54 protein-coding genes, 1 tRNA gene and 2 other RNA genes (1 of these 57 running past the window's edge) are annotated in these 54,446 nt (G+C 71.4%); 28 read left to right on the top strand and 29 right to left on the bottom strand.

Going from position 1 to position 54,446, the window contains the following annotated elements:
• The 6 genes from GXW74_RS17165 to GXW74_RS17140 form a co-directional block, all read left to right on the top strand.
• Nucleotides 1-1,422: the 3' portion of a hypothetical protein gene (locus GXW74_RS17165; protein WP_211847758.1), read on the top strand. It extends 282 nt beyond the left edge of the window; the window shows 1,422 of its 1,704 coding nt (coding positions 283-1,704); the start codon falls outside the window, past its left edge; it ends in the stop codon at nucleotides 1,420-1,422.
• A gap of 195 nt (nucleotides 1,423-1,617) precedes the next feature.
• A complete protein-coding gene (locus GXW74_RS17160; protein ID WP_211847757.1) occupies nucleotides 1,618-2,163 on the top strand; it encodes a hypothetical protein in 546 nt (181 codons plus the stop codon).
• The gene (locus GXW74_RS17155; RefSeq protein WP_211847756.1) at nucleotides 2,160-3,026 is read left to right on the top strand and encodes a DUF7146 domain-containing protein; all 867 of its coding nucleotides are present in this window, start codon (nucleotides 2,160-2,162) and stop codon (nucleotides 3,024-3,026) included. The genes GXW74_RS17160 and GXW74_RS17155 overlap by 4 nt, the downstream gene beginning before the upstream one ends.
• Nucleotides 3,019-4,509 (top strand): DUF3987 domain-containing protein, encoded by a 1,491-nt coding sequence (locus tag GXW74_RS17150; protein WP_211847755.1) that lies wholly within the window; start codon nucleotides 3,019-3,021, stop codon nucleotides 4,507-4,509. Before GXW74_RS17155 ends, GXW74_RS17150 begins: the two co-directional genes overlap by 8 nt.
• The gene (locus GXW74_RS17145; protein WP_211847754.1) at nucleotides 4,506-5,066 is read left to right on the top strand and encodes a hypothetical protein; all 561 of its coding nucleotides are present in this window, start codon (nucleotides 4,506-4,508) and stop codon (nucleotides 5,064-5,066) included. Before GXW74_RS17150 ends, GXW74_RS17145 begins: the two co-directional genes overlap by 4 nt.
• Nucleotides 5,063-5,368, top strand: a complete 306-nt coding sequence (locus tag GXW74_RS17140; protein WP_211847753.1) for a hypothetical protein — start codon at nucleotides 5,063-5,065, stop codon at nucleotides 5,366-5,368. Before GXW74_RS17145 ends, GXW74_RS17140 begins: the two co-directional genes overlap by 4 nt.
• A 94-nt stretch (nucleotides 5,369-5,462) precedes the next feature.
• Here GXW74_RS17140 and GXW74_RS17135 read toward each other — a convergent pair whose 3' ends face one another.
• The 17 genes from GXW74_RS17135 to miaA all read right to left on the bottom strand — a co-directional run bounded on the left by GXW74_RS17135 (nucleotide 5,463) and on the right by miaA (nucleotide 21,457).
• The gene (locus GXW74_RS17135; protein WP_211847752.1) at nucleotides 5,463-5,846 is read right to left on the bottom strand and encodes a hypothetical protein; all 384 of its coding nucleotides are present in this window, start codon (nucleotides 5,844-5,846) and stop codon (nucleotides 5,463-5,465) included.
• Nucleotides 5,847-6,027: 181 nt separating this feature from the next.
• Nucleotides 6,028-6,103: transfer RNA gene (locus GXW74_RS17130), tRNA-Lys, on the bottom strand.
• 91 nt (nucleotides 6,104-6,194) lie between these two features.
• Nucleotides 6,195-7,340: a rod shape-determining protein RodA gene (gene rodA / locus GXW74_RS17125; protein ID WP_211847751.1), complete on the bottom strand. Its 1,146-nt coding sequence runs from the start codon at nucleotides 7,338-7,340 to the stop codon at nucleotides 6,195-6,197.
• Nucleotides 7,337-9,241 carry a penicillin-binding protein 2 gene (gene mrdA, locus GXW74_RS17120; protein WP_211847750.1) on the bottom strand — a complete coding sequence of 635 codons (1,905 nt, stop codon included), beginning with the start codon at nucleotides 9,239-9,241 and terminating at the stop codon, nucleotides 7,337-7,339. The genes rodA and mrdA overlap by 4 nt, the downstream gene beginning before the upstream one ends.
• Nucleotides 9,238-9,798: a rod shape-determining protein MreD gene (locus GXW74_RS17115; protein ID WP_211847749.1), complete on the bottom strand. Its 561-nt coding sequence runs from the start codon at nucleotides 9,796-9,798 to the stop codon at nucleotides 9,238-9,240. Before GXW74_RS17115 ends, mrdA begins: the two co-directional genes overlap by 4 nt.
• A 13-nt stretch (nucleotides 9,799-9,811) precedes the next feature.
• Complete coding sequence (gene mreC, locus GXW74_RS17110) at nucleotides 9,812-10,678, bottom strand: rod shape-determining protein MreC (protein WP_211847748.1); 867 nt, start codon at nucleotides 10,676-10,678, stop codon at nucleotides 9,812-9,814.
• A 64-nt stretch (nucleotides 10,679-10,742) separates the two neighbouring features.
• Nucleotides 10,743-11,786 (bottom strand): rod shape-determining protein, encoded by a 1,044-nt coding sequence (locus GXW74_RS17105; RefSeq protein ID WP_211847747.1) that lies wholly within the window; start codon nucleotides 11,784-11,786, stop codon nucleotides 10,743-10,745.
• A gap of 146 nt (nucleotides 11,787-11,932) precedes the next feature.
• Nucleotides 11,933-12,208 carry a hypothetical protein gene (locus GXW74_RS17100; RefSeq protein ID WP_211847746.1) on the bottom strand — a complete coding sequence of 92 codons (276 nt, stop codon included), beginning with the start codon at nucleotides 12,206-12,208 and terminating at the stop codon, nucleotides 11,933-11,935.
• Nucleotides 12,205-13,785: a 2-isopropylmalate synthase gene (locus GXW74_RS17095; RefSeq protein ID WP_211847745.1), complete on the bottom strand. Its 1,581-nt coding sequence runs from the start codon at nucleotides 13,783-13,785 to the stop codon at nucleotides 12,205-12,207. The genes GXW74_RS17100 and GXW74_RS17095 overlap by 4 nt, the downstream gene beginning before the upstream one ends.
• A 255-nt stretch (nucleotides 13,786-14,040) precedes the next feature.
• Nucleotides 14,041-14,307 (bottom strand): hypothetical protein, encoded by a 267-nt coding sequence (locus GXW74_RS17090; protein ID WP_211847744.1) that lies wholly within the window; start codon nucleotides 14,305-14,307, stop codon nucleotides 14,041-14,043.
• A complete protein-coding gene (locus GXW74_RS17085) occupies nucleotides 14,304-15,290 on the bottom strand; it encodes a Bug family tripartite tricarboxylate transporter substrate binding protein (protein WP_211847743.1) in 987 nt (328 codons plus the stop codon). The genes GXW74_RS17090 and GXW74_RS17085 overlap by 4 nt, the downstream gene beginning before the upstream one ends.
• 105 nt (nucleotides 15,291-15,395) lie before the next feature.
• Nucleotides 15,396-16,337: an allantoinase PuuE gene (gene puuE, locus GXW74_RS17080; protein WP_211847742.1), complete on the bottom strand. Its 942-nt coding sequence runs from the start codon at nucleotides 16,335-16,337 to the stop codon at nucleotides 15,396-15,398.
• 46 nt (nucleotides 16,338-16,383) lie between these two features.
• Nucleotides 16,384-16,875 carry a hypothetical protein gene (locus tag GXW74_RS17075; RefSeq protein ID WP_211847741.1) on the bottom strand — a complete coding sequence of 164 codons (492 nt, stop codon included), beginning with the start codon at nucleotides 16,873-16,875 and terminating at the stop codon, nucleotides 16,384-16,386.
• 145 nt (nucleotides 16,876-17,020) lie between these two features.
• Complete coding sequence (gene ilvC, locus GXW74_RS17070; RefSeq protein ID WP_211847740.1) at nucleotides 17,021-18,037, bottom strand: ketol-acid reductoisomerase; 1,017 nt, start codon at nucleotides 18,035-18,037, stop codon at nucleotides 17,021-17,023.
• A gap of 37 nt (nucleotides 18,038-18,074) precedes the next feature.
• A complete protein-coding gene (gene ilvN, locus GXW74_RS17065) occupies nucleotides 18,075-18,593 on the bottom strand; it encodes an acetolactate synthase small subunit (RefSeq protein ID WP_211847739.1) in 519 nt (172 codons plus the stop codon).
• A 12-nt stretch (nucleotides 18,594-18,605) separates the two neighbouring features.
• Entirely contained in the window at nucleotides 18,606-20,405 is a 1,800-nt protein-coding gene (locus tag GXW74_RS17060) for an acetolactate synthase 3 large subunit (protein ID WP_211847738.1), read from the bottom strand.
• Nucleotides 20,406-20,491: 86 nt separating this feature from the next.
• Complete coding sequence (gene miaA / locus GXW74_RS17055; protein ID WP_211847737.1) at nucleotides 20,492-21,457, bottom strand: tRNA (adenosine(37)-N6)-dimethylallyltransferase MiaA; 966 nt, start codon at nucleotides 21,455-21,457, stop codon at nucleotides 20,492-20,494.
• A gap of 23 nt (nucleotides 21,458-21,480) precedes the next feature.
• Here miaA and serB point away from each other — a divergent pair, with 23 nt between their 5' ends.
• Nucleotides 21,481-22,374 (top strand): phosphoserine phosphatase SerB, encoded by an 894-nt coding sequence (gene serB / locus GXW74_RS17050; RefSeq protein ID WP_211847736.1) that lies wholly within the window; start codon nucleotides 21,481-21,483, stop codon nucleotides 22,372-22,374.
• A gap of 159 nt (nucleotides 22,375-22,533) precedes the next feature.
• On the opposite strand, the gene GXW74_RS17045 is transcribed toward serB, so the two are convergent.
• The 5 genes from GXW74_RS17045 to hflK all read right to left on the bottom strand — a co-directional run bounded on the left by GXW74_RS17045 (nucleotide 22,534) and on the right by hflK (nucleotide 28,133).
• Nucleotides 22,534-24,186, bottom strand: coding sequence for a DUF6311 domain-containing protein (locus tag GXW74_RS17045; RefSeq protein WP_211847735.1), 1,653 nt, complete (start codon nucleotides 24,184-24,186; stop codon nucleotides 22,534-22,536).
• Nucleotides 24,187-24,334: 148 nt separating this feature from the next.
• Nucleotides 24,335-25,849, bottom strand: coding sequence for a DegQ family serine endoprotease (locus tag GXW74_RS17040; RefSeq protein WP_211847734.1), 1,515 nt, complete (start codon nucleotides 25,847-25,849; stop codon nucleotides 24,335-24,337).
• A gap of 111 nt (nucleotides 25,850-25,960) precedes the next feature.
• Nucleotides 25,961-26,155, bottom strand: a complete 195-nt coding sequence (locus GXW74_RS17035) for a DUF2065 domain-containing protein (RefSeq protein WP_338148258.1) — start codon at nucleotides 26,153-26,155, stop codon at nucleotides 25,961-25,963.
• Nucleotides 26,152-27,054, bottom strand: coding sequence for a protease modulator HflC (gene hflC, locus GXW74_RS17030; RefSeq protein WP_211847733.1), 903 nt, complete (start codon nucleotides 27,052-27,054; stop codon nucleotides 26,152-26,154). Before hflC ends, GXW74_RS17035 begins: the two co-directional genes overlap by 4 nt.
• Nucleotides 27,051-28,133 carry an FtsH protease activity modulator HflK gene (hflK, locus tag GXW74_RS17025; RefSeq protein ID WP_338148257.1) on the bottom strand — a complete coding sequence of 361 codons (1,083 nt, stop codon included), beginning with the start codon at nucleotides 28,131-28,133 and terminating at the stop codon, nucleotides 27,051-27,053. Before hflK ends, hflC begins: the two co-directional genes overlap by 4 nt.
• Nucleotides 28,134-28,448: 315 nt before the next feature.
• On the opposite strand from hflK, the gene GXW74_RS17020 reads away from it, so the two are divergent.
• Together GXW74_RS17020 and GXW74_RS17015 are read left to right on the top strand one after the other, a co-directional pair.
• Nucleotides 28,449-29,555, top strand: coding sequence for an Mrp/NBP35 family ATP-binding protein (locus GXW74_RS17020; protein ID WP_211847731.1), 1,107 nt, complete (start codon nucleotides 28,449-28,451; stop codon nucleotides 29,553-29,555).
• A 61-nt stretch (nucleotides 29,556-29,616) separates the two neighbouring features.
• Entirely contained in the window at nucleotides 29,617-30,324 is a 708-nt protein-coding gene (locus tag GXW74_RS17015; RefSeq protein ID WP_211847730.1) for a DUF2270 domain-containing protein, read from the top strand.
• A 3-nt stretch (nucleotides 30,325-30,327) separates the two neighbouring features.
• Here GXW74_RS17015 and GXW74_RS17010 read toward each other — a convergent pair whose 3' ends face one another.
• The 3 genes from GXW74_RS17010 to thyX form a co-directional block, all read right to left on the bottom strand.
• Entirely contained in the window at nucleotides 30,328-30,678 is a 351-nt protein-coding gene (locus GXW74_RS17010) for a DoxX family protein (protein WP_211847729.1), read from the bottom strand.
• Between the two features lie 177 nt (nucleotides 30,679-30,855).
• Nucleotides 30,856-31,089 (bottom strand): hypothetical protein, encoded by a 234-nt coding sequence (locus GXW74_RS17005; protein ID WP_211847728.1) that lies wholly within the window; start codon nucleotides 31,087-31,089, stop codon nucleotides 30,856-30,858.
• Between the two features lie 33 nt (nucleotides 31,090-31,122).
• Nucleotides 31,123-32,064, bottom strand: a complete 942-nt coding sequence (gene thyX / locus GXW74_RS17000; protein WP_211847727.1) for an FAD-dependent thymidylate synthase — start codon at nucleotides 32,062-32,064, stop codon at nucleotides 31,123-31,125.
• Nucleotides 32,065-32,338: 274 nt separating this feature from the next.
• Here thyX and GXW74_RS16995 point away from each other — a divergent pair, with 274 nt between their 5' ends.
• The 8 genes from GXW74_RS16995 (at nucleotide 32,339) to GXW74_RS16960 (ending at nucleotide 38,370) form a co-directional block, all read left to right on the top strand.
• Nucleotides 32,339-33,508, top strand: coding sequence for a M20 aminoacylase family protein (locus tag GXW74_RS16995; protein ID WP_211847726.1), 1,170 nt, complete (start codon nucleotides 32,339-32,341; stop codon nucleotides 33,506-33,508).
• A 7-nt stretch (nucleotides 33,509-33,515) separates the two neighbouring features.
• Nucleotides 33,516-33,834: a transfer-messenger RNA gene (ssrA, locus tag GXW74_RS16990) on the top strand.
• Nucleotides 33,835-33,874: 40 nt separating this feature from the next.
• Nucleotides 33,875-34,399, top strand: coding sequence for an SspB family protein (locus GXW74_RS16985; protein ID WP_211847725.1), 525 nt, complete (start codon nucleotides 33,875-33,877; stop codon nucleotides 34,397-34,399).
• Between the two features lie 369 nt (nucleotides 34,400-34,768).
• Nucleotides 34,769-36,430, top strand: coding sequence for a fumarate hydratase (locus GXW74_RS16980; protein ID WP_211847724.1), 1,662 nt, complete (start codon nucleotides 34,769-34,771; stop codon nucleotides 36,428-36,430).
• A 608-nt stretch (nucleotides 36,431-37,038) separates the two neighbouring features.
• Nucleotides 37,039-37,257 (top strand): DUF2798 domain-containing protein, encoded by a 219-nt coding sequence (locus GXW74_RS16975; protein WP_211847723.1) that lies wholly within the window; start codon nucleotides 37,039-37,041, stop codon nucleotides 37,255-37,257.
• A gap of 29 nt (nucleotides 37,258-37,286) precedes the next feature.
• Nucleotides 37,287-37,544 (top strand): DUF1272 domain-containing protein, encoded by a 258-nt coding sequence (locus GXW74_RS16970; RefSeq protein WP_211847722.1) that lies wholly within the window; start codon nucleotides 37,287-37,289, stop codon nucleotides 37,542-37,544.
• 19 nt (nucleotides 37,545-37,563) lie between these two features.
• Entirely contained in the window at nucleotides 37,564-37,956 is a 393-nt protein-coding gene (locus tag GXW74_RS16965; RefSeq protein ID WP_211847721.1) for a RidA family protein, read from the top strand.
• A 6-nt stretch (nucleotides 37,957-37,962) separates the two neighbouring features.
• The gene (locus GXW74_RS16960) at nucleotides 37,963-38,370 is read left to right on the top strand and encodes a VOC family protein (RefSeq protein ID WP_211847720.1); all 408 of its coding nucleotides are present in this window, start codon (nucleotides 37,963-37,965) and stop codon (nucleotides 38,368-38,370) included.
• A 65-nt stretch (nucleotides 38,371-38,435) separates the two neighbouring features.
• Here GXW74_RS16960 and GXW74_RS16955 read toward each other — a convergent pair whose 3' ends face one another.
• Entirely contained in the window at nucleotides 38,436-38,843 is a 408-nt protein-coding gene (locus GXW74_RS16955) for a DUF4332 domain-containing protein (RefSeq protein ID WP_211847719.1), read from the bottom strand.
• 91 nt (nucleotides 38,844-38,934) lie between these two features.
• Here GXW74_RS16955 and GXW74_RS16950 point away from each other — a divergent pair, with 91 nt between their 5' ends.
• Together GXW74_RS16950 and GXW74_RS16945 are read left to right on the top strand one after the other, a co-directional pair.
• Nucleotides 38,935-40,347 (top strand): class II fumarate hydratase, encoded by a 1,413-nt coding sequence (locus tag GXW74_RS16950; RefSeq protein ID WP_211847718.1) that lies wholly within the window; start codon nucleotides 38,935-38,937, stop codon nucleotides 40,345-40,347.
• Nucleotides 40,344-40,562 carry a ribbon-helix-helix domain-containing protein gene (locus GXW74_RS16945; RefSeq protein ID WP_211847717.1) on the top strand — a complete coding sequence of 73 codons (219 nt, stop codon included), beginning with the start codon at nucleotides 40,344-40,346 and terminating at the stop codon, nucleotides 40,560-40,562. Before GXW74_RS16950 ends, GXW74_RS16945 begins: the two co-directional genes overlap by 4 nt.
• A 438-nt stretch (nucleotides 40,563-41,000) precedes the next feature.
• Here the strand turns inward: GXW74_RS16945 and GXW74_RS16940 are convergent, their stop codons facing one another.
• Both GXW74_RS16940 and GXW74_RS16935 read right to left on the bottom strand, forming a co-directional pair.
• Nucleotides 41,001-43,844 (bottom strand): AsmA family protein, encoded by a 2,844-nt coding sequence (locus GXW74_RS16940; protein ID WP_211847716.1) that lies wholly within the window; start codon nucleotides 43,842-43,844, stop codon nucleotides 41,001-41,003.
• Nucleotides 43,841-47,503 carry a hydantoinase B/oxoprolinase family protein gene (locus GXW74_RS16935; protein WP_211847715.1) on the bottom strand — a complete coding sequence of 1,221 codons (3,663 nt, stop codon included), beginning with the start codon at nucleotides 47,501-47,503 and terminating at the stop codon, nucleotides 43,841-43,843. The genes GXW74_RS16940 and GXW74_RS16935 overlap by 4 nt, the downstream gene beginning before the upstream one ends.
• A 164-nt stretch (nucleotides 47,504-47,667) precedes the next feature.
• Here GXW74_RS16935 and GXW74_RS16930 point away from each other — a divergent pair, with 164 nt between their 5' ends.
• From GXW74_RS16930 to GXW74_RS16920, 3 genes are all read left to right on the top strand, one after another.
• Nucleotides 47,668-48,435: a TerB family tellurite resistance protein gene (locus tag GXW74_RS16930; protein WP_211847714.1), complete on the top strand. Its 768-nt coding sequence runs from the start codon at nucleotides 47,668-47,670 to the stop codon at nucleotides 48,433-48,435.
• Nucleotides 48,436-48,497: 62 nt separating this feature from the next.
• Nucleotides 48,498-49,193: an N-acetylmuramoyl-L-alanine amidase gene (locus GXW74_RS16925; protein WP_211847713.1), complete on the top strand. Its 696-nt coding sequence runs from the start codon at nucleotides 48,498-48,500 to the stop codon at nucleotides 49,191-49,193.
• A gap of 4 nt (nucleotides 49,194-49,197) precedes the next feature.
• The gene (locus GXW74_RS16920) at nucleotides 49,198-49,752 is read left to right on the top strand and encodes a nucleotidyltransferase family protein (RefSeq protein WP_211847712.1); all 555 of its coding nucleotides are present in this window, start codon (nucleotides 49,198-49,200) and stop codon (nucleotides 49,750-49,752) included.
• Nucleotides 49,753-49,974: 222 nt separating this feature from the next.
• On the opposite strand, the gene GXW74_RS16915 is transcribed toward GXW74_RS16920, so the two are convergent.
• Nucleotides 49,975-50,241: a DUF1127 domain-containing protein gene (locus GXW74_RS16915; RefSeq protein ID WP_211847711.1), complete on the bottom strand. Its 267-nt coding sequence runs from the start codon at nucleotides 50,239-50,241 to the stop codon at nucleotides 49,975-49,977.
• 116 nt (nucleotides 50,242-50,357) lie between these two features.
• Between GXW74_RS16915 and GXW74_RS16910 the strand changes: the two genes are divergently transcribed.
• The 6 genes from GXW74_RS16910 to ftsL all read left to right on the top strand — a co-directional run.
• Entirely contained in the window at nucleotides 50,358-51,263 is a 906-nt protein-coding gene (locus GXW74_RS16910; RefSeq protein WP_211847710.1) for a LysR substrate-binding domain-containing protein, read from the top strand.
• A 36-nt stretch (nucleotides 51,264-51,299) separates the two neighbouring features.
• Nucleotides 51,300-51,702, top strand: an RNA gene (gene rnpB / locus GXW74_RS16905) — RNase P RNA component class A.
• A gap of 96 nt (nucleotides 51,703-51,798) precedes the next feature.
• On the top strand, nucleotides 51,799-52,230 hold the full coding sequence (locus tag GXW74_RS16900) for a thiol-disulfide oxidoreductase DCC family protein (protein ID WP_211847709.1): 432 nt from the start codon (nucleotides 51,799-51,801) through the stop codon (nucleotides 52,228-52,230).
• A 391-nt stretch (nucleotides 52,231-52,621) separates the two neighbouring features.
• Entirely contained in the window at nucleotides 52,622-53,095 is a 474-nt protein-coding gene (locus GXW74_RS16895) for a division/cell wall cluster transcriptional repressor MraZ (RefSeq protein ID WP_211847708.1), read from the top strand.
• The gene (gene rsmH, locus GXW74_RS16890) at nucleotides 53,092-54,030 is read left to right on the top strand and encodes a 16S rRNA (cytosine(1402)-N(4))-methyltransferase RsmH (protein ID WP_211847707.1); all 939 of its coding nucleotides are present in this window, start codon (nucleotides 53,092-53,094) and stop codon (nucleotides 54,028-54,030) included. Before GXW74_RS16895 ends, rsmH begins: the two co-directional genes overlap by 4 nt.
• Nucleotides 54,027-54,446 (top strand): cell division protein FtsL (gene ftsL / locus GXW74_RS16885; RefSeq protein WP_456306986.1); only part of this gene is annotated, 420 nt, incomplete at its 3' end. The genes rsmH and ftsL, both read left to right, overlap by 4 nt.

Below are 54,446 nucleotides of genomic sequence, written 5' to 3'. Positions count from 1 at the left end.
GCGTACACGGCGGCACGGGATCTGTTCGGCGCGGGCGACGCCGCCGCCGCCGCGCCTGGAGAGACGCTTCCGACGCCGCCGGAGTATCTGACGCCCGAGCAGGCGTTCGACGCCTCGCGCGCATCGGAAGCGGGATTGGCGTCCGACGCGACCGTTGGGCCGTACAATATGCCGGTGGTGCCGTTCGGCGGTCAATCCTTCGGCTATGTGCCGCCCGGTGCCTCGTCGTGGTCCGCCCCCGACACGTCCGGCGTCATCTGGTCGCCGCAGACGCCGAGCTTCGGGGACACTGGCGCAGCGGTCGGCGGCGGATGGGTGCATCCGGGCGACCTCGGCGCAACATCGGTCCCGGCTGTTGGCGTATCACCACAGGCGATACAGAGCGCGGCAGCCGCGCCAGGCACGGCGGGCGCGTCGTGGTATGGGCTGTTCGGCATTCCGACCGTGGAAAACCCCATCACGGGGCTCGGCGCGCTCGGCGGCGTGGATATCGCGAACGCGCTGGCCTCGGCTGGCGCGGGCGCGTTCGGCAGCTATGCAGGCTCCACGCTGGCGCGTCCCGGCGGCGAGGTCGGCGCCGGCATCGGTGGCGCGGCAGGCGCTACCATCGGCGGCCTGATCGCCGCGCCATTCGGCCTCGCGCCGGTAGGCGCTGCCCTCGGCGGCCTCATCGGCAGTGGCGGCGGCGGGCAGATCGGCCCCAATCCGACCGTGGGCCGGAACTACAGCAGCTTCGGCACGTTCGATCCGTCCGGCGGCATCGGATGGGGCACGATGGGCGGCGACAACGGCGGCACCGCCGCCGACGCGCAGGGCATGTCCGACTGGTTCGGCAACGCGCTCGCGCAGGAGGCCGCAGCGCACGGCTACGGGTTCAACCCGAACATGCAGGGCGTTCAGATCCGCGTCGGCGGCTACGACAACGCCACGCGCGGCACCAATGGACCAAGCGGGTTCTTCTACGACGTCGCGGGACCGGGCCAGGGCTTCGGCGGGTCGCCGGAGAACTACGCGCTGCGGGCCACGCAGAACACGCCGTTCTTCTCGGGGTGGGACCCGTCGCAGGTGTACGGGCCGGAGCAGGCCAGGGCGTTCACGTCGAACGTCCTCGCCGACCTGGTCGCGCGCGGGGTCTACACGCCGGGCGGGCAGGCCGGGCCAGGCATGGACTATTTCGGGCAGACGCTCGGCGCCGGGTACGGGCTCTACTCGCCGGGGACATCGTTCGATGCGGCGCTCGCCGACCGGCGGGGCGTGATCGGCGATTGGGTCAATCAGCAGACCAACCTGCTGTCGCTGCTCGCGGGCCAGCGGGAGGCGGGGAATTACGCGGACATCCGGCCCGATATGCGGAACGCAGAGGACTGGTCGGGCTACTACGCCGGCATCGCGCAGGCCGGCGGAGACGTGTCGGGGGGCTGAGCGATGGTCAGCATCCCGATTGCGGTGCAGTCCTACCGGCACCGCAGCATCCCCATCGACTGAAACCGCCCGGCGCGTGAGGTGCGACCGGGCGGCGGGAACTACGCGCAGGACTTGGACGCCCGACTTGTAGGGCACTGCGCCTCCCGATGCCAGCGTCCCTCGCGTGTCGGCCAGCCTGGAAGGGCCGAGCACATGACTGAGGATTCCGCGATCCCCCCGTGGTCCGTCGCCGCAGGAGGGGCATGCATCCCTCTCCCGCACGCGGGGCAGCTCGCCGCGATGATCGCGTGGATGTCTGCTTGGGGTGTCACCTACCACGTGCCGCTAATCCGCGCCGCAGCGGCCCGGCACCTGGCGGTCATCCACCTGACTGCGCACAACCGCGTGCCAGAGGCGATGCTGTCGCAGGCGGCTGTGCCGCTGGTCGTGCTGGTTGGCGCGGACATGCCCCCGCATGCCGGCCCGTCCGCGATCCCGCAGGCCGAGGCGCTGATGCGTTGGGCCGGCGCGCTGATCGTCCATGGTGCAGCCGGCGAGCCCGCGCATTACGCCGAGGCGGTGCGCGCTGCGCTGATCAAGCGCCGGCTGTTGATGGTCGAGACGGCCACGGCGCGGCAGGGCGAATGGGCTGCTTTGCGTGAGCGCGTCGCGCCGAAACTGCCCGCGCTGTTCATCCGCACGAGGCCGGGCGTCGTCCACCCCATCGAGGCGGGTCCGGCCGGGGCGGTGCTGCAATGAACGCCACCGACATTGCCCAGGCGCTGCACCTGAAGCGCGCCGGCCGCGACTGGCGGGGCGACTGCCCCGCCTGCGGCTACCGTGGCACCTTCTCCGTCACCACCAAGGACGGCCGCACGCTCTGGCGTTGCGCGTCCTGCCAGGACCGCGGGGGGGTTACGGCGGTGGTGCGCGGCGTGATCGGCGGCAACTGGACGCCGCCCGCCCCACCGCTCGCGAGCGGCCCCGACAATGCCGGGCGCACACGCGCGGCGCTGGCACTCTGGGATGAGGCGGTGCCGCTTCCTGGCACGCTCGCCGCCATGTACCTCGCCGCGCGGGGCCTGCCGGGGGAGGCGTCCACGGCGCTGCGCTACCACCCGGCACTGCGCCATCCGCACGAGACCGCCAGCTTCCCCTGTCTTGTCGCGCTGGTGGTCTCGACCGAGACGGGCGAGCCGGTGGCGATCCATCGGACCTACCTGCGCCGAGACGGTTCGGGGAAGGCCGCCGTCGAGCCCGCAAAGGCGAGCAAGGGACCGACTGCCGGCGGTGCGATCATGCTGTCCGCGCCGATGCCGGGCGCGCCGCTGGTGATCGGCGAAGGCATCGAGAGCAGCCTTTCGGCCGGCCGCCTGATGAGCGCGCCGGCCTGGGCCGCCATCGCTGCGGGCAATCTCTCGCGCATCATGCCGCCGGCCGCGCCGAGCGAGATCGTCATCGCCGCTGACGCCGATGAAGCCGGGCAGCGCGAGGCGTGGACCGCTGCGCGGATCTGGCAGGCGCAGGGGCGGCGCGTGCGCGTCGCCACGCCCGACAACCCCGGCGAGGATTTCAACGATCTGTGGCGCGCCCGCATGGCGCGGGAGGCGCCCAATGGCTGACGGGTTCACTGTGCGCGATGCGCAACCGGCCGCGCCGGACCTTCGCGCCCTCAACCTGCATCGGCGGGCGCCCCCATCGTTCCCGCTACATCTGTTCGACGAGCGGTGGGGCGCCTGGATCAGGGACGCAGCCGAGGCGGCATCTGCCCCGCCGGACTACGTGGCCGGGCCGTTGCTTGCGGCGGCATCCGCCGTCATCGGCAATGCCCGGTGGGCTCAGGCATATCCGGGGTGGGACGAGCCGCCGCACCTGTGGGTGGGCTGCGTCGGCGATTCCGGCGGCTCCAAGAGCCCCGGCGCCGACCCCGTGCTGAAGCATATCGTTCCGGCGATAGAGCGCGAGATGCAGCGCGACTTTCCCGACCGTCTCCGCGAATGGCAGGCGGCGGCCGAGATCGCCAAGGCGCGGAAGGAGGCATGGGAAGCGGACGTGAAGCGCGCGGCGAAGAGCGGGAACCCTCCACCGCTGCCGCCTCGAGACATGGAGGCGCCGCCGGCACCGAAGGCCCCAGCGTTGCGCAGCAACGACGCGACAATTGAAGTTGTCTCCGAGCACCTGGCCGGCGGTGCGCCGAAGGGGCTGCTGATGGTGCGCGACGAACTGGCGGGGCACCTGCTCGGAATGACGGCCTACAACGACGGCGCGCGGGCATTCTGGCTGGAATCCTACGGCGGGCGACCATACCGCGTGGACCGGAAGAAGAGCCCGGTCCCGATCATCGTCCCGCACCTGGCCTGCGCGTGGTGGGGCGGCACGCAGCCGGCCCGCCTTCAGGAGATCATGGAGGCCGCAGACGATGGCCTGTTGGCCCGGTTCATGTGGTTCTGGCCGGATCCGCTGCCGTTCAATCTGCCGGCGCGCGCGCCCGACATGCCGTTCGCGGTCGCGGCACTTACGCGGCTACACACGCTTCAGATGCTGGCGACCCAGGAAGGGCCGGCGCCGATCATGGTCCCTCTCGCTGCCGACGCCCTGACGGACATGCGTGATCTGGCCCGCGAGATGCAGGGACGCCAGAAATTCGCGGGCGGGCTCATGTCGTCCGCGCTTGGCAAGGCGCGCGGCCTGGCGCTGCGACTGAGCCTGATCTTCGAATTTCTCTGGTGGTGTGCGGACGAAGGAATGCGGCCACCGCCGGCTGAGATTTCGCGGCGGGCGCTCGCGGCTGCGGCCGAGTTTGTCGCTGACTACGCAATGCCGATGGCCGAGCGGACCTATGGCGATGCGACGGCGCCGAAACCTGAGCGGGACGCCGCGACGCTGGCCCGCTGGATCGTCGCGACGAAGCCAAGGGAGGTGCATGGCCGCGCGCTGCAACGCGACGTGCGCCTTCCCGGCCTGTCGGACGCGGAGAGCATCAACGCGGCGGCGGCGGTGCTGATCGATGACGGTTGGCTTCTGCCGAGGGCCGCCCCGGAAGGTGCTGGCCGTCCGCGCGTCGCGTGGGTCGTCAATCCGGCGCTGTGGGAGGCGCTGCCATGAGCCGGTGGGGCACCCTGTTTGCGTCTCTGTCCAAGCACTCAATCGACACTATCCCCCCGGCGGGGGGCGAGGCCGGGGAGGTTTGTGTCGATTGTGTCGATTGTGTCCCTATAGAGAGCGGGGAGAATGGGGGGCGGCAACGGGCGAGCGCCGATCCTGCCGCCCCGCCTGCCGATGGTTGGCTGCGCCACCTCGCCGCCGCCATCGCCGCCGCGCTCGCGGACGGCGCCGAGCGTGAGGCCGACCCTGACGGCTGGTTGCGGCTGATCCGTCCTGATGGGCGCCGCAGCGTCACGGCGCCGCATGTCGCCGCGCAGCTATCAGCGGCCGGCCTGCTCCCCCCGCTGCCCGAGGCGCGCGAGACTGTCGAGGCCGCCGCCTGCGCCCGCCCCACCGCTTGGTGCGAGATCGAGGACGAGCCGCGCGAGGGCGACCGCTGCGGCTGCGGCAGCCGGCTCTGGTGGGTCGAACCGCAGGCCCTCACCGGATGGGCCTGCGCCACCTGCCACCCGCCCGAACACCTGCCAGCCGAGGCGGTGCGACTGGTGCGGACGTGACGCCCGCCGAGATTGCCGCCGTGGTCGCGCGGCTGCGGCCGGACTGGCGGGACGCGTCCGCGTTCTACGAGGCCCGTAGCGAGGCGCTGGCCGGGCTGCGACGCCTCGCCACCACCACCTGCGCCGGTTGCCCTGCCGCAGCCCTGCATCGCCGCGTGGCGCATCTGCGGGCGTTGCTGGCAGCCGAGCGCGAGCGCACCGCCCAGGCCCGCCGGCTGCTCGCCCAAGCGTGCCGCTGCCCGTCGCAGCCGCGCCATCCCGACGCGCGGCAATTGAGCCTGTTTGCGCTTCCCCGGGCGTGAGCCGGAAACTCGCGTGCGCGGTTACGCCCGCCTCTGGGAGATCGCCGCCCCCCGTGCGCGCGCGGCGCGTCCACGCGCCGCCGGGAACCTGCCGCTACTGCGCGGCCGCGCGGCGCTGGCATTCTTCGTAGTGGATCCGCTGCACATCGGCGAGCCGGCCTGCGTTGACCGCGCCCAGGATGCCGCCGCCCAGCGCGCTGAGGGCCACTGAGGTTGCCGTTTCCCCCTCTGTGGGTGCTCGCGCACCGCACCAAGGGCCGATCTCGCGGTAGCCACCGGCAAGCAGACTGTCGCGACAGGAGCGGTATTGGGCCTCGGCGAAGGCGCGCGGCACACTTGGTGACGTGCACCAGCGCCCCTCCCCCGCAGCGTTTCGAAATTCGATGGCGGGGGCGTCCATGGGGCTGCTCGGCGGATAATGGTCCGCGACACCGCACCCCGCCAGCACCACCGCCACCCCAAAGCCAACGGCGCGCATTTCCTCCTCCCCACGAGCCTCGCAACGCTAGCGGTATAATCCCGCCGCCGCCAAGCGCGGCGCCGCCCGCCCCTGCGTCGATGCGTGGCGGCTTGGACCAATCGCGAAGGGAATTTTCGTCTGCCGGGTCCGCATGGGGTCCGCAGGGAAAATCCGGCCTGTGGGTAACTCGGCTAAATGATGGTGGGCGCACAAGGATTCGAACCTTGGACCCGCTGATTAAGAGTCAGCTGCTCTACCAACTGAGCTATGCGCCCTCCGGACCCCGGCGTCGCCGCCGGAACCGAGGAGGCGCTATCTAAAGCCCGCGTCGGTTTTGTCCAGCCCCTTTTGTATGTCCGGCACGCATCACTCCCGCATGGGCCCCATCTCGGCATCGCGGTGCACATAGGCCGAGAGCAGCAGCCCGAAGCCCAGCATCACCGTCAGCATGGCCGATCCGCCGTGGCTGATCAGCGGCAGCGGCACCCCGCCCACCGGGATCGAGCCGGTGACCATCGCCACGTTCACGAAGACATAGAGGAAGTAGTTGGTGCCGAGCCCGATCGCCAGCAGCCGCCCGAACTGGTGCCGGCTGCGGAAGGCCACCAGGTAGCAGAAGGCCACAATCAGCAGCAGCATCCCCAGCGTCGTCAGCGCCCCGACCAGGCCGAACTCCTCGGCGATCATGGTGAAGATGAAGTCGGTCTGCTTCTCGGGCAGGAAGTTCAGGTGGCCCTGGGTGCCCTGCAGGAAGCCCTTGCCCCACATCCCGCCCGACCCGAGCGCGATCTTGGACTGGATGATGTTGTAGCCGGCGCCGAGCGGATCGCTCTCGGGGTCGAGGAAGGTGGTGATACGGGCCCGCTGGTAGTCGTGCAGCCGGTCATAGGCGATGGGCGCGGCCACCGCCGCAGCGGCGAAGCCGATGGCGAACTTCCACCAACGCATCCCCGCCGCCCAGAACACCGCCGCGCCGATCATGCAGGTGATCAGCGCCGTGCCGAGATTGGGCTGCTTCAGGATCAGCCCGACCGGCACCAGCACCGCGATCGCCGGCGGGATGAGGAAGAGCGGGTTGCCGATGCGCTCCCAGGACGCGCGATGGAACCAGGCGGCCAGCGCCAGCACCAGCATGATCTTCATCAACTCGGAAGGCTGGAGCTGGATCGGCCCGACATCGATCCAGCGCTGCGCGCCCTTGCCGATGTTCCCGTGCAGCAGCACGAGCACGAGCAGCGCGACACCGCCGAGGTAGCCGAGCCAGGCAAAGCGCGCGATCACCCTGATGTCGACCAGCGCGATGCAGAGCATCATCACCAGGCCGAAGCCGAAGCGGATGGCATGCTTCTGCGCATAGAGGTCCGGATTGCCGCTGCCGGCCGAGAGCAGCGCCACATAGCCCACCGCCGCGACGCCGCAGAGCAGCAGCACGAAGGACCACGGGATCTGCCAGAGCTTCTCCAGGATGCCGGTCCCGCGGTCGCGGGTGAGCAGACGGCGTTCGAAGATCATCGGCCCGCCTCCGCGACCCGCTGCCCCGGGCGGGCGGGGCCAAGGCGCTGGAAGGCCTCGACCATGATATCGCGGGCGAGCGGTGCTGCGGCGCCGGAACCGCTGGTGCCGTGCTCCACGATCACCGACAGGGCGAACAGCGGATTGTCGTGCGGCGCATAGCAGACGAACAGCGCATGCGGGCGCCATTCGCGCGGTACCGCATTGGCGTTGTAGCCGCGCTCGCGCTGCTCGCGCGTCACGCGGCGGACCTGCGTGGTGCCGGTCTTGCCGGCGAGCTGGCCATATTGTCCCGGGATACGCGCCACGCCGGCGGTCCCGCCGCCATTGACCACGCCCCACATCGCTTCGCGGATCAGGCGCAGGTCGGCCTCGGCGACGCCCAGGCTCGGCCAGTCCTCGGGCCGGCTGCCGCGTGCCGGTCGCCCGCCGATCGTCCGCGTCAGGTGCGGCTGCACCGCCCGCCCGGTCGCGAGCCGCGCCGTCATCACCGCCAGCGACAGCGGCGTGAGCTGGTAGAAGCCCTGGCCGATCCCATGGACGATGGTGTCGCCGATCGACCAGGGCTTGCCCTGAGCCTGGCGCCATCCGCGGGTCGGCACCAGCCCACGCCGCGTGCCCGGCAATTCGATGTCGAGATCGACGCCAAGGCCGAACCTGTTCGCCATGGCTGCGATGCGGTCGATGCCGACACGGCGGGCCATCTCGTAGAAGTAGACGTCGCAGGAGGCCATGATGGCGCTGCGCATGTTCATGCCGCCGTGGCCGTTGCGATTGTGGCAATGGAAGCGGTTGTTGCCGAAATCGAGATGGCCGGGGCAGGAGACGATGTCGCCCGGCCGGCACACCTTGGCATCGAGCGCGGCCAACGCGACGATCATCTTGAAGGTCGATCCCGGCGCGTAGAGGCCGTTGGTCGCCTTGTTGATCAGCGGCGTGGTGCGCGCCGCCGTCCATTGCCGCCACTGCGCGGCGGAAACGCCGGCATTGAAGATGTTCGGGTCGAAGGAAGGCTTGGTCGCCATGGCGAGCACCTCGCCGTTCCGCGCATCCAGCAGCACGGCGGTGGTGCCTTCGTCGATCTTGCCCCGGATCACCTTCTGCAGCTCGGCGTCGATGCTGATCTGCACGTCCTGGCCGGGAATGCCCTCCCGCCGGTCGAGCTCGCGGATGACGCGGCCGACGGCGTTGACCTCCACCTCCACCGCGCCGGCACGACCGCGCAGGATGCGGTCGTGATGGCGCTCCACCCCGGCGCGGCCGACGCGGATGCCCGGAAGCTGGAGCAGCGGGTCGTCGTCCAGGTCGCGTTCCGCCGGCGCCGCGACATAGCCCACCACATGCGCGAGGTGCTCCGTCTCCGGGTAGATGCGGGTGGTGCCCATGTCCACCGAGATGCCCGGCAGGTCCGGCGCGTTCACCTCCAGGCGGGCCATCTCCTCCCAGCTCAGGAATTCGCGCAGGATGACCGGGACGAAGCGGCGGTTGCGGCGGATCTCGCGTTCGATGCGCGCCTTGTCGTGGTCGGCGAGCGGGACGATCTTCGAGAAGGTCTCGAGCGTGGCGCCGACATCGGCGGTCTGCTCGGCGACCAGCAGGGCGCGCCAGTTCAGCCGGTTGCCGGCCACCACCTTGCCGTTGCGGTCGAGGATGCGGCCGCGCGGCGGGGCGAAGAGACGGGCGGAGACGCGGTTCTCCTCGGCGAGTGTCGCATAGCGCGCCCCTTCCTCCACCTGCAGCCGGTAGAGCCGGGAGCCGAGGAAGCCGAAGGCGCCGAGCTGGATGGCGCCGAGCACAGCGGCGCGGCGGGTGAAGATGCCGCGCCGGCGTTCCTCCTCCTTGCGGATGCTGCGTTCACCGCCGAGCAGACCGGGGCCGCCCCAAGGGCGCCAGGCGGTCATGGCGCGGTCTCCGCCTGGCGCATCGCCTCGTGCACGCGGGTCAGCAGCAGCGCGATCGCCGGGTAAAGCCCGGCCGAGAGCAGCGCGGCGTGGAGCGCCGGCGCGAAGGGCGGCAGCCGCAATGCCAGCAACGCCTGCAGGGCCCAGAACAGCGCCGCCGCCCCCACCGCCGCGGCGCAGAAGGCGAGCCACACCGCGAGGAAGGATTGCCGCGCCAGGAAGCGGCGGAAGCGCTGCACCACGCCATGCACAACAAGCAGCACCAGCACCCCGGCGCCGAGCGGCGCCAGCGTCAGCAGGTCGAGCAGCAGGCCGAGCAGGAAGATCACCGGCGGCGACATCGCCGCCGGGCGGAACACCGACCAGAAGAAGATGCAGGGCAGCGCGGTCGCGAACACCGGGGATGGCAGGCTGATCGGTGCGGCCGCCAGCACCATCAGGAAGCCGGTCGAGAAGCCGGGGAAGGCCAGCCGCGCGAAATCGTCGATGCGCCGCAGCAGCCCCGGTGCGGGGGCCGGGCGCCCATGATGGGGGCGGCGGAAGGGCGGGGTTGCCATGGCGCGCGCCAGGTCACCGCCGGCCCTGCCGGGGCTCCGGCCGGGCCACCGATTCAGGCGGCAGGATCCCGCGCAGCCCGTAGTCGAAGAGCCGCACCGCATCGAGGCGGTCGAGGCGGGCGAAGAGCTCAACCTCCGGCGCGCCCTGCGCCGAGAGGCGGACGATGCCCACCGGCAGCCCGGCGGGGAAGGCGCCGGCCTCGGCGTTGGTCACCACCCGTTCGCCTTCCATCGGCACAACGCCTTCCGGCCAGTGCGACAGGCGCGGCCGGGCGCCGTTGCTGCCGGCCATGATGGCCCGCGCCCGGCTCGATTCCAGCGTGACGGGGATGCGGCTGTTCATGTCGGTGGCCAGCAGCACGCGGGCGGAGCGGGAGCCGACCTCGGTGACGCGGCCGACGAAGCCGCGCTCGTCCAGCGCCACCTGGCCCTTGCGGATGGAATGCTGCGGCCCGGTGGCCAGCAGCACGGCGCGGGCATAGGTGCCGCCGCCATCGGCCACCACGCGGGCGGTCAGGAAGGCGGGCGCGGCCTCGGGCAGGAAATTGAGCTGCCGGCGCAGCATGTCGTTCTCGGATTCGAGGGCAAGGGCGGCGGAATGCCAGCGGCGCAGGCGTTCGTTCTCCTCGCGCAGCGACGCATTCTCCTCGCGCAGCCGGGCGAGCGCCTGCACCTCCTCGACCGCGGCGCGCACCGCGCCCATCGGCTCGGCCAGCGCGGCGTAGATGGGGGAAAGCGCATCGGAAAGGTGGCTGCGCAGGCGTTCCGCCAGCAGGGCATCCGCCTTGCCGAGCAGCATGACGCCGAAGGCCGCCGCGATCATCAGCGGCAGCGATAGCCGCGCCAACGCCTGACGGAGCGGGATGCTCAGCCGGATCACGCGCCTGTCTTCCCCCTGCCAGCCCTGATCCGGTCCCGCGACGGGCGCCGGACCGGGGGCAGCATCAATACATCGAACTCAGCACGTGGCGAAGACGCTTGATGTCCTCGAGCGCGCGTCCGGTGCCGAGGGCGACGCAGGAAAGGGCATCCTCTGCCACCACCACGGGCAGGCCGGTGGCGTCGCGCAGCACCTGGTCGAGCCGGTACAGCAGGGCGCCGCCGCCGGTCAGCACGATGCCCTTGTCCACGATGTCGGCGGCAAGTTCCGGCGGGGTGTTCTCCAGCGCGACCTTCACCGCCTCGACGATCTGCGAGACGGGTTCGTTCAGGGATTCCGCGATCTGGCGCTGGCTGACCACCACCTCGCGCGGGACGCCGTTCATCAGGTCGCGGCCCTTCACCTCGGCGAGCGGGCCTTCCTCGCCGTCGTCGGGGGCGGTGGCGGCGCCGACCTCGATCTTGATGCGCTCGGCGGTGCTCTCGCCGATCAGCAGGTTAAACTGGCGCCGGATGTAGGAGATGATCGCCTCGTCCAGCTTGTCGCCGCCGACGCGCACGCTGCGCGCATAGACGATGCCGCCGAGCGAGATGACGGCAACCTCGGTCGTCCCGCCGCCGATGTCCACGATCATCGAGCCGGAGGGCTCGGTGACCGGCAGGCCGGCGCCGATCGCGGCGGCCATCGGTTCCTCGATCAGCAGCACCTTCCGCGCGCCGGCGGATTCGGCGCTCTCCTGGATGGCGCGGCGCTCGACCGCGGTGGAGCCGGAGGGGACGCAGACGATGATCATCGGGCTCGCGAAGGAGCGCCGGTTGTGCACCTTGCGGATGAAGTGCTTGATCATCTCCTCCGCCACCTCGAAGTCGGCGATGACGCCGTCGCGGAGGGGGCGGATGGCGGCGATGTTGCCAGGGGTGCGGCCGAGCATGAGCTTGGCCTCCTCCCCCACCGCCAGGACCTGCTTGCGGCCGCGCTGGTCGGAGATGGCGACCACGCTCGGCTCGTTCAGCACGATGCCCCGGCCTTTCACGTACACGAGCGTGTTCGCGGTGCCGAGGTCGATGGCCATGTCGGCGGACAGGAAGCCGAACAGGCGTGAGAACATGCGTACCGGACCTTCCGACGGGGCCGCACAGCCCGCGGTGCGGGCCAGGGCCGCCGTCGCGACTGAGGGGGCTTGAGAGGATGGGGGCGTTTACCCCCGCGTGAGAGGACTCTCAAGCCGGATTCCCCAACCTGGCCGGGAACCGGTCAGGGGAAGGGCGGGAGCGGTTTCGTCTCGCCGGGTCGAAGGCCGCCGAGGTGGCGCAGGATCATGTCGTAATCGCGATGACCTGGCGGGTAGGCCAGGCGGGCATCGCCCATCGCCCCGCCCTGCCGCGCGATCAGGTCGAGCACGATCGTCCGGTCGGGCTCCATGCGCGCCGTGCCGATCGGCGCCGCCGAGGGCGCGGCCGGCTGGGCGCGCGCGGCGCCGGGCAGGACCAGCGTCGCCGCCAGCACCGCCCGGCGCCCGCCGCGGCTCACGCGCGGAGCACCACCGGCGGCTCCGTCCGCTCCCGTTTCACCAGCAGCTTGTTCAGCGCATGCACGTAGGCGCGGGCCGAGGCCACGATGGTGTCGGTATCCGCCCCCTGCCCGTCCACCAGCTTGCCGCCCTCCTCGAGCCGCACGGTCACGCGCGCCTGGGCATCGGTGCCGCCGGTGACCGACTGCACGGCGTAGAGCTTGAGGTTCACATCATGCGGGAAGGCGTTGCGCAGCGCGTTGAAGGTGGCGTCCACCGCGCCGTCGCCGGCGGCGACACCGTCGCGGCTCTCGCCATCCACCTCGAGCGTGATGGAGGCGGTCGGCTTCGTCGCCATGCCGGTCGCGACCGTCAGCGCCGTCAGCCGGATGCGGTCGTTGCCGCGGACGACCTCGTCATCGACCAGGGCGGCGATGTCCTCGTCGTAGACGACCTTCTTGCGGTCGGCGAGATCCTTGAACCGGCGGAAGGCGTCGTTGAGCTGGTTGTCGCCGATATCGTAGCCCATGGCCTTCAGCTTGTCGCGGAAGGCCGCACGGCCCGAATGCTTGCCCATCACCAGGGAGGTGTTCGACCAGCCGACGCTCTCGGGCGTCATGATCTCGTAGGTCGACTTGTCCTTCAGCACGCCGTCCTGGTGGATGCCCGATTCATGCGCGAAGGCGTTGCGGCCGACGATCGCCTTGTTGGGCTGCACGTCGAAGCCGGTGATGGTGGCGAGCAGCCGGCTGGTGCGCAGGATGTTGGTGGTGACGATGTTGTTCTTCGTGGCGATCGCGTCGTGGCGCGTGCGCAGCGCCATGACGATCTCCTCGAGGCTCGCATTGCCGGCGCGTTCGCCGATGCCGTTGATGGTGCTTTCCACCTGGCGGGCGCCGGCGCGGATCGCCGCGATGGTGTTGGCCACCGCGAGGCCGAGGTCATTGTGGTTGTGGGTGGACAGGATGACCCTGTCCGCACCGGGCACACGTTCGCGCACCATGGTGAAGATGCGGTGCATGTCCTCCGGCAGGGCGTAGCCGACCGTGTCGGGGATGTTGATGGTGGTGGCGCCGGCCTTGATGGCGGCCTCCACGCAGCGGCAGAGGAAATCGGGGTCGGTGCGGGTGCCGTCCTCGGCCGACCATTCCACGTCGTCGGTGTGCTGGCGGGCCAGGGAGACGCTGCTGGTGACCAGGTCCAGCACCTGCTCGGGCTCCAGCCGCAGCTTCACCCGCATGTGCAGCGGGCTGGTCGAGACGAAGGTGTGGATGCGCTTGCGCGCGGCGGGCTTCACCGCTTCCGCGGCGCGCAGGATGTCGGCGGGTGCGGTGCGGGACAGGCCGCAGACCACCGGGCCGTCCTTGGCGAAGTGCTGCGCGATCGACAGCACGCTCTCGAAATCGCCGGGGGAGGCGATGGGGAAGCCGGCCTCCATCACGTCGATGCCGAGTTCCCACAGGGCCTCGGCCATGCGCAGCTTCTCCTCGAGGTTCATGGAGAAGCCGGGCGACTGCTCGCCGTCGCGCAGGGTGGTGTCGAAGATGATGATGCGGTCGTCTTCGAGCTTGCCGAAGGAGGGATGGGTGATGGCCATGTCAGGCGTTTCCTGTTTGGCGATGATGTGGATGCGCGCGTTCGGTCCCAGGTTCCCCTGAGCGGTGTCCGGCCGAGATCAGCCGGGCGTCACGCCCAGGGGCGGATAAGTCGAAGGAGAAGGAGGCCGAGCGGCGCGCGCGCGGCGGCCGGGGCGGGGAGCCCCAGGATCAGGCCGGCCGGGATGGCGCGCATGGTCATCGCGGACGGGACTTTAGCCGCGCCCTTCCCGCCCCCGCAAGCGGGGATCGGCGGATCAGCCGCAGGTGATGCTGCGCACCACGCCGCCCTCGACGAGGACGGTCGCGCGATCCGGGCGGTAGTCCCGCGTCATCGGCGTTTCCGGGCCGCCGACGCGGATCGTGCGGATGCCGGGCATACGGTCCAGCGCGGCACGTGCTGCTTCGGGGCTGCCGCCGATCAGGGCGGGGAACTCCCCCTGGTGGCGGAAGCAGCCTTCCTGCGCCTGGGCACGGGCCGCCGCGGCCGAAAGGAACAGCAGCGCGGCGGCCAGGCGGATCATTGCGTGCGACCCTCCCGCGCGAGCTCGGCGATCAGCGGGCGCAGCTCGGCTTCCTCCCTTGCCCAGTAGGCGGCGAAGCCCTCGGGGCCCTGGAAGGTGATGGGGATGTTGAGCTGCCGCATGCGCTCGGCGTGCTCGGGTGCCCTGATGGCCCGCTCCAGGGCGCCAGCGAGCTGGGCCTGCACATCGGGCGGCAGGCCCGCCGGGCCGACGAAGGCGCGCGTCGATCCGGCGACGATGTCGTAGCCCTGCGCGCGCGCCGTGGGCACGCCCGGCAGGAAGGGACTTTCCTGCGGGGAGAGTACCGCGAGCGCCCGCACCGCCCCCTGCCGCATCTGCGCGCTGGCGGTGCCGACGGCGAAGATCGCCGCTTCCGTCTGCCCCCCGAGCAGCGCCGTCAGCGCCGGCCCCGCGCCGTTGAAATGCACCTGGTTGAAGCTGACGCCCGCCAGGCGCTGCAGGCGGATGGAGGCGAGGTGCTCATGCCCGAGCTGCCCGTTGTCCGACATGCGGAAATCATCCGGCCGGGCCTTCGCCGCTGCGACCATGTCCGCCAGGCTGCGTAGCGGGCTGTCGGCGCGCACCACGATGGCGCCGGGGTCCGTCACGTGGAGCGCGAGCGGCGTGAAGCTCTCCCGCGTGAACCCGGCCTGCCGCGCCGGATCGAGGTAGAGCGTGGTGGTCTGCGGCCAGAGCCCGTAGGCGATGGTCAGCCCGTCCGGCCGGGCGCGGGCGACCTGCGCCATGCCGATCTGGCTGCCGGCGCCGGGGCGGTTCAGCACCACCACGGGCGCGCCGAGTTCCCGTTCGAGCAGGGGTGCGAGGGCGCGCGCGCCGATGTCGTTCCCGCCGCCCGGCGGATAGGGAACGATGAGTTCGAGCGTTCGGCCGGCCTGCGCCAGCGCGCCGCGCGCGAGGGCGATCGCCGGCAGGGCAAGGACGGCGCGGCGGCCCGGGGCGGCGAGGTGGCGAGGCGTGGTCATCAAGGCATCTCCAGCATGGATCCCGGCGCCCGGGCGGAGCGCCCGGTCCGGCGGCGATGCACGCAATACCCGTGCCGCGCGGCGGTCCGGCCGCGTGGAGCGATGCTACGCCGCCGGCGGGTGCGTCGCCCACCAGTGGCGCGCGATGTCGGCGCGGCGGCAGACCCAGACGTCCTTCTCCCGCGCCACGCGGGCGAGGAAGCGCTGCAGCGCCGCCGCGCGCCCGGGGCGGCCGACGAGGCGGCAATGCAGCCCGACCGACATCATCTTCGGCGCCCCGGCCCGGCCTTCGGCGAGCAGCACCTCGAAGGCGTCGGTGACGTGCCTCTCCCACCCGTCCGGCCCCGCGAAGCCCGGCGGCACGGCGTATTTCATGTCGTTGTTGTCGAGCGTGTAGGGGATGACGAGGTGCGGCTTCCCCGCCGCCGTGACGTAGTGCGGCAGGTCGTCGTCATAGGCGTCGGAATCATAGAGGAAGCCGCCGTGCTCGGCGACCAGCCGCCGCGTGTTCGGGCTGATGCGGCCGGTGTACCAGCCGACGGGGCGGGAGCCGGTCAGGCGCTCGATGGTCGCGACGCAGCGGGCGATCTCGGCGCGCTCCGCCGCCTCGTCCATGCCGTGGTAGTCGATCCAGCGCCAGGCATGGGAGGCGACCTCATGCCCCGCGGCGGCGAAGGCGCGGGCGGCCTCCGGGTTCAGCTCCAATGCGCGGCCGACGCCGTAGACGGTCAGCGGCAGGCCGTGCGCGGCGAAGGCGCGCAGCACGCGCCAGACGCCGGCCCGGGCACCGTAGTCGAACTGGGATTCCACCGTGCGGTTGCGTTCGCCGAGCACGGGGGAGCCGCCGGGGACCTCATGCAGATAGAGCTCGCTGCCGGCATCGCCGTTCAGAACCGTGTTCTCGCCGCCCTCCTCGTAGTTCAGCACGAAGGAGAGGGCGAGCTTCGCCCCGCCCGGCCATTGCGGGTCGGGCGGCGTCGGGCCGTAGCCCAGGAAGTCGCGCGGGTAGTCCGTATCGGCGGCGAGGAGATGCGGCGTCTCTGTCATGGCAACAGCCTCCGGCCCGCCGCCGCCCGCCGTCAAGCGCGCGGGATCAGCCGCGGGGTACGAAGGACGGCACGTCGCTCGGACCGAGCGTCGGCCCGCAGGCCAGGGCCTGGGTCGTGCCCGTCACGCGGCCGAGGTCGTCCAGCAGGTCGTTCGTCAGTCGATAATCCTCCGACTGCTCCGAGGCGCTGCTGGTGAAGCGCGTGTTCTGTCCGGTGCGCTGGTTCGTCCGCGCTGCATAGGTCCAGACCGGCTGCCACACCCCGCCATCCATGTAGACGATGTAGAAATACGAATAATCCATGTCACCTTCTGTGGTGTCATAGATGTCGTATTTCAGATGGATGGAGCCGATCCGGTACTGGTATTCGGTGCTAGAACCGCTGAATTCCTGGTAGCGGCCGCGGTCGTTCTTCTCAAGGTCGAAGCGGAAGTGGTGCTGGTTGTTGCGGCCCCATTCCAGCAGGATATACCCGCGTGGGTTGTAGCTGGTGCGGCCGATGTCGCGCAGCTCGCCCTCCGTGATCACGAACCCCATCGATGTCGCTCCTTCGCCCCCGCGAGGACCGGGATGCTACCGCAACGATGCGGCGGCGGCGACCTCTTCCCGCATGACGCGATCATGAAAAGGGCGCCGGAGATCTCCCCCCGGCGCCCCTTCGATCCGCCGCTGGCGGCCCGGATCAGTTCTTCGCCTTGTCCACCAGGGCGTTCTTCTTGATCCACGGCATCATGCCGCGCAGCTTCTCGCCCACTTCCTCGATCGGGTGCTCGGCCAGGCGGCGCCGCGTCGCCTTGAAGGAGGCCTGGTTCACCTTGTTCTCGAGCATCCAGTCGCGGGCGAAGCGGCCGGACTGGATGTCCTCCAGCACGCGCTTCATCTCCGCCTTGGTCTCGGCGGTGATGATGCGCGGGCCGGTGACGTACTCGCCGTATTCGGCGGTGTTGGAGATCGAGTAGTTCATGTTGGCGATGCCGCCCTCATAGATGAGGTCGACGATCAGCTTCACTTCGTGGAGGCACTCGAAATACGCCATCTCGGGGGCGTAGCCGGCCTCGACCAGCGTCTCGAAGCCGGCCTTGATGAGCTCGACCAGGCCGCCGCAGAGCACGGTCTGCTCGCCGAAGAGGTCGGTCTCGCATTCCTCCTTGAAGGTCGTCTCGATCACGCCCGAGCGGCCGCCGCCGATGGCGGAAGCGTAGGACAGCGCGATCTCGAGCGCATTGCCGCTCGGGTTCTGGTGCACCGCGACCAGGCAGGGCACGCCGCCGCCCTTCTGGTACTCGGAACGCACGGTGTGGCCCGGGCCCTTCGGCGCGATCATGAAGACGTCGAGGTCAGGGCGCGGGTCGAGCAGGTTGAAGTGCACGTTGAGGCCGTGCGCGAAGGCGATGGCCGCACCCTGCTTCAGGTTGGCGTGCAGGCTCTCGCGGTAGAGGTCGCCCTGCAGTTCGTCCGGCGTCAGCACCATGACGACGTCGGCCCACTTGGCGGCATCCGCCGGGGTCATCACCTGGAAGCCGGCGGCCTCGGCCTTCTGCCAGGACCCGCCGGGACGCACGCCGATGACCACGTCCTTCACGCCGGAATCGCGCATGTTCATCGCATGCGCATGGCCCTGGCTGCCGAAGCCGATGACCGCGACCTTCCTGGCCTTGATCAGGTTCACATCCGCATCGCGGTCGTAATAGACGCGCATCGTCGCGCTCTCCTTCCCTACGGGGTCTCGAAAGAATTCAGATCAAGCCGCGCGGCCCGCGCGCGATCGCCACCGCACCCGTCCGCGACACCTCCGCCAGCCCGATCGGCCGCATCAGCGCGCAAAAGGCGTCGATCTTCTCCGCCGCGCCCGTCATCTCGAACACGAAGGATCCGGTGGTCGCATCCACCACGCGGGCGCGGAAGGCATCCGCCAGCCGCAGCGCCTCGACGCGGTTCTCGCCCTTGCCCACCACCTTGATGAGCGCCAGCTCGCGCGTCAGATGCGGGCCTTCCAGCGTCAGGTCCGACACCTTGTGCACCGGCACCAGGCGGTCGAGCTGCGCCTTGATCTGCTCGATCACCATCTCGGTGCCGGAGGTCACGACGGTGATGCGGGAGATCCGCCCCGTCTCGTCCACCGGCGCGACCGTCAGGCTGTCGATGTTGTAGCCGCGGCCCGAGAACAGGCCGATGACCCGGGCCAGCACGCCGGCCTCGTTCTCCACCAGCACGGCGATGGTCGCCGCGCGCTGCGCGTTTCCGTTCTCCGACATGTTCCGCGCCCCTCAGACCAGGACCTTGCCTTCGTCGGTGACGCCCTTGACGCCACCTTCCTGCTCCTCGCCGAGGATCATCTCGTTGTGCGCGGCGCCGGAGGGGATCATCGGGAAGCAGTTCTCGTCCTTCGCGACGGCGATGTCGGCGATCACGGGGCCGGGATGGGCGATCATCTCGCGGATGCCGGCGTCTAGGTCATCGGCCTCGGTCACGCGGATGCCCTTGGCGTGGAAGCTCTCCGCGAGCTTCACGAAGTCGGGCAGCGCAGCGGAGTAGGATTCCGAATACCGCCCGCCATGCAGCAGCTCCTGCCACTGGCGGACCATGCCCATGTACTCGTTGTTCAGGATGAAGACCTTCACCGGCAGGCGGTACTGCGCGAGCGTCCCCATCTCCTGGATGTTCATCAGGATGGAAGCCTCGCCGGCGATGTCGATCACCAGCGCGTCCGGATGCGCGATCTGCACGCCCATCGCCGAAGGCAGGCCGTAGCCCATCGTGCCCAGGCCACCGCTCGTCATCCAGTGGTTCGGCTGCTGGAAGCCGAAATACTGGGCCGCCCACATCTGGTGCTGGCCGACCTCGGTGGTGATGAAGGTCTCGCGGCCGAGTTCCTTCGTGATCTCGTACAGCCGCTTCACCGCGTGCTGCGGCTTGATGATCCTGCCTTCCTGCCGGTAGCGCAGGCAGTCCTTGGCGCGCCATTCGTCGATCTGGCGCCACCAGGCGGTCAGCACGTGCTTGTCCTGCGGCGCTTCCTCCTTCTTCCAGCACTCGATCAGCGCGGCGAGCACGCGGCCCGCATCGCCGACGATCGCAACATCCACCGGCACGTTCTTGTTGATCGAGGACGGGTCGATGTCCGCGTGGATCTTCTTCGAGTCCGGCGAGAAGGCATTGAGCCGCCCCGTCACCCGGTCGTCGAAGCGCGCGCCGATGTTCAGCATGACGTCGCAGCCATGCATGGCGAGGTTCGCCTCGTAGGTCCCGTGCATCCCCAGCATGCCGAGGAACTGCCGGTCGTCGGCCGGGAAGGCGCCGAGGCCCATCAGCGTGTTCGTGCAGGGGAAGCCCGTCATGCGCACGAACTCGGTCAGCAGGCGGGACGCCTCCGGTCCCGCATTGATGACGCCGCCGCCGGCATAGACGATCGGACGCTTCGCCGCCTTCAGCAGGCGCACCGCCTTGCGGATCTGCTCGGCATCCGGCTCGGTCTGCGGGCGGTAGGAACGGTGCTCGGTGCTCGGCGGCTCCGTGTAGGGCGCCTTGTTGATCAGGATGTCCTTCGGCAGGTCGACCACGACCGGGCCGGGACGGCCGGACTTCGCCACGTAGAAGGCCTCATGCACCACGCGGGCGAGGTCGGCGGACTTCTTGACCAGGTAGTTGTGCTTGGTCGCCGGCCGCGTGATGCCGGTGGTGTCGGCTTCCTGGAAGGCGTCGTTGCCGATCAGGTGCGTCGGCACCTGGCCGGTCAGGCACACGATAGGAATGCTGTCCATCAGCGCATCCACCAGGCCCGTGACCGCATTGGTCGCACCGGGGCCGGAGGTCACCAGCACGCAGCCCACCTTGCCGGTGGAGCGCGCATAGCCCTCGGCCGCATGCACCGCGGCCTGCTCGTGGCGCACCAGGATGTGGCGGATGGCGTTCTGCTGGAAGATCGCGTCGTAGATCGGCAATACCGCGCCGCCGGGATAGCCGAAGATGACCTCGACGCCGTTGTCCTTCAGCGCGCGCAGGACGACCTCCGCGCCCGACATCGTCAGGGCGTCGGCGGTGCTGGCGGGCTTGGTGGCGGCGGACATCGGGGTTGTCTTTCCTTCAATGCGGCACCCCCGCGCGGAGGCTCCGGCGGGCGGGGCCGCTCCCTTAGACCCGCTGTTGCGGCGCGTCAACGCACCCCGTCAACAAATGTGAAGACTTCGGCGAACATTCTTTCCGATAATTGCGCAACACCCGTGATCCGCGCATGGATCGTATGCGTCAGGCTCGGATCGGCCAGGGGGTGATGGCGGAACCAGGTGGCCTGCCGCTTGGTGTACTGCCCGGTATTGAGGATCGCCCGCCGCGACGCCTCCTCCAGCGTCATCCGCCCGGCCAGGTGGGCCGCCAGTTCCGGCACGCCATGCGCCCGCATCGCCGGCAGGGCGGGGTCGAGGCCCTGGGCCGCCAGGGCGCGCACCTCATCGATTGCGCCGCCGGCCAGCATCGCCTGCCAGCGCGCGGCGATGGCGGCGCGCAGCGCCTCCCGCGGCGGGTCGAGCAGGATGGCCGCGAAGCGCCAGGGCGCCGGGCCGGTGCCGCCGCCCGCCTGCCAGGCGGAAAGTCCCCTTCCCGTCCCCCGCCAGACCTCCCAGGCGCGGGCGAGCCGCTGGCTGTCGGAAGGGCGCAGCCGCGCCGCGGTATCAGGGTCGGCTGCCGCGAGGCGGGCATGCAGCGCCGCCGGGCCTTCCTCGGCCAGCAGGCGCCGCGCCTCGGCCCGCGCCGCCTCCGGCACCGGCGGGACCTCGGACAGGCCCTGGGTCAGGGAGGAAAAATACATCCCCGTCCCGCCACACAGGATCGGCAGCCGGCCGGCCGCACGGGCCTCCTCCATCGCCGCCAGCGCCTCCCCCCGCCACCAGGCGACGCTTGCGGCCTCCGCCGCCGGGCGCACGCCGTAGAGGCGATGCGGCACGCGTGCCTCCTCCTCCTCCGTCGGGCGGGCGGTGATGACGCGCAGTTCGCGATAGACCTGCATGCTGTCGGCATTGATCACCGTGCCGCCGAGCCGTTCGGCGATGGCGAGCGCCAATGCCGACTTGCCGCTCGCGGTCGGCCCGGCCAGCAGCAGGGCTGGCGGTTGATCCGTGGTCATGGCAGGGGCATACCCCGGCGCGCATGGACCATGTTCTGACCCTGATCGCCCCCCGTGGCGGGCTTTCCGCCGCGATGCTCCACCGCGCGCGCGAGGCGCTGGCCGCCCTCGGCGCCGCCGCCGGCACGCCGGACTGGCTGGCGCCCGAGGAAGCGGCCGACCTGCCCTTCGCCGGCCTGTCGCCGGACCAGGCCGACGCCGCCGCGCGCGCCGCGCTGACCGGGGAAGCGGTGGACATCATCGCCCAGGACACGGCCGGCCGGCGCAAGCGCATGCTGATCGCCGACATGGACAGCACCATCGTCACCACCGAGACGCTGGACGAACTCGCCGGCCAGGCCGGGATCAAGGACCGCATCGCCGCCATTACCAAGCGCGCGATGAACGGCGAGCTCGACTTCGAGGGCGCGCTGCGCGAGCGCGTCGGCATGCTGAAGGGGCTGGAAGTCGCCGCGCTCGAACGCACCTGGGAAGAAACCGAGCTGATGCCCGGCGCGCGGGAACTGGTCGCGACCATGCGCGCCGCCGGCGCCCGCTGCGCGCTGGTCTCCGGCGGCTTCACCTACTTCACCGGCCGCGTCGCCGCGCTGGTCGGGTTCCACGAGCACCACTCGAACACGCTCCTCGAGGCGGAGGGCCGCCTGACCGGTCATGTCGCCGAACCCATCCTCGGGCGCAACGCCAAGCTGGCGACGCTGAAGCGGCTCGCCGCCGAGGACGGGCTCGCGCTGGCGGAAACGCTGGCGGTTGGCGACGGCGCCAACGACCTCGACATGATCAAGGCGGCCGGGCTCGGCGTGGCGTTCCGCGCCAAGCCGGTGGTCGCCGCGGCGGCGCGGGCGCGGGTGGATCATGGCGACCTGCGCGCGCTGCTCTTCGCACAGGGCTATCGCGCGGCGGAATTCGCCGGCAGCTGAGGAGGACCGATCGAGGGGGCTTTGCCCCCTCGAACTCCCCCAGCAGGGGACACGGTCCCCTGCACCCGCGAGTACTTGCGTCTTGGTTTCCAAAGGCCTTTCGGCCTTTGGCGGGGAGAGCTTGAGAGGGGCGGCGCCCCTCTCAATCCGCCGCCCGCATCAATCACCCGTCCGGTGCCATCCCGGCACCAGCACCCAACGGCCGTCGAACCGCTCCAGCAAGTCGCGCGCCGGATCCATGCCGGCACGGGCGCGGGCGAGCGCGGCCTCGTCGCCCAGCACGTAGAAGGTGCGCGGCTCGTGCTCGCCACGTTCCAGGCGGCGCGCGACGGCGGCATTCAACGCCTCCACCGCGCGCGGATCGAGCCGCGCCAGATAGACCGCATCCGTCTGCAGCCCGAGCGTCGCGGCATAGACCGCCACCTCCTCCCAGTTCGTCGCCTGCATGCCGGTCGGTACGACACGCACGAAGGTGTAGCGCCGCGCCGCTTCCAGCCAGAAGGGATCGGACAGGCGCAGCGGCACGGTCGGCGGCTGCGGCGCGAAATAGTGGTGCAGCCGCGCAAGGCCCGGACGGAGATCGGCCGCCTGCAGCATCAGCGCGGCGAACAGCAGCAGCCCCGCGCGCCGGCCGCCGAGCCCGCGCACCAGCGCCACCGCCGCGCCGAACAGCGCCGCATAGAGCACCGGCCAGAAGAAGCGCTCCGAGGCGCGCAGCGCATCGGCCTTCGCGACCAGCCAGTCCGGCAGGGGGATCAGTTCGAACTCCCGCCCGCCGATCGCCACGCGATGCGTCACGGCGAGGAGCAGCAGCCCCGCCAGCACCAGCAGCAGCGCCCAGTGCCGGCGCAGCCTTCCCCGCGGGCCGAGCAGCCACGCCAGCGCGCCCAGCGCCAGCACCGCCAGCACGCCGAGGCCAGGGTAGGAATTCCCGGCCTCCAGATGGTCTGCGGTCTCGAAATCGGGCAGCAGCCCGCCCCAGTAGCCACCATCGAAGGGCCCCAGCAGGTCGAGCTGCATCCGGCCGTAGCCGCCCCAGGTGCCGCCGAAGCCGCCGCCGAGCAGAAAGAACCCGCCCGCCCAGAGACCCAGCACGCCCGATGCCGGCACCGCCACTGCCTCGACCGCGATGCGCACGCCGCCCCGCCGTTCCGCATCCGACGCCCGGGCCAGCCAGTCCGCGGCCCAAAGCGCGCCCACCATCGGCAGCAGATAGGCCTGGATGAGGGAGGCTGCGCCCAGCAGCGCTGCCCAGGCCACCGCCCGCCGCCCGCCCTGCCCCGGCACCATGCAGAGCCATAGCCCCATCAGCAGCAGGAACTGGCCACCGAGGGCGAAGTGCCCGCCGAGCCGCCCCAGCAGCAGCGGCTGCAGCACGAACAGCCCGGCCACCGAAAGCCGCGCCAGCGGCTCCCTCGTGGCCAGACCCATCAGCCGCCAGGCGAGCAAAGCCTGCAAGGCACCGCAGGCATAGATCCACAGGCCCCAATACTGGTTCACCTCGACGAGCGGCCGCAGCGCCTTGAAGAGGAAGGCCAGCAGCGGGATCGAGTCCGAGTAGAAGATCGAGGAGGCCAGCTCCATCCCGAGGCCCGGATTCGCCCCGGGCGGCCAGCGCCAGGCGTCGCGCGCGAAGGCGGTCCAGCCGAGCCAGTACTGCACCGGGTCCGGCCCGATGCGGCCCGAGAGCATCCAGCCCGTGTCACCAGGCGGCAGGATGAAGCCGCCGAAGGCGGAATAGATGACGAAGAGGCCAAGGGCGGCAGCGGCCGCGCCGCCGATCAGGTCGGGGAGGCGAGTCTCCGGGGGCATGGCGGTGCGGAAAAGAAGGTCGGGGGGAAGAGAACTTCCCCCCGCACCCCCCAACCTTCTTTGGCACCTGGGGACTGACAGCCGAAGTGAGTTCCCAAGGGACAAAGAAGGGAGGGGGATCGGGGGAGGTTCCCCTCCCCCGACCTTCTCAGCCCGGCGCCCCGCGTTCCCCGCGCAGCCGCAGCGGCACGAAGCGCTGCCCGCCCGAGCCTTCCACCGCGAACAGCGCCACCCCGCGGTTCTGCTGCCGCAGCCGCGCGATGCGTTCCTGCACCTCGGCGGGCGTGCCCACCCTTTCCTGCTGCACCTCGACGATCACGTCGCCCGGGCGCAGTTCGCGTTCAGCCGCGGGGCTGTTGGGCGCGACCTCCACGATCACCACGCCGCGCTGTTCGGCGCGCAGGTTGAAGCGCTGCCGCAGCTCGTCGGTGATGGCCATGACGCGCAGGCCGAGGCCCGCGAGTTCCACCGGCTGCGCCGGCTGGGCGGGCGCGGGCGCGGCGCCGGCCTGCGCCTGTTCGGTCGGCAGCTCGCCTAGGGTGACGGTGACCGTCTCCTCCTTGCCGTCGCGCCAGATCACGACGGGCACCTCGACGCCCACCATGTTGTCAGCGACGATGCGCGGCAGGTTGCGCATCTCCCGCACATCCACGCCGTTGAAGCGCAGGATGACGTCGCCGGCGCGGATGCCGGCCTTGGCCGCCGGCCCGTCTTCCTGCGCGCGCGCCACCAGCGCGCCGCGGGCACCGCCCGGCAGGCGCAGGGCCTCGGCGATCTCGTCCGTCACCTGCTGGATGTTCACGCCGAGCCAGCCGCGGCGGACGCGCCCGCCGTCGCGCAGCTGCGCGACGATGCGCTGCGCCAGGTTCGACGGGATGGCGAAGCCGATGCCGATCGACCCGCCGGAGGGCGAGTAGATGGCCGTGTTGATGCCGATCACCTGGCCCGCCAGGTTGAACAGCGGCCCGCCGGAATTGCCGCGGTTGATCGCGGCGTCCGTCTGGATGAAGTCGTCGTACAGCCCCTGGCGGATATCACGCCCGCGGGCCGAGACGATGCCCGCCGTCACCGAGCCGCCAAGGCCGAAGGGGTTGCCGATGGCGACCACCCAGTCGCCCACCTGCGCCTCGTCCGAATTGCCGAAGCTGACCGCGGTCAGCGGCCTGTCGGTGCGGATGCGCAGCACCGCGATGTCGGTGCGCGGGTCGGTGCCGAGCAGCTCCGCGCGGATCGAGGTGTTGTCGGAGAGGATGACGTTGATCTCGTCGGCGCCGTCGATGACGTGGTTGTTGGTGACGACGATGCCTTCCTGCGCATCGATGACGAAGCCGGACCCCAGCGACTGGCCGCGCCGCTGCGGCCGCTGCGGCGCCTGCGGGCCCTCGCCCTGGCCGGGCGGGCGGTTGCGGTTGAAGAAGTCGCGGAAGAACTCCTCGAAGGGGCTGCCCGGCGGGGCTTGCGGCACCTCGGGGGCATCCGGGCGGCCGGGGCGCGCCTGCACCGCCTGGCTGGTCGAGATGTTGACCACGGCGGGCAGCAATTGCCGCGCCAGCGGCGCGAAGGTCTCCGGCGCGCGCTGCGCCAGCGCCACGGGAGCGAGGGCGGGAACCGCAAGAAGGGCGGCGAGGACAAGAACGGCGAAGCGCACGGTGGGGCACCTCATGGGAAGATACGATGTCAGGGTCGTCGGGACAGCATGTGGGAGCCCGGACCTGGGACGGAAGCCGCCATCATGCAATGAAACGCCGCACGGGGGCAGTCTTCCCTGGATGCGTTACATTCCCTTGAGCAGCCAGGCCAGCGCAACACCGATCGCCGCCGCCACCAGCCCGCCGACGCGCAGGCGATGCTCCGGCGCCTCGGCCAGCCGGGCGAGGGCCCGGCGCATGGCCCCGGGCGCCAGGGCGTAGGCGATCCCCTCCAGGGCGAGGACGACCGCCACGCCCTGGAGAAGGTCCGTCAGGGTCACTGCGGGGTCGCAGCGCCCGGCAGCGGCGCCAGCGGCCGTCCGCCGCTCTCCCGGAAGAAGCGGAAGAACTCGGAATCGGGGGTCATCACCATGCGGGTGTTCCCCTCCGAGAAGGCCTCGCGATAGGCCTGCATGGACCGCCAGAACTGGAAGAAGTCGAGATCGCGCTGGAAGGCCTCCGCGACGATGCGGATCGCCTCCTGCTCACCCTGGCCGCGCAGCACGTCGGACTGGGCCTGCGCCTCGGCGAGCAGCACGGTGCGCTCGCGCTCGGCGCCGGCACGCACGCGCTGCGCCACCTCCGCACCTTCCGCGCGGGCTTCCCGGGCGACGCGCTCGCGCTCGGACTGCATGCGGGAGAGGATGGCCTGGGTGTTCTCCTCCGGCAGGTCGGCGCGGCGGATGCGGACATCCACCACCTCGATGCCGAACTGCCGCGCCTCGGCGTTCACCTGGCCTCGGATCTCGCCCATGATCCGCGGGCGGTCGGTGGAGAGCACCGAAAGCAGCGGCTCATTGCCCAGCACGCGCCGCAGCGAGGAGGAGACGATCGAGTTCAGCCGCGCGCGGATTCCGCCCTCGGTCGCGCCGACCGTCTGGTAGAACACCAACGGATCGGTGATGCGGTAGCGGGTGAAGCTGTCCACGATCAGCCGGCGCTGGTCGCCGAGGATGACTTCCTCACCCGGGGCGTCGAAGTCGAGCAGCCGGCGGTCGAAGGTGATGACCGACTGGATGAACGGGATCTTCGCATGCAGGCCCGGCTTGTCGATGACGCGGATCGGCTCGCCGAACTGCGTGATCAGCACCTGCTGGGTCTGGTGGACGGTGAAGAGCGTCGAGGCCGTCGTCACGATGATGACGGCGAGGACGGCGAGCAGCGCGAAGGTGCGGTTCATCGCGGCATCCCCTGGCTGCGGCCCTGCACGCCCGGGCCCTGCGGCAGGGCGGGCAGCGGCGCGGGCCGGTTGGTCGGAAGGCCGCCCTGCGCCGGGCGCGGCACCGCCGCCCCTTCGCCGAGCGGCAGGAAGGGCACGATTCCCTGCAGCCGGTCATCGACGATGATCATCGGGTTGCGCCGCAGGATCTCCTCCATCGTCTCGAGGTAGAGGCGCCGCACGGTCACGTCCTGTGCGGACTGGTAGGCGGTGAGCACGCTGGTGAAACGTGCCGCCTCGCCGCGGGCGCGGGCGATCTGGCTCTCGCGCGCACCCTGCGCTTCCTGCACCAGGCGCTCGGCCTCGCCGCGGGCACGGGGGATGATGTCGTTGCGGAAGGATTCCGCCTCGTTGCGGGCGCGCTCGCGGTCGGCATTGGCGCGCTGCACGTCGCGGAAGGCATCGATGACCTGGCTGGGCGGATCGACCTTCTGCAGCTGCACCTGCACGATCTCGATGCCCGCGCCGTACTGGTCCATGATCGCCTGGGTGCCGCGGCGCACTTCCTGTTCGATCTGCGCGCGGGCTTCCGTCAGGGCGGGCTGGATCGGCGTGCGGCCGATCACTTCCCGCATCACCGATTCGGCGGCGGACTTCACCGTGCTTTCCGGGTTGCGGGTGTTGAACAGGAATTCGCCCGCGTCACGGATGCGCCAGAAGACGGCGACGTCGATGTCGATGATGTTCTCGTCGCCCGTCAGCATCAGCGATTCGGCGAGCACATCGCGCGCCGGCTGGATGCGGCCGGTGATCACCGGCGCCTCCTGCGCGCCGACGAAGCCGATATCGACGCGATTGATGCGCGTCACGCGCGGCGTCGTCACGGTCTCGACCGGCCAGGGAATGTGATAGTTGAGGCCGGGGAAGGCGACACGGTCGAAGGCGCCGAAGCGCATCACCACGCCCTGTTCGTCGGGCTGCACGCGGAAGAATCCCGAAGCGGCCCAGACCGCCACCAGCACGATGCCCAGCAGCGCGACGCCCTTGCCCCCGCCGCGCGGCAGGAAGCGGCGCACCGCGTCCTGCGCCTGGCGGATCATGTCGTCGAGGTCGGGGCCTCGCCCGCCGCCCGGCCCGACCGGGCCGCCGCCGCCGGGCGGGGGCGGCGAGCCCCACGGCCCACCCGGCCGCGGGTTCCCCCAGGGACTTTGTCCGCCGCTGTTGTTCCAGGGCATTCGACGCTGGGCCTCCGTATTCCAACCAGTGGTGACGACTTGCCCGGCGCCTGCCATTGAGGGGTGCAGGAAGGGCGACGCCCGACCATATGGGCGCCGGCCGGGCGCCGGGGACGCCTCATCGAAGGACACCCTCGCCGGCCGGGCCGATATTGTCCAGGAATGAGGGCATTTCAAGCGATGGCTGAGACTCTGGCGGAAGCGGTGACCGCCGCGCTGAGGGCCGTGATGGACCCGGCGACGGGTCGGGATGTGGTGTCGGCCGGCATGGTCCAGGGCCTCGCAGCGCGCGACGGGATGGTGCAGTTCTCGTTGCAGGTTCCGCGCGAACGCGCCGCGGAGCTCGAGCCGTTGCGGCTCGCGGCGCAGAGGGCCGCCGCCGCCGTGCCGGGCGTGCTGAACGCGACCGTGGTCCTGACCGCGCACCGGGAGGCCGCGCCGCAGCCCGCGACGCCGCGCCAGGCCGCGCGCGCCCCCTCCGGCCAGGGACCGATGCTGTTGCCGGAGGTCGGCGCCATCGTCGCCGTCGCCTCGGGCAAGGGCGGGGTCGGCAAGTCCACCACCGCGGTGAACCTCGCCGTCGCGCTCGCCGCGCAGGGGCTGAAGGTCGGGCTGCTGGATGCCGACATCTACGGGCCGTCCCTGCCGCAGATGCTCGGCACGCGGGAGAAGCCCCGTGCGACCGGGCAGCGCATCACGCCGCTGTCGCGCTGGGGGCTGAAGGCGATGTCGATCGGCTTCCTGGTCGATGAGGAGACGCCGATGATCTGGCGCGGCCCGATGGTGATGGGCGCGCTCGAGCAGATGATGGGCCAGGTCGAGTGGGGCACGCTCGACATCATGATCGTGGACATGCCGCCGGGCACGGGCGATGCGCAGCTCACCATGTCGCAGCGCGTGCCGCTGGCCGGTGCGGTGATCGTTTCCACACCGCAGGACGTCGCGCTGCTCGATGCCCGCCGCGGCGTGCGGATGTTCGAGAAGGTGAACGTGCCCGTGCTCGGGCTGGTCGAGAACATGTCCTACTACTGCTGTCCGAACTGCGGCCATCGCGCCGATCTGTTCGGCCATGGCGGCGCGCGGCGGGAGGCGGAGCGGCTCGGCGTCGAGTTCCTCGGCGAACTGCCCCTGAAGCTCGCGATCCGCGAGCTGTCGGATGCCGGCACGCCGATCGTCACCGCGCGGCCGGAGACCGAGGAGGCCGAGACCTACCGCCGCATCGCCGCCCGCGTGTGGGAGAAGGCGCGGGCGAAGGCGGCGGGGGGACCGGCGATCGTCATGGAGTGACCCCCGGCCCGCGCGGCCGGCCGGGAGCGACCGCACCGCAGTGCCGCGGGAGGGAACGGCCATGGGCAACGGGCAGAAGTGGCACGAATCGTTCGGGTTCGGCGCGGCGGAGATCGGCGCGCTGTCCCACCTCTATCGCGGCGAGGTCTATCGCAGCACGGTCTGGCGTTCCCGCCTGGACGCGACGACCAACTGGGCGGTGGTGACCACCGGCCTCGCGCTGTCGCTCACCTTCAGCAGTGCGGCAGCCTCTCCCCTGCCGCTGGTGCTGGTCGGCCTGCTGGTCACGGTGTTCCTGCACATCGAGGCGCGGCGCTACCGCTTCTTCGATTTCTGGCGGGTGCGCGCGCATATCCTGGAAACGCAGTTCTTCGGGCCCATCCTGCTCGGCCGTGGCGTGCAGACCGAGAACCACTGGAACGAGGTGCTCTACGAGGACTACCGGCGGCCACGGCTGCACATCAGCTACTGGGATGCGCTCGGGCGCAGGCTGCGCAAGAACTACGGCTGGATCTTCGCCATGCAGGTCGCGGCCTATGCCGGCAAGCTCGTGATCCATCCCGAGCCGTTGGCAAGCTTCGCAGAATTGTGGGAGCGGGCAGCGGTCGGGCCGATCCCGGGCCAGGCCATGCTGGCCGCCGGGCTCTGCTTCCATGGCGGCTGGGTGGCCGTCGCGTTCCTCACCCTGCGTGCGCGGCGCGGCCGCGGGCAAACACGCAGCCTGCCGAGGCACGACCGCGTGCTGGACCTCGCCCGCGAAACGGCATGACGGTCACGCCGTGCGCGCGAAGGCGGCGCAGAGCAGCCCGAGGCGTACCAGGGCAGCGAATGCGTCCTGGCGATGCGCGCAGAGGACGACGACGCCCATCACCGAGGTAAAGATCGCTTCCTTGAACAGCTTGCCGCCGTCGCCATAGGGGTCGATGCCGATCAGCCCGATGGTGTGGAAGAAGATCGCGCCGCTCATCAGCCCGATCGTCAGCAGCGCACCCCAGACACGGGTCAGCGGGATCAGCACCAGGACCGAGGCGACGATTTCGAGACTCGCGACGGTCAGGCGGAAGGGCTTCTCGTAGGCCGGGATGCCGAACCAGTCGGCGAGCGGCTGGAAGATGTAGTCCACCGAGCCGGGATGCCCGGTCAGCTTGTACTGCTGGTACCAGTTGAACTCGTAGGCGATCCGGATCGCGGCGGGCCAGGCGAGCAGGCGCAGGATGCGGTCGGTGCGGGTCGTAGCCGCTCTCCTCGGACGGTGCGCGAGGGGGTCGCCGCCGCGCCGCCGATCGCTACGCGCGCAGCCTCAGCGCTTCAGCGTCATGCGCCCGACGACGAAGCCGAAGGCGAAGGTGCCGAGCAGGATGGCACCCACGTCGCCCAGCAGCGCATGCGCGAGCGGCAGCCCGACCAGCAGCGCCAGGGTGAAGCCGCCGATGAAGATCCAGCGCCGCGCCGCAGGCCCGAGCGAGGCCCAGCGGCCGGCGGACTTCTTCGTCCGCGGCCGCGCCGTCGCGCGTCCCTTGGCCGTGCCGCTCACGGATGCCGCCCTGCCCGCCACGCCTGGCCTCCCTCAGGCGGCATCGCGGCCGAGGGTTTCCATCAGCTCGCGCCATTCGCGCTTCGACAGGCCGGAGCCCTCCTGCGTGACGACCTCGCCGGCCAGCATGCGCTTCACGATGCCCATCATCTGCGCCGACAGCGTGACGGCGCCGAGCCGGTAGTCGCGGAAGGCGTCATAGGCCATCGGCACCCAGGCCCGCACGGTGTCCAGCATCGCCTCGGCATAGACGCGGATCTCGTACTGGGCATGGGTGTCGGCGCGCAGGGAGAGGAAGTGCAGCAGATTGTGCAGATCCGTCTTCCAGTACCATTGCGTATAGGCGTTGAGGGTGAGGTTCATCCGCGCCAGCTCGCGCGCCAGGCCCTGCCGGCCCGGGTCGCGCGGCTTGCCGTCGTCGTCCTCGTTCAGCATCTCGAGGTAGTGGTCGTAGTTGCGCGTCGCGTCCTCGCGCAGCAGGTCGAGCACGCGCGCGGCTTCCTCGCCCTGCAGGATGTCGCCGCGGCCCTGGCGGTTCACCACGGACTGCGCCGCCAGGTGGTCGGGGGCGGGGATGTAGAACTCGCGGTCGAGGATCGAGTAGCGCGCCGAATACTCGTTCACGTTCGCCGTGCGGTGGCGGATCCATTGCCGCGCCACGAAGATCGGCAGCTTCACGTGGTACTTGATCTCGCACATCTCGAAGGGCGTCGAGTGGCGGTGCCGCATCAGGTAGCGGATCAGGCCGCGATCCTCGTTGGCGGCCCGGGTGCCGCGGCCGTAGGAGACGCGCGCCGCCTGCACGATCGCCGCATCGTCGCCCATGTAGTCCACCACGCGCACGAAGCCGTGGTCGAGCACGGGGATCGCCTGGAAGAGCATCGCCTCCAGCGACGCCACGGTGGGGCGGCGCGTGCTGCCCTCGGCGGCGCGCGCGGCGTCGATCTCCTGCTGCTGTTCGGCCGTCAGCGCCATGCCGGTCCCCTCTGCGACTCCGGACGCCGAGCGTCACGGACCATGGCTATAGCAGGCCGGCGGAGGCGGACCGAGAGGGGCCTCGCCCCTCTCGGGCTCTCCCCACCAAAGGCCGAAGGGCCTTTGGAAACCGATACTTGAGTGATCGCGGGTCCAGGGGACCGTGTCCCCTGGTGGGGGAGCCCGAGGGGGCAAGCCCCCCTCGCGGGCGGGCCCGTTGGCCGCCGCCCCGGACCGATGCAGCATGGCGCCTTCGTCCGTCCCAGGAACCGCCATGCCCGCCCTCGACGCCATCCGCGCCTTCCACCCCGAGCTCACGGCCATCCGCCGCGACCTGCACGCGCACCCCGAACTCGGCATGGCCGAGCACCGCACGGCGGAGGTGGTCGCCCGGCAGCTCGAATCCTGGGGCATCGAGGTGCATCGCGGCGTCGGCGGCACCGGGGTGGTCGGCGTGCTGCGCAACGGGTCCGGCAACCGCGCCATCGGGCTGCGCGCCGACATGGACGCCCTGCCGATCGAGGAGCTGACCGGCCTGCCCTTCGCCAGCCGGACCAAGGGCGTGATGCATGCCTGCGGCCATGACGGGCACACCACCATGCTGCTGGGCGCCGCACGCTACCTGGCCGAGACCCGCGCCTTCGACGGCATCGTCCACTTCATCTTCCAGCCCGGGGAGGAAGGCTGCGGCGGCGCGCTGGCGATGCTCGAGGACGGGCTGTTCGAGCGTTTCCCCTGCGACGCGATCTTCGGCATGCACAATCGCCCGGGCCTGCCGGTGGGCGAGTACGGCATCCGCCCCGGCCCGACCGCGGCCGGCGGCGCCTTCTTCGACATCCAGGTCTCCGGCAAGGGCGCCCATGGCGCGCGGCCCGAAGCCAGCATCGACCCCGTACTGGCGGCCTGCCACATCACCGCGGCGCTGCAATCGGTGGTTTCGCGCAACCTCTCCCCGCGCGACCCGGCGGTGGTCAGCGTGACCAAGGTGGTGGGCGGGGAGGCCTACAACGTCATCCCCGAAACGGCGACCATCTCCGGCACCGCCCGCTTCTTCACGCGGCCGGTCGGCGAACAGATCGAGGAGGCGATGCGCCGGGTGGCGGACGGCGTGGCCGCCGGATTCGGCGCCAGCGCGACGATGGACTGGCGGCTGATCTTCGCCCCCACCATCAACGATCCCGCCCAGACCGAGGCCTATGCCGAGGCGGCGGCGGAACTGGTCGGCGCCGACCGCGTGGCGCGCGACAGCCCGCCCGGGATGGGTTCGGAGGATTTCTCCTTCATGATGGAGAAGGTCCCCGGTGCCTACATCCATGTCGGCAACGGCGACGGCGCCATGCCGCACAATCCGCGCTACGCCTTCAACGATGAGGCGATTCCCTATGGTGCCGCGCTCTATGCCCGCATCGTGGAACGCGGCCTGCCTAAGGATCGCGAAGGCTGATCGGATTGTCCTCGAAATCCGCGACGCTCTCGCCTATATGAGCCGTGTCACCTCGGTGACTATGGCGATAAACGGCGTATGGAATAAGCGTTGCGGACCCGGGGGCGGTACCCGGCGCCTCCACCATCAACCCCGCCTTGTCAGCGGGTTCTGGGGGCGAAACAGGCTCGACGCGCGCGGTAAAGATACGTCTTTTGCCCGGCATGGTACCGCCGTCATCGGACCAAATCACAAGTGCCAACGACAACAGCCGCGAGGCTGTGGCGCTCGCTGCCTAAATAGGTAAGCGCGGTCCGGGGGGCACCGGGCAACAGAAGCCCCCCACTTCCCTTGGCATCCGTCCCCCTCCTGCACTAGATGGCCCGCATGAGCGACGACGCCGCACCGCCCGAAAGCCTGCTGCCCTACGACACCTGGGCCGAGGAAGCCTTGCGCGAGGTCGCGATCCGCGCGCTCGAGCACGCCGCGGCCGAAGGCCTGCCGGGCGAACACCACTACTACCTGACCTTCCGCACGGACCATCCGGGCACCACGGTGCCGGGCCACCTCAAGGCCCGCTACCCGCAGGAAATCACCATCGTCCTGCAGCACCAGTTCGAGGATCTGGAGGTGGACCGCCAGGCCGGCCGCTTCGGCGTGACGCTGTTCTTCGGCGGCGTGCCTTCCCGCCTGGTGGTGCCCTTCGGGGCGCTGACCATGTTCCACGACCCGCATGTCCGCTTCGGCCTGCGTTTCCCGGCCACGGGCATGGAACCGCCCGCCTTCGAGGACGTGCCGGAGGAGCCGGCGCCCGAGGCGGCCGAGGACCCTGCCACCCCGCCGGCGCCTGCGGCCCCGGCCCAGGTGGTCAGCCTCGACGCCTTCCGGCGGAAGCCCGCGCGCGACGCCTGACCCGCGCCGCGAGGCGCCAGGGACGGCAGGCGCCGTCGTCCCGGTCTTCGCAAGCCCGCCGCGGGTCATCCAGCCGAGGCGCAGGCAAGTCCGAACCGCCCGGCGTGGTGCCCGATCCGGCAGCCCCGCGCCGGTGCTGCCTTGGCCGGGCGGAGCGCCCCCGCCTGCCCTTTCCGCCTGCGGGCCGTTCGTGTCGCCGTCCCGGTTGGCGGCCGGCCCCGCCCTGCGCTAGATGCGCTTCCCCCGAAGGTGGAAGCGCTCCAGCCTTGTTTGAGCGAGCATCTTCACCCGCCCGGGTGATTCCACCCGGACGGGATCTGCTCTAGACCCGCCCCGCGCGCACCCTTTCGCGCGCACCGGAGATTGCGCATGACCCCGCCGCTCGACGCCGCCGCGCCGCCCCGCCCCGAGGGCTTCCTCTACGCGCCGATGTTCCCCCTCGGCGAGGATACGACGCCCTACCGCAAGCTCGACATCGAGGGGGTCTCGGTGATCGAGGTGGAGGGCAAGCGCGTGCTCAAGGTGAAGCCGGAGACGCTGGCGGAGCTCGCCTTCCGCGCCTGCCACGAGGTCTCCCATCTGCTGCGCCCGGCGCATCTGCAGCAGCTCGCGAACATCCTGAAGGACCCCGAGGCGTCGGCGAATGACCGCTTCGTCGCGCTCGACCTGCTCAAGAACGCGAACATCGCCGCCGGCGGCGTGCTGCCCATGTGCCAGGACACCGGCACCGCCATCGTCTTCGGCAAGAAGGGCCAGCGCGTCTGGGTCGAAGGCGATGAGGAGGAGGCGCTGTCCTACGGCGTCGCCCGCACCTACACCGAGACCAACCTGCGCTACTCGATGATGGCGCCGCTCTCGACCTTCGAGGAGACCAACACCGGCAACAACCTGCCGGTCGAGTTCTCCATCATGGCGCAGCCCGGCGAGCACCACGCCGACGAGATGCACCTGATGTTCATCCTCAAGGGCGGGGGGTCGGCCAACAAGACCTTCCTGTACCAGCAGACCCGTGCGGTGCTGAACAAGCCCAAGCTGCTGGCGTTCATCGAGGAGAAGATCAAGACCCTCGGCACCTCGGCCTGCCCGCCCTATCACCTGTCCATCGTGATCGGCGGCACCTCGGCGGAGATGAACCTCAAGACGGTGAAGCTCGGCTCGACCAAGTGGCTCGATGCGCTGCCGACCACGGGCGACAAGTCCGGCCACGCGATCCGCGACACGGAACTGGAAGCCGAGATCCACAAGCTGACGCAGAACCTCGGCATCGGCGCGCAGTTCGGCGGCAAGTATTTCTGCCACGACGTGCGCGTGATCCGCATGGCGCGGCACGGCGCTTCGCTGCCGATCGGCATCGGCGTGTCCTGCTCCGCCGACCGCCAGATCAAGGCGAAGATCACCCCCGAAGGCGTCTTCCTCGAGGAACTGGAGCACGAGCCGGCGCACTACCTGCCCGAGCACACCGAGGACATCCTCGGCGGCGAGGTGGTGAAGATCGACCTCAACCAGCCGATGGACCAGATCCGCGCAACGCTGTCGCAGTATCCGGTGAAGACGCGCGTGTCGCTCACCGGCACCATCGTGGTGGCGCGCGACATCGCCCACGCCAAGCTGCAGGAACGGCTGGATGCCGGCCAGGGCCTGCCGCAGTACATCAAGGACCATCCCGTGTACTACGCGGGGCCGGCCAAGACTCCGCAGGGCTACGCCACCGGCTCCTTCGGCCCGACCACGGCGGGGCGGATGGATTCCTATGTCGAGGCCTTCCAGGCCGCCGGCGGCTCGCTGGTCATGCTGGCCAAGGGCAACCGCTCCAAGCAGGTGCTCAACGCCTGCAGGAAGTATGGCGGCTTCTACCTCGGCTCGGTCGGTGGCCCGGCGGCACGGCTCGCGCAGGACTGCATCAGGAAGGTCGAGGTGCTGGAATACCCCGAGCTCGGCATGGAGGCGGTCTGGCGCATCGAGGTCGAGGATTTCCCCGCCTTCATCGTCGTCGACGACAAGGGGAACGACTTCTACGAGGGGCTGGAGTAGGTCCGGCCCCGCCGGGACGCCACATGGCCCGGCACACGCCTTTGCCGATCCGATCCTCCGGCCGCGGCCGTCATCCGGCGGCCGTCAGCGTCTCATACCAACGGCCGCTATTTGCGACCGCTGGTATCCGGCTTTTCCTGCCCTCAGGCGCCGGGCGCAAACCTCCGGTTTGCTTGGCTTCGCCGGACCACCGGCGGGCCGCATCCGCGGCCTCGGCACGAGTCGAGAACTCGTGCCGCTGGTCTGATACCAACGGCCCTTTGGAATGACCGGTGAGGGCGGAATTGGAGGGGCTCTGCCCCTCCAAGCCACCCCGCCAAAGGCCCGAGGCCTTTGGAAACCATCATCTGGTGCCGCGCGGTTCAGGCAGTCCGATCGCTACGGGCGCGTTTCGTGCGCAAGGGCGGGTTTCGGCATTGATCCTGACAGTGGCGCACGGCGCCAGGTATCGGTTTCCAAAGGCCTCGGGCCTTTGGTGGGGAGAGCCCGAGAGGGGCAAGGCCCCTCTCGGTTCCACAGATCAGGCAAACGGGCCATTGGTATGAGAGCCCGCTTGAGAATGCGCCATTCGGCCCATTCTCGTGTCCGGCACCGGCCCGCACCCCCGCATGCCGGCACGCTTTGCCGGGATCGTCATGCCACCGCGGCTCCTCGTCATCGTGACCTGCATCGTCTGGGGCGCATCCGCCGCGCTCGCGCCCGGCATCCTGGGCGAGGCCCCGACTGCCAGCCCGGCCGACCGGGCCACGTCGTGGCCGGTCGCCTCCCCCATCCTGCTGGTCGTGCTGCCGATCGTGCGCCGCCTCGTCGCGCCGCCCGCGCGATGACAGTATGGGGGCCCGAGGAAGGAACACCGATGCTCCAACTCCGCCCGAACTGCGAATGCTGCGGCCGCGACCTGTCGCCCGAGAGCCGCGACGCGCTGATCTGCTCCTTCGAATGCACCTGGTGCGTGGACTGCGCCCGCACCAAGCTGCCTGGCGGGCTCTGCCCGAACTGCGGCGGGGAGCTGGTGCGCCGGCCGATCCGCCCGGCGGCGAAGCTGGAGACGTTTCCCGCCTCGAAGGACCGCATCCACCGGCCGGACCGCTGCGGCGGCCCGGTCACCGCCTGACCAGCCCCGGAGACGCCCCATGACCGAACGCCGCCTGATCTCCTCCGGCTCGAAGTTCGAGGAGGAGATCGGCTACTCCCGCGCCGTCGTGATCGGCGACGATGTCTGGGTTTCCGGCACCACCGGCTACGACTACACGACCATGACCATCCAGCCGGATGTGGCGGCGCAGGCCGAACAGACCTTCCGCAACATCGCCGCGGCTCTGGCGCAGGCGGGGGCGACGCTCGACGACGTGGTGCGCGTGCTGTTCATCGTGCCGGACCGCGCCGACTGGGAACCCTGCTGGCCGGTGGTGAAGAAATACCTTGGCCGCGCGAGGCCTGCCTCCACCCTGATCCATGCCGGGCTGCAGACCGATGCGATGAAGATCGAGATCGAGGTCACCGCCCGCCTCCCGAAGAAGGCCTGAGCCCGCATGCGCTTCGCCGTCGATCGCCTCGACCACCTGGTCGTCACCTGCCGCGACGTGACCATCTCCGCTTCCTGGTACCAGCGCGTGCTCGGGATGGAGGTCGAGGAATTCGGCCACCATCGCCGTACCGCGCTGAAGTTCGGCGGGCAGAAGATCAACCTCCGGCCGGTCGAATCCACGCAGCAGGAATGGTGGACCGGCGCGGCGGGCGGCGTGCCGGGGACCGAGGATCTCTGCTTCATCGTGACGGTCAGCGCGGAGCAGATCATTGCCCATCTCCAGCGTTGCGGCGTCGCGGTGGAACTCGGCCCGGTGGCGAAGGACGGGGCGCTCGGCCCCATCACCTCCGTCTATTGCCGCGATCCGGACGGCAACCTGATCGAGATCGCGACCTACGGCGAGCCCGACTGATCCCGACGGCCATCTTCGGTGGCCGACGGCATGTGCGCCGCGCCGTCAAGCGCCGGGCGGCGCCTTCAGTACTGCAGCTTGCGCGGCAGGTCCTTCGCCGCGGCGATCCAGCCTTCGACCGCGGCCAGGCCCGGCGCCTGGCGCACCAGCTTCTTCGCGGCGTTGACGGTCTCCATCGCGGCGTACAGGTTGGCGGCCTTGCGCTGCGCCAGCTCGGGCACGGTGTCCACGCCGGCGGCCTCGAGCAGGTCGGCATATTCCTCGCCGATGCCCTTCACCCGCATCAGGTCGGCACGATTGGCGAATTTCAGCACCAGCGCATCGGGGATGCCGGTCGCGGCCGCGAGCGTCGCGCGATCCTTCGGCGTGGCGCATCGGGCCAGCAGCGCGTCGGTGTCCTTCACCCCGGCCGCGCGCAGCTTGTCGCCATAGACCTTCCCGATGCCCTCGATCTCCTCGATCCTGTAGGTCATCGGCGCGGCCTCCCGTGATCTCGATTCGATGGCGACAGGATAACGTTGCGCCCGGCAGGCCGGGCACCAAAATCCGCAGCGGAGCCCCGGCATGACAGCTACCCGCACCGAGACCGATTCCCTCGGCACCATCGAGATCCCCGCCGACCGCTACTGGGGACCGCAGACGGAACGCGCCCGCGCGCTGTTCCGCATCGGCGATGCGCGCCTCGACCCCGGCGTGATCCGCGCCACCGGCCTGCAGAAATGGGCCTCGGCGGAGGCCAACCGCCGCCTCGGCGAACTGCCCGAGGCGATCGCCGAACCGATCAAGGCCGCCGCGGCGGAGGTGGAATCCGGCGCCCGCGACGCCGACTTCCCGCTGCCCGTCTGGCAGACCGGCTCGGGCACCCAGACCAACATGAACGCGAACGAGGTCATCTCCAACCGCGCCAACGAGATGCTCGGCCAGAAGCTGGGCAGCCGGAAGCCGGTCCACCCGAACGACCACGTCAACCGCGGCCAGTCGTCGAACGATTCCTTCCCGACGGTGATGCACCTCGCCGCCGTCCATGCCGTGCGGCACCGCCTGCTGCCGGGCCTGACCGCGCTGCACGCGGCGCTGACCGCCAAGGCTGCGGAGTATGCCGGCATCGTGAAGCTCGGCCGCACGCATCTGATGGATGCGGTGCCGGTCACCCTCGGCGGCGAGTTCGCCACCTGGGCGCGCCAGGTCGAGAACGGCATCGCCCGCGTGGCGGACACCATCCCGCGCCTGCTGCTGCTGCCCCAGGGCGGCACGGCGGCGGGCACCGGGCTCAACCGCCATCCCGATTTCGACGACGCCTTCTGCGCCATCGTCGCCGAGCGCACCGGGGAGGCCTTCGCGCCCAACCCCGACAAGTCCGAAGGCATGGCCGCGCACGACGCCTTCGTCGAACTGCACGGCGCGCTGAACACGGTGGCGGTGTCGCTGACCAAGGTCGCCAACGACATCCGCCTGCTCGGCTCCGGCCCGCGCGCCGGCATCGGCGAGCTGGTCATCCCGGCGGACGGGCTTTCCTCCAGCATCATGCCCGGCAAGACCAACCCGACGCAGAGCGAGGCGCTGACCATGGTCGCCGCCCGCGTCATGGGCAACCACACCACCGTCACCTTCGCAGGCAGCCAGGGGCATCTGGAACTGAACGTCTTCAAGCCGGTCATCATCCAGGCCGTGCTGGAGAGCACGACGCTGCTCGGCGACGCTGCGCGGTCCTTCGCGACGCACATGGTGGCGAAGCTGGAACCCAACCGCGCGCGCATCGCCGACCAGGTGGCGAAGTCGCTGATGCTGGTCACCGCGCTCAATCCCCGCATCGGCTACGATAAGGCGGTGCAGATCGCGAAGCTGGCGCTCGCCGAGGATCTCACGCTGAAGGACGCCGCCGCCCGTCTCGGCCATGTCGCGCCGGAGGATTTCGACCGCTGGGTGCGGCCCGAGGACATGCTGCGCCCCGGCGGCACGCTGGAGGGCGGCGGGTGAAGCCGCATCTGGCCAAGCGCTCCTTCTCGCTGGCCGGGCACCGCACCTCGGTCGCGCTGGAGCCGGAATTCTGGGCGGTGCTGGACGCCGCGGCGAAGGCGCGCGGGCTGAGCCTCGCCGCGCTGGTGGCGGAACTCGACGCCGGCCGGGCCGCCGACGGCGCGCCACTGGCCAGCACGCTGCGGGTCTTCGCGCTGCGCGCGCAGCGCGTCTAGAGCGGTTTCCGTTCGCCTTGGCTCACGGCAACCACTCCAGCCTTTTGTTTTCGCGAGCATCTTTGCCCGATCAGGTGATTCCACCTGATCGGGATCTGCTCTAGCCGGGCGGAAATGGCGGCATGGCGCGCGGGGCTGGCGGGGCGACCGCGCGCGATGCCAGGATTCCGTTACCGGACCAGCGGAAGGGCCGACCGGCATGAGAGGGCCTCCGCCCCTCTCAAACTCTCCCCGCCAAAGGCCGAAAGGCCTTTGGAAACCAATGGTTCAGGGCGATAGGGCCCGAGGGACGCACGCTCGTTCTTGGAGGACGCCCGAAGGGCAAGGCAGCTCGATGGACTGCCGCGGCCGCCATTCGGCCCGGCGCCAAGTCCCGGTTTCCAAAGGCCTTTCGGCCTTTGGCAGAGGGGGTCCGGGGGAGACGGCGTCTCCCCCGCCTCACCGTTCCGCCCGCCACCGCGCCCAGGGCGCGATCTCCGGCTGCCGCCGTGGCGTCTCCGCCGGCCCGGTCACGCGCAGCGCGATCGGCGGCGCCTCGGCCGGCCCCGGCCGCACCAGGAAGCGCAGGTCGAGGTTCCCCCGCGTCAGGTCCACGCTGCCCTCGATCCCGCCGGTCATGCCGCCTTCCCCAGCGATTCGCACGCCTTCGAGCGTCACCACGCCCGCCGCGGCGCGCCAGCCGCCTTCCATCCGTTCCAGCGCCGTCGCGCCGCCGTCCAGGGCGGCGCGCACGCCCTCCTCCGCCGCCACGGCGTCCTCCAAGGCGGCGGCGCCCGCCGCGGCCCCCAGCGCCACCCCGGCGAGCACGCCGTCGGCCACCGCGAAGCGCCCCTCCCCCGTGAGCGTCGCCAGCAGGGCGGCGGGCGCGTGGCCGGCGGCGGAAAAGCGCCCCTGCGCCTCCAGCCTGCCGGAGGCGAGATCGAAGGGCGGGCCGAACAGCGGCCCGGTCAGCGTCACTCCGGACACGCCGAGCGCACCTTCCAGCACCGGCGGCTGCGCCGAGGCATCGAGCGCGATCCGCCCCTCCAGCACGCCGCCGCCGAGCCCGGCGCGCAGCTCGTCCAGCCCGAGACGCCCGCTCTCCAGCCGGAGCTGCGCCGTCGCGTCGCGCAACGCCGGCAGGTCAGGGGAGGCAACCTCCACCGCCGTCACCGCGATATCGGCGTCCATGCGGCCGAGCGCCGCGAGATCGAGCGGTTCGGTCCCGCGCAGCGGCAGGTCGGGCAACGGCAGGCGCTCGGCGGCGAGGCGCCCGGTCAGCCGCGGCCGCGCGCCGTTGAGCGCCAGCGCGAGCTGCCCGCGCGCGCGCAGCCCGCCGGCGACGAGTTCCAGGCTCTCCGCGCCAACGCCGGCCGGCCCGCCGGAGAGCGTCGCGATCAGCGAGAAGGAGCCCTCCCCGAGCCAGGCCGGCGCCTCCTGCGCCCCAAGCAGCATCGCGAGGCGCGGCGCGCCGGGATGGCGCAGCGTCAGCGAGCCGCCGGCGCGGCCCTGCGGCAGGTTCGCATTGGCCTGGCCCTCGAAGCGCAACTCGCCGAACTCGCCCTCGGCGGCGAGCGCCAGGGCCTCGGCCGGCCCGCCCCCGGTGAGCCGCAGCCGCAGCGGCAGCGGCCGCAGACCCGCGGGCAAGGCTGCCGGCGGCGCCAGCGCCTCCGCGAGCGGCCCCAACGCGGGAGCCGCCACTTCCAGCCCGAGATCGGCGAAGCGCGGCGCGCTGCCGAGCGTGACGCTTCCCGCCAGGGAGAGATCCGCGCCGCCGACCCGTCCCGAGAGCCGCCGCAGGCCGATCCGCCCGCCCTCCAGCACGGCATCGAGCGCCGCGCGTTCGGTGGCGATGCCTCGCCAGGCGAGGGTTTCCGCTGCGATGCGCAGGTTCGCGTCGAAGCCCGGCGGGACGCGCAGGGCCTCGGCCCAGGCGGCGGGCGCCGGCAGCAGCCCGTCGAGGTCCAGCCGATCGAAGGACAGGCCGAGGCCGAGCGCCGGGCGGGCGCCGAAGCGCAGCACCCCGGCACCACTGATCCGCGCCCCGTCCAGCACCGCCGCGAGGTCCTGGACGCCGAGCTGCGCCTGGTCGAGCCCGAGCCGCGCGCGCCCTTCGAAGGCGCGCAGCCGGGCCGGATCGTAGCGGTCCACCGGCAGGCCGAAGGCGGCGATCGTCGCGCGCAGGCTCGGTCCGGCGAAGCGCAGGGCGAGCTCCAGCCGCGCGCCCGTAGCCGTGCCCTCCGCCTCGACCTGGGCTTCCCCCGGCAACAGGGCGGAGAGGCCCGAGAGCACCAGCCGCCCGTTCTCCCGCACCACGCCGCCGCGCAGCCGGCGCAGCGTCTGGCCACGGAAGGAGGCCGCCTCGGCGGAGAGGTCCAGCCCCACCGGCAGGGGCGGCGGCTGCGCCCCGCGCAGCGCGGCGATCCAGGCATCGAGGTCGAGCCGGGCCAGCGCCAGCGCGATGTCGAGCCGCGGCGCGGGCGCGAAGCGGAAGGTGGCGGCACCTCGCCCGGTCACGCCACCGAGGTCGAGGGCAAGGTCGTCCGCCGCCGCGATCTCGGCCGTGACGGTCAGCCGGCCGCTGGCGCGGAACGACCCGGCCGGGGAGGCGATGAGCGCGGCGAGGTCGGTGCCGGAGGCCTCGACCCGGCCTTCGAAGCCGCCCTCCCCCACCAGCACGCCGCGGGCGGTGGCCGTCGCGCCCTGCGAGGCCATGGCGAGGTCGAGCGTCGCCACGCCATCGAAGCCGGGTCGGCCGATCACCGCCTCGAAGCGCACCGGAGCGCCGCGCCAGGTGAAGCTGCCCTCGGTGCGCACGGCATCGAGCGGGCCCGGCACGGCAAGGCGCGCGGCGACCCCATCCAGCACGGCGCCGCCGACCGCGACGCGGCTGTCCTCGATGCGCGCGTCGAAGCCGGTCAGCCAGGGCGGCGGGCGCAGCGCGCCGATGCTCTCGGGCGGCCAGGGCAGGTGGATATCGGCGCCGACCAGCACCAGGTCGCGCGGCTCCACCCTTCCCGCCAGCAAGGGCAGCAGGCCGAGACGGAGATGCAGTGCGCGCGCGGAGACGCCGATCTCCGCGCCATCGGTCCCGCCGACGCGGACGGCCTCGGCCTCGACCATCGGCTGCGGCAGCAGCGTCAGGCGGAGCGGCCCTTCCAGCGTCACCGGACGGCCGAGCCGCGCGCTGGCGATCGCCGCCACGCGGTCCCGCTGCGCCTCCCAGTCCAGCAGGCGCGGCCCGATCCAGGCGGCGAGCAGCAGCGCCGCCGGCAAGGCGAGGAGGAGGAGGCGCTTCCTCACCCGGCGGGCACCCCCCAGCCGCCGCCGCCCGGCGTCTCGAGGCCGAAGATGTCGCCCGGCTGCAGGCTGGCGCGGTCGCTGCCCTTCAGTGGCTGCACGCTGCCGTCGGCGCGCTCCACCCATTGCCGCCCGGCGGCGCCGTCCAGGCCCCCTTCGAGGCCGTGCGGCGCGACGGTGCGACGGGAGGCGACGATGACGGCCTCCATCGGTCGCAGGAAGCGGATGCGGCGGCGGGACCCGTCGCCGCCATGCCACCGCCCCGCACCGCCCGAGCCGCGGCGGATGGAGAATTCCTCCAGCCGCACCGGGTAGCGGAGTTCGAGGATCTCCGGGTCGGTCATGCGCGTGTTGGTCATGTGCGTCTGCACCGGGCCGGTGCCGTGGAATCCCGGGCCGGCGCCGGTGCCGCCGCAGATCGTCTCGTAGTACTGGTAGGTGGCATCGCCGAAGAGAAGGTTGTTCATCGTCGCCTGCGCCGACGCACAGGCGCCCAGCGCGGCCAGCACCGCGTTGCAGGTCATCTGGCTGACCTCGGTGTTGCCGGCGACCACCGCCGCGCCGGGCCGCGGGCTGAGGAAGGTGCCGTCGGGGATCACGATCTCCAGCGGCTTGAGGCAGCCGTCGTTGAGCGGGATGTCCTCGCCCACCAGGCAGCGGAAGCAGTAGAGCACCACGGCGCGGCAGACGGCGGAAGGCGCATTGAAGTTGTCCGGCCGCTGCGGCCCGGTGCCGGTGAAGTCGATCACCGCGCGGCGCTGCGCGTGGTCGACGCGGACGGAGACCTTCAGCGGCGTGCCGTCGTCGATGAAGGTGGCGAACTCGCCATCCGGCAGGCGTTCCAGCACGCGGCGGACGGATTCCTCCGCATTGTCCATCACGTGCTTCATGTAGGCGCGCACGGTAGGCAGGCCGAACTCGGCGACGGCGCGCTGGAGTTCCTGCACGGCCTTCTCGTTGGACGCGACCTGCGCCTTGATGTCGGCGACGTTCACGTCCGGGCTGCGCGCCGGGTACTTCGCCCCGGCCAGCACCGCACGGAACTCGGCCTCGCGGATGGTGCCGCCATCGACCAGCAGGAAGTCGTCGATGACGACGCCTTCCTCCTCCAGCGTCTTCGACCCTGGCGGCGTCGAGCCCGGCGTCAGGCCGCCGATGTCGGCGTGGTGGCCGCGGCTGCCGACGAAGAACAGGATCTCCGCCCCCGCCGCGTCGAAGACCGGGGTGATGACGGTGATGTCGGGCAGATGCGTGCCGCCGTTGGACGGGTTGTTGAGCGCCACCACGTCGCCGGGCTTCAGCGTGGACCGGCGCGAGCGGATCACCGTCCGCACGCTCTCGCCCATCGCTCCCAGATGCACCGGCACATGCGGCGCGTTCGCCACCAGGTAGCCCTCGGCGTCGAAGATGGCGCAGGAGAAGTCGAGCCGCTCCTTGATGTTCACGGACAGCGAGGTGTTCTGCAGCACCGCGCCCGCCTGCTCGGCGATGTTCATGAACAGGTTGTTGAACAGCTCCAGCATCACCGGGTCGGGGCGCGAGGCATCGGCCAGGCGCGCGGCCTCGCGCTGCTCGGTGCGGCGCAGGACGAGGTGGTTGCGCCCGGTGACTTCCGCGGTCCAGCCGGGCTCGACGACCGTGGTCGCATTGGCCTCGCGGATCAGCGCGGGGCCCTTGAGCCGGTCGCCGGCATGCAGCGCCTCGCGGTCATAGACCGGGGCGGCGTGCTCCGTACCCTCGGTGAAGAGCGGCACGGTGTCGATCGCGGCCGGCACCTCGCCGGGCCGGCGCGCGGGCAGCGCGGCCTCGTCGACCTGCTCGCCGGGCATGGTGACCTCGGCGATGCAGGCTTCCACCACCACCGGGCGTTCCGGCGTGGCGAAGCCGAAGCGGCGGCGATGCGCCTCGGTGAAGGCGGCCAGCACCTCCTCATGCGCGCCGAAGGCGACCGGCAGGAAGGCATCGGTGCCCGCGTAGCGCAGGTGCAGCCGGCGCGCGACCTTGAGCCGCGCCGCGTCGGCACCCTGGCGGATCAGCTCCGCGCGGCCGTCCTCGGCCAGCGCATCGAGCCGCGCGGCGAGGTCGGCCATGCCGCCCGCCGTCAGCGGCGCCTCCACCGCGCCCTCGCGGATCGCCGCCTGATCCGCCAGTCCCATGCCATAGGCGGAGAGCACGCCGGCGAAGGGATGGATGAACACCGTCTCCATGCCGAGCGCGTCGGCGACCAGGCAGGCGTGCTGCCCGCCCGCGCCGCCGAAGCACTGCAGGGCGAAGCGCGTGGCGTCGTGGCCCTTCTGGATGCTCACCTGCTTGATGGCGTTCGCCATGTTGGCGACGGCGATGCGCAGGAAGCCCTCGGCGACCTTGCGCGGATCCTGCGGCGTGCCGGTGGCTGCGGCGATCTCCTCGGCCAGCGCCGCGAACTTCGCGCGGACGACCTCGGCATCCAGGGGCTGGTCGCCATCCGGGCCGAAGATCGCCGGGAAATGCCGCGGCTGGATCTTGCCGACCATGACGTTGGCATCCGTCACGGCAAGCGGCCCGCCACGGCGGTAGCAGGCCGGCCCCGGCACCGCGCCCGCGGAATCCGGCCCGACGCGCATGCGCGCGCCGTCGAAATGCAGGATGGAGCCGCCGCCCGCCGCGACCGTGTTGATCGCCATCATCGGCGCGCGCATGCGCACGCCGGCGACCTCGGTTTCGAAGGCGCGCTCGAACTCGCCGGCATAGAGGGCGACGTCGGTGCTGGTTCCCCCCATGTCGAAGCCGATGATGCGATCGAACCCGCCCATCCCGGCGGTGCGCGCCGCACCGACGATGCCGCCGGCGGGGCCGGACAGGATCGCATCCTTGCCCTGGAAGCTACCGGCCTCGGTCAACCCGCCGTTCGACTGCATGAAGTACAGCCGCACGCCCTTGTCCGGGCCGGCCGATTCACGCCTCCCGCCTGCGGCGTCCGGCGAGCGGACGGCCTGCAGTTCGGAGGCCACCTGGTCGACATAGCGCCGCAGCACCGGCGACAGATACGCATCGACCACCGTGGTGTCGCCGCGCGGCACGATGCGCGGCAGCGGGCTCGCCTGGTGGCTCAGCGAGACCTGGGTGAAGCCTTCCTCGCGCGCGATCGCGCCGATCCGCTGCTCATGCTCCGGATGTGCCCAGGCATGCATCAGCACGATGGCGACGGCGCGGATGCCTTCGGCGAAGGCGGCCTTCAGCGCGGCACGCGCGGCGTCCTCGTCCAGCGCCTCGATCTCCGCCCCGTCCACCGCGACACGGCCGCCGATCTCGGCGACGCGCTCATGCAACAGTTCCGGCAGCCGCACATCGAGGTCGAACAGGCGCGGCCGCGCCTGGTTGCCGATGCGCAGCATGTCGCCGAAGCCGCGGTTGACGATCAGCAGCACCCGCTCGCCCTTGCGCTCCAGCAGCGCATTGGTGGCGACGGTGGTGCCCATCTTCACCGCCTCGATGGCGCCGGCGGGCACCGGCGCGCCCGGCGCCACGCCGAGCGTCTCCCGGATGCCGGCCACCGCCGCGTCACGGTAGCGCTCCGGATTCTCGGACAGCAGCTTGCGCGTCGTCAGCCGCCCCTCCGGATCCCGCGCCACGATGTCCGTGAAGGTGCCGCCACGATCGATCCAGAACTGCCAGCCGGCCATGCATCCACCTCATCCGCGGCCCCGCCGCCCCGGGGCCGCGTGCCCGGCCCGCAGCCGCGCGGCGGCCCGTCCTGGCAATAGAGACGCGCCGCGCGGGCGGCAAGGCAGCGCGCCTGACGCCCGGGCGGCTTTGTGCTAGCACTCACCCGAGAGGTGCATGCGCTTTGAGCTTCTGGGGAAAGATCCTGGGCAGCATGGCGGGCTTCGCCATGGGCGGGCCGGTCGGCGCCATGGTGGGTGCCGCGCTTGGCCACGCGGCCGACCACGGCGCCATGCCGGGCCCCGGGCGCATCCCGCCCAACGCCGCCGACATGGTCCACATGCTGGGCGGCAAGGAGAACCTGTTCTCCTTCGCCGTCGTCGTGCTCGCGGCCAAGCTCGCCAAGGTGGACGGCCCGGTGAAGCGGGCAGAGATCGACGCCTTCCGGCAGATGTTCCGCGTGCCGGAGGAAGGGCTGCGCGAGGTCGGACGCCTGTTCGACCAGGCGCGCGAGGATGCCGAGGGATGGGAACCCTTCGCCCAGAAGCTCGGCGAGGCCTTCGCCGACAACAAGGCGATGCTCGAGGACGTGCTCGCCGCCCTGGTGCGCATCGCCCGCGCGGACGGGCCGGTCACCAGGTCCGAGGGCGACATGCTGCGCGGCATCCATGCGCGCTTCGGGCTCGACGCCGCGGCCTGGCAACGCGCCAAGGGCGGCACGCCGCGCGGCGCCCCGGCACAGCAGATGGAGGATCCCTATCCGGTGCTGGGGCTGACGCGCGAAGCCTCCGACGAACAGGTGCGGGCAGCCTGGCGGCAACTTATGCGGGAGAACCATCCGGACAGCCTCGCCGCACGCGGCGTGCCGGAGGAATTCGTCAAGCGCGCCACGTCGAAGGTCGCCGACATCAACGCGGCCTGGGACCGGATCAAGCGGGAACGCGGGCTGTGACGAAAGGTCGGGGGGAGCGAACTCCCCCCGCATCCCCCCTCCTTCTTTCCGAACCCGGGCCGATGCACGCGGCGGTGCCGCTCCATGTCCGGGACGCGCCGAGCCCCAACCAGGACGGGCGGCCGGAAGGCACGCCGGTCGACATGCTCGTGCTGCACTACACGGGGATGCGCACGGGAAAGGAGGCGATCGACCGGCTGCGCGACCCGGCGGCCAAGGTCTCCTCGCATTACGTCGTGGAGGAGGACGGCACGATTTTCCGCCTGGTGGCCGAAGACCGGCGCGCCGCCCATGCCGGCATCTCCCATTGGCGCGGGCATGCGGCGCTGAATGGGCGCTCCATCGGCATCGAGATCGTCAATCCCGGCCACGAATGGGGCTACCGGCCCTTCCCCGCACTGCAGATGGCCGCCGTCTGCGACCTCTGCCTCGACATCCTGGCGCGGCACCCGATCCCGGCCCGCAACGTCGTCGGGCACAGCGACATCTCGCCGGACCGCAAGCAGGACCCGGGCGAGCTCTTTGACTGGGAAGGCCTGGCTGCGAACGGCGTCGGGCTGTGGCCGAAGGCCGATCCACCGCCGCCGCCGGACAGCGAGACGCTGCCGCTGCTCGGCGCCATCGGCTACCGCACGGACCTGCCGCTCTCCGTGCTGCTCACCGCCTTCCAGCGCCACTGGCTGCCGCAGCGCACCGATGGCATCGCGGATGCCGGGACGCGCGCGCGCCTCGCCGCCGTGGCCGCGCTCTGCCGCTGACGGCATGCGCGACGCCGCGGACCTCGCCCGCTTCGTCGCCGGCCGGCCGGCGATGCTCGACCGGCTCGCCACCGTCGCCGCCCATGGTCCGCCGCACGCCTGGATCGGTGCCGGCTTCCTGCGCAACGCGGTATGGGATGCGCTGACCGGCCGCGACCCGGATGCCATTCCGCCCGCCGATCTCGATGTGGTGTTCCATGACGCGGCGGATGCCTCGCCGGAGCGCGATGCGGCGGCGGAAGCGGCCCTCTCCGCTGCCGCGCCGGGCCTGCCCTGGTCGGTCGCGAACCAGGCGCGCATGCACGCCCGCAACGGCCATGCGCCCTATCGCGACCTGGCTGAGGCGCTGGCGCATTGGCCCGAGACCGCGACCGCCGTGGCTGCGCGCCTCGGCCCCCGCGGCGTGGAGATCCTCGCGCCCCACGGCCTCGAGGACCTGTTTGCGCTGATCGCCCGCCCGACGCCTGCGCATCGGGCGCAGCCGGCGGCGATGCTCGCCCGCATCGCCGCCAAGGCCTGGACCACCCGCTGGCCCGCCCTGCGCCTTCTGGCGGAGTAATGCCAGCGGCACGGGTTCTTGCCTCGTGCCGAGGCCGCGAAGGCGGCCCGCCGGTGGTCCGGCGAAGCCAAGCAAACCGGAGGTTTGCGCCCGGCGCCTGAGGGCAGGAAAAGCCGGATACCAGCGGCCGCAAGTAGCGGCCGCTGGTATAACGGATTCCAAGGGCCTTTCGGCCCTTGGCGGGGAGAGCGCGAGAGGGGCGGCGCCCCTCTCGCATCATCGTCACCTGCCGTGCTTCCACCACGGCAGCACCTGCCCGGTGCCCTCGCGCCCGTGCCGGATCGCCTGCTCGACCTCGCTGCGGACGATGCCGATGTCGCGCAGGATCCGGTCATCCATCTCGCCGATCAGCCGGCGGGCCCGTCGGCGTTCCATGGCATCGACCGCCTTGAACCACAGGCGCATCAGCGGCCCTGGCCCGGCGACCGTGTCGTGCCCGGCGGGATGCCTTGCGGTCCCGAGGGTGGTTGCGATGCGTTCGACGGACATGGTCGGCTCCATCGGCGCGGGGTTGCGTGTCGCGCCGTACCGGGAAGCCTTGCGCGCATGGCATGGCTCGCGGAAGCGCCTCGCATTCACGCCGGACGTGAGGAATACTCACTGCCATGCGCCCGACCCGCCTGCCCAGCATGGAACAGCTCCGCGCGCTCGACGCCGCGCTGCGCGCCGGCAGTTTCGGGCGCGGCGGCGCCGCGCTCGGCCTGACGCACGGCGCCATCAGCCGCCACATCGCGGCGCTGGAGGAGATGCTCGGCGCGCCGCTGTTCCAGCGCGGCCCGCGGGGGGCCGAACCGACCGCCCTAGGAACCCGCTACCATGCCGAGATCGCCCCTCTGCTCGCCAGGATCGAGGAAGCGACGCGCCGTGCCGCCGCGCGCGGCCGCCGGCGCGCGCAGGACGACGCGGGCGAGGTGCGCGTCGGCGTGGTGCCGACCTTCGCCGCGCGCTGGCTGCTGCCGCGCCTGCCCGCCTTCACCAAGGCGCATCCCGGAATCCGCGTGGACGTGGTGGCGACCACCGAACTGCAGGACCCGCAGCGCAACGGGCTCGATTTCCTCGTGCGCCACGGGCTGCCGCCCTGGCCGGGCCTCGAGGCCGAGCTCCTGATGGCGGAGACGCTGCGCCCGGTGCGCTCGCCGCAGTTCCGGCTGCGCGGCACGCCATCCCTGAAGGCGATCGCCGAGCGGCTGCCGCTGATCTTCGACGTCAACCGGGACCATTGGGCGGGCTGGCTCGCCGCCGCCGGCTGGCGCGGGGAAGCACCGAGCAAAGGCCTGGTGTTCAGCGATTTCACGCTGACGCTCGAAGCCGCGGCGGCGGGGCTCGGCCTGGCGCTGACGCGCGGCGACCTGGCGGAACGCGAGATCGCCTCGGGCCGCCTGGTCTATGCGCATCCCTTCGTCGCCCCCGGGCCGCGCGCCTTCCACCTGGCGAAGACGGTCGGCCCGCTGCGCCGGCCTGCACAGGTGCTGTGGGATTGGATGCGCGCGCAAGCAGCAGCACCCGCTTGACGCGCCGCCCCGCGCGGGCGCACACGAGGCGCGGCGTCAGACGGCCGGGCGGCCGCTGGCCTGCGAGCGATCGCGGGCTGGAGGAAAGTCCGGGCTCCACGGGACTACGGTGCCGGTCAACGACCGGCGGGGGCGACCCCAGGGAAAGTGCCACAGAGAACAGACCGCCGCGGCGTGGCGACACTCCGCGGCAAGGGTGAAACGGTGCGGTAAGAGCGCACCGCGCTTCCGGCAACGGCGGCGGCACGGCAAACCCCACCGGGAGCAAGGCCGAATAGGGGCGGACGGCGAGGCGCGGCAACGCGCTGACGCAGGGGCGGTCCCGCCCTTCCGCCCGGGTTGGCCGCGCGAAGCCCGCAGCGATGCGGGCTCCAGAGGAATGGCCGTCCATGCCCGGCGACGGGCAAGACAGAACCCGGCTTACAGGCCGTCTGGCGCCGCCTTCGTCCGATGCCGGGCACATCCCGGGCAGGCCCCGTGCGCGCTGCCGCCCTCCGGATTCCGCACCGGCCGCTTCCGGGCTGTCCGTGCACGCATGGCAGCGAGCGGCGCCATCGTGGTGTTCGACACCGACTATGCGCTGTGCAGCGGGATGGTGTCGTTCGTCCCCGCCCACGAGCAGGCACCGACCCTGCGCTTCGCCGGCGCCTGGTCGGAAGAAGGGCTGGCGATGGCCGAGCGGCACGGCTTCGCCCGCGCCGATCTCGATGAGACCTTCCCGGTTCTGCACGGCGATCAAGTGCTGGCACGCTCCGATGCAGGGATCGCGGTCCTGCGCCATCTGCGCACACCGTGGCGATGGCTCGTTGTCCTGGGGCTGCTGCCCCGGCCGTTGCGGGATGCCGTCTATGGCTTCGTCGCGCGGCGGCGCTACCGCTGGTTCGGCCGCCGCAGCGACTGCACGGTGGTGCCGGCGGCGCAGCGCCACCGCTTCATCGGGGTGCGCTGCGCGCCGCGCCCGACCTGACCGAGGCACCGGCGGCGCACGTCCGGCGCGACCACCGCTGCGGTGGAGAGGGTGGCGAAAGCGGCCTTGCAGGCCGGTCTGCGACAGGCCCGGTCAAAATCCTTCGCCTTCCCTGAACAATCGATGCAGGCTCTTCTTCCAAGCGCCAGAATTCACAGTGTTTTTCAGGCAACATGCGCGCGGCGAAATGATTCTTCTCCCTTGCTGTCCCGGATTTTCCCGTGTTATCCCATGTCATCCCGTGAGGGTCCCAGAACGCTCGGGGGGGCGAGCGGGACACGGAGCGGGATGGTCGGGCGAGCCGGCGGGGTCGGGGGGCCTCGCCGGCCGCTGATCCAGGGCGGAACAGCAGTTTGGAGCGGCGCCACCCGGCGGCCGCACGCGGGGGGCGATGACCCAGTTCCTGGGCACGCACAAGGGCAAGCTGGACAAGAAGGGCCGCATCTCGGTCCCGGCCCAGTTCCGCGCGGTCCTCGAAGCGCTTGGAACCTCGGACATCGTGCTCTTCCCGTCCTTCCGTCATCCCTGCATCGAGGTCTGGCCGCAGCCCGCCTTCGCCGCCCTGTCGGCCGGCCACACGCAGCTCGACATCTTCTCCGACACCGCCGACAACCTCGCCGCCGCCCTGTTCGCCACCGCCCACCCCGCCCGCCCCGACGGCGAGGGCCGCCTGGTCCTGCCCGAGGAGCTGGTGGCGGAAGCCGGCCTGTCGGAAGGCGTCTCCTTCATCGGCGCCAACCAGTGCTTCCAGATCTGGGACACCGAGCGCGCCATCGCCCATGTCCGCGACGCCCGCGCCCGCGCCCGCGACTTCAAGCTGACCCTGCCGAGCCCCGCCGCCCGACCGCAGGGGGAAGCGCGATGACCGGCCACCTCCCCGTCATGCTGGCCGAGGTCGTCGCCACGCTCGCCCCGCGTGACGACGCGACCTATCTCGACTGCACTTTCGGCGGCGGCGGCTATGCGCGGGCTATCCTCGACTCCGCGCCACGCTGCACGCTCTACGCCATGGACCGCGACCCCGACGCCATCGCCCGGGGCGCCGCGCTGGCGGCGCGATACGCTCCGCGGCTGCAGCTCATCGAAGGCCGCTTCGGCGACATGCTGGAACATCTCGCCGCGCGCGGGATCACCGCGCTCGACGGCGTGGTGATGGATCTCGGCGTCTCCTCCTTCCAGCTCGACCAGGCGGAGCGCGGCTTCTCCTTCCGCGCCGACGGCCCGCTCGACATGCGCATGGAGAAGGAAGGCCCCTCCGCCGCGGACCTCGTGAACACGCTGCCCGAGAGCGAGCTGGCCGACATCCTGTTCCACCTGGGCGAGGAACGCTTCGCCCGCCGCATCGCCCGCGCCATCGTCGAGCGCCGCAAGGAGCAGCGCTTCGAGACGACGGCCGACCTCGCCGCGCTGGTGCGCTCCAAGGTGCCCCGCGATCCCTCCGGCATCGACGGCGCGACGCGCTCCTTCCAGGCGCTGCGCCTCGCGGTGAACGACGAGCTCGGCGAGGTGGAGCGCGGCCTCGCCGCCGCGGCGCGGCTGCTGGCGCCAGGCGGCCGCCTCGTCGTCGTCGCCTTCCATTCGCTGGAAGACCGTATCGCCAAGCGCTTCATGGCGGAGGCCGCCGGGCGCACCGGCGGCGCCTCCCGCCACGATCCCGGCGCGCTCGCCGCGCGCGCCGCGCCGCGCTTCCGCCTGCTGACCCCACGCGCGCTGCGTCCCGGCCCGGCCGAGACGTCGGCGAACCCGCGCGCCCGCTCCGCCCGCCTGCGTGCCCTCGAACGACTGGAGGAGGCCGCATGATCCGCCCCCTGACCCTCGTCACCCTCGCCGCCGCCGCCGGCGCGGGGCTCTACCTCTACCAGGTGAAGCACTCGGTATCGCAGCTCGACCGTGAGCTGCGCGAGATCAACCGCCGCACCGAGCAGGCGCGCGAGCGCACCCAGGTGCTGCGCGCCGAATGGGCGCTGCTGAACGAGCCGGACCGCCTGCGCCAGGTGGCGCAGCGCCACCTGACGCTCGAGCCGATGGCGCCGGCGCAGTTCGTCCGCATGTCGGAGATGGAGCGCCGCCTGCCCGGCCCGCGCAGCTTCGCCGGCACGCCTTCCCTGTTCGCGCCGGTGGAGCCCTCGGGCGACGGCAGCGCCACCGCCATCGCGATCGCCGCCGCGGCGCCGCGCATGCGGCCGGGCAGCGCGCCCGCCGAAGCCCCGGCCGGC

Source organism: Neoroseomonas eburnea (assembly GCF_018129005.1).
GTDB lineage: Bacteria > Pseudomonadota > Alphaproteobacteria > Acetobacterales > Acetobacteraceae > Neoroseomonas > Neoroseomonas eburnea.
This window is presented reverse-complemented; position numbering and strand designations above follow the sequence as displayed.

What these genes read in the sequence shown, in the direction of transcription:
- rodA (WP_211847751.1), bottom strand. Translation starts at nt 7,340, where the DNA reads ATGATCTTCGAACGCCGTCTGCTCACCCGCGACCGCGGGACCGGCATC.
- GXW74_RS17150 (WP_211847755.1), top strand. Translation starts at nt 3,019, where the DNA reads ATGGCTGACGGGTTCACTGTGCGCGATGCGCAACCGGCCGCGCCGGAC.
- GXW74_RS17045 (WP_211847735.1), bottom strand. Translation starts at nt 24,186, where the DNA reads ATGCCCCCGGAGACTCGCCTCCCCGACCTGATCGGCGGCGCGGCCGCT.
- GXW74_RS16950 (WP_211847718.1), top strand. Translation starts at nt 38,935, where the DNA reads ATGACAGCTACCCGCACCGAGACCGATTCCCTCGGCACCATCGAGATC.
- GXW74_RS17145 (WP_211847754.1), top strand. Translation starts at nt 4,506, where the DNA reads ATGAGCCGGTGGGGCACCCTGTTTGCGTCTCTGTCCAAGCACTCAATC.
- GXW74_RS16900 (WP_211847709.1), top strand. Translation starts at nt 51,799, where the DNA reads ATGGCAGCGAGCGGCGCCATCGTGGTGTTCGACACCGACTATGCGCTG.
- GXW74_RS16895 (WP_211847708.1), top strand. Translation starts at nt 52,622, where the DNA reads ATGACCCAGTTCCTGGGCACGCACAAGGGCAAGCTGGACAAGAAGGGC.
- GXW74_RS16960 (WP_211847720.1), top strand. Translation starts at nt 37,963, where the DNA reads ATGCGCTTCGCCGTCGATCGCCTCGACCACCTGGTCGTCACCTGCCGC.
- hflK (WP_338148257.1), bottom strand. Translation starts at nt 28,133, where the DNA reads ATGATCCGCCAGGCGCAGGACGCGGTGCGCCGCTTCCTGCCGCGCGGC.
- rsmH (WP_211847707.1), top strand. Translation starts at nt 53,092, where the DNA reads ATGACCGGCCACCTCCCCGTCATGCTGGCCGAGGTCGTCGCCACGCTC.
- GXW74_RS16995 (WP_211847726.1), top strand. Translation starts at nt 32,339, where the DNA reads ATGCCCGCCCTCGACGCCATCCGCGCCTTCCACCCCGAGCTCACGGCC.
- hflC (WP_211847733.1), bottom strand. Translation starts at nt 27,054, where the DNA reads ATGAACCGCACCTTCGCGCTGCTCGCCGTCCTCGCCGTCATCATCGTG.
- GXW74_RS16925 (WP_211847713.1), top strand. Translation starts at nt 48,498, where the DNA reads ATGCACGCGGCGGTGCCGCTCCATGTCCGGGACGCGCCGAGCCCCAAC.
- GXW74_RS17115 (WP_211847749.1), bottom strand. Translation starts at nt 9,798, where the DNA reads ATGGCAACCCCGCCCTTCCGCCGCCCCCATCATGGGCGCCCGGCCCCC.
- puuE (WP_211847742.1), bottom strand. Translation starts at nt 16,337, where the DNA reads ATGACAGAGACGCCGCATCTCCTCGCCGCCGATACGGACTACCCGCGC.
- GXW74_RS16935 (WP_211847715.1), bottom strand. Translation starts at nt 47,503, where the DNA reads ATGGCCGGCTGGCAGTTCTGGATCGATCGTGGCGGCACCTTCACGGAC.
- GXW74_RS17090 (WP_211847744.1), bottom strand. Translation starts at nt 14,307, where the DNA reads ATGATCCGCCTGGCCGCCGCGCTGCTGTTCCTTTCGGCCGCGGCGGCC.
- GXW74_RS17155 (WP_211847756.1), top strand. Translation starts at nt 2,160, where the DNA reads ATGAACGCCACCGACATTGCCCAGGCGCTGCACCTGAAGCGCGCCGGC.
- GXW74_RS16915 (WP_211847711.1), bottom strand. Translation starts at nt 50,241, where the DNA reads ATGTCCGTCGAACGCATCGCAACCACCCTCGGGACCGCAAGGCATCCC.
- serB (WP_211847736.1), top strand. Translation starts at nt 21,481, where the DNA reads ATGGACCATGTTCTGACCCTGATCGCCCCCCGTGGCGGGCTTTCCGCC.
- GXW74_RS17075 (WP_211847741.1), bottom strand. Translation starts at nt 16,875, where the DNA reads ATGGGGTTCGTGATCACGGAGGGCGAGCTGCGCGACATCGGCCGCACC.
- ilvC (WP_211847740.1), bottom strand. Translation starts at nt 18,037, where the DNA reads ATGCGCGTCTATTACGACCGCGATGCGGATGTGAACCTGATCAAGGCC.
- GXW74_RS17060 (WP_211847738.1), bottom strand. Translation starts at nt 20,405, where the DNA reads ATGTCCGCCGCCACCAAGCCCGCCAGCACCGCCGACGCCCTGACGATG.
- ilvN (WP_211847739.1), bottom strand. Translation starts at nt 18,593, where the DNA reads ATGTCGGAGAACGGAAACGCGCAGCGCGCGGCGACCATCGCCGTGCTG.
- GXW74_RS16985 (WP_211847725.1), top strand. Translation starts at nt 33,875, where the DNA reads ATGAGCGACGACGCCGCACCGCCCGAAAGCCTGCTGCCCTACGACACC.
- GXW74_RS17040 (WP_211847734.1), bottom strand. Translation starts at nt 25,849, where the DNA reads ATGAGGTGCCCCACCGTGCGCTTCGCCGTTCTTGTCCTCGCCGCCCTT.
- GXW74_RS17015 (WP_211847730.1), top strand. Translation starts at nt 29,617, where the DNA reads ATGGGCAACGGGCAGAAGTGGCACGAATCGTTCGGGTTCGGCGCGGCG.
- GXW74_RS16970 (WP_211847722.1), top strand. Translation starts at nt 37,287, where the DNA reads ATGCTCCAACTCCGCCCGAACTGCGAATGCTGCGGCCGCGACCTGTCG.
- GXW74_RS16975 (WP_211847723.1), top strand. Translation starts at nt 37,039, where the DNA reads ATGCCGGCACGCTTTGCCGGGATCGTCATGCCACCGCGGCTCCTCGTC.
- GXW74_RS17020 (WP_211847731.1), top strand. Translation starts at nt 28,449, where the DNA reads ATGGCTGAGACTCTGGCGGAAGCGGTGACCGCCGCGCTGAGGGCCGTG.
- GXW74_RS16910 (WP_211847710.1), top strand. Translation starts at nt 50,358, where the DNA reads ATGCGCCCGACCCGCCTGCCCAGCATGGAACAGCTCCGCGCGCTCGAC.
- GXW74_RS17160 (WP_211847757.1), top strand. Translation starts at nt 1,618, where the DNA reads ATGACTGAGGATTCCGCGATCCCCCCGTGGTCCGTCGCCGCAGGAGGG.
- mrdA (WP_211847750.1), bottom strand. Translation starts at nt 9,241, where the DNA reads ATGACCGCCTGGCGCCCTTGGGGCGGCCCCGGTCTGCTCGGCGGTGAA.
- GXW74_RS17135 (WP_211847752.1), bottom strand. Translation starts at nt 5,846, where the DNA reads ATGCGCGCCGTTGGCTTTGGGGTGGCGGTGGTGCTGGCGGGGTGCGGT.
- thyX (WP_211847727.1), bottom strand. Translation starts at nt 32,064, where the DNA reads ATGGCGCTGACGGCCGAACAGCAGCAGGAGATCGACGCCGCGCGCGCC.
- GXW74_RS16965 (WP_211847721.1), top strand. Translation starts at nt 37,564, where the DNA reads ATGACCGAACGCCGCCTGATCTCCTCCGGCTCGAAGTTCGAGGAGGAG.
- GXW74_RS16980 (WP_211847724.1), top strand. Translation starts at nt 34,769, where the DNA reads ATGACCCCGCCGCTCGACGCCGCCGCGCCGCCCCGCCCCGAGGGCTTC.
- miaA (WP_211847737.1), bottom strand. Translation starts at nt 21,457, where the DNA reads ATGACCACGGATCAACCGCCAGCCCTGCTGCTGGCCGGGCCGACCGCG.
- GXW74_RS17105 (WP_211847747.1), bottom strand. Translation starts at nt 11,786, where the DNA reads ATGTTCTCACGCCTGTTCGGCTTCCTGTCCGCCGACATGGCCATCGAC.
- GXW74_RS16955 (WP_211847719.1), bottom strand. Translation starts at nt 38,843, where the DNA reads ATGACCTACAGGATCGAGGAGATCGAGGGCATCGGGAAGGTCTATGGC.
- GXW74_RS16920 (WP_211847712.1), top strand. Translation starts at nt 49,198, where the DNA reads ATGCGCGACGCCGCGGACCTCGCCCGCTTCGTCGCCGGCCGGCCGGCG.
- GXW74_RS17085 (WP_211847743.1), bottom strand. Translation starts at nt 15,290, where the DNA reads ATGACCACGCCTCGCCACCTCGCCGCCCCGGGCCGCCGCGCCGTCCTT.
- GXW74_RS17095 (WP_211847745.1), bottom strand. Translation starts at nt 13,785, where the DNA reads ATGGCCATCACCCATCCCTCCTTCGGCAAGCTCGAAGACGACCGCATC.